The 55,012-nt window shown below is 61.3% G+C and carries 54 protein-coding genes and 1 pseudogene (2 of these 55 running past the window's edge); 29 read left to right on the top strand and 26 right to left on the bottom strand.

Annotation, left to right across the window (positions count from 1 at the left end; all coding sequences use genetic code 11):
- Nucleotides 1-1,029: the start of a methyl-accepting chemotaxis protein gene (locus tag EL191_RS13460; protein ID WP_041978798.1), read on the bottom strand. The gene continues 1,116 nt to the left of window position 1, outside the view; 1,029 of the gene's 2,145 nt are visible here — the first part of the coding sequence; it begins with the start codon at nucleotides 1,027-1,029; its stop codon lies beyond the left edge, outside the window.
- A gap of 182 nt (nucleotides 1,030-1,211) precedes the next feature.
- Between EL191_RS13460 and EL191_RS13455 the strand changes: the two genes are divergently transcribed.
- Nucleotides 1,212-2,531 (top strand): Na+/H+ antiporter family protein, encoded by a 1,320-nt coding sequence (locus tag EL191_RS13455; protein ID WP_041978800.1) that lies wholly within the window; start codon nucleotides 1,212-1,214, stop codon nucleotides 2,529-2,531.
- A gap of 116 nt (nucleotides 2,532-2,647) precedes the next feature.
- Nucleotides 2,648-4,330 (top strand): methyl-accepting chemotaxis protein, encoded by a 1,683-nt coding sequence (locus EL191_RS13450; protein WP_041978803.1) that lies wholly within the window; start codon nucleotides 2,648-2,650, stop codon nucleotides 4,328-4,330.
- 1 nt (nucleotide 4,331) lies between these two features.
- Here EL191_RS13450 and EL191_RS13445 read toward each other — a convergent pair whose 3' ends face one another.
- Nucleotides 4,332-5,234, bottom strand: coding sequence for a LysR substrate-binding domain-containing protein (locus tag EL191_RS13445; RefSeq protein ID WP_041978805.1), 903 nt, complete (start codon nucleotides 5,232-5,234; stop codon nucleotides 4,332-4,334).
- 119 nt (nucleotides 5,235-5,353) lie between these two features.
- Between EL191_RS13445 and EL191_RS13440 the strand changes: the two genes are divergently transcribed.
- Nucleotides 5,354-5,962 carry an FMN-dependent NADH-azoreductase gene (locus EL191_RS13440; protein ID WP_041978807.1) on the top strand — a complete coding sequence of 203 codons (609 nt, stop codon included), beginning with the start codon at nucleotides 5,354-5,356 and terminating at the stop codon, nucleotides 5,960-5,962.
- Nucleotides 5,963-6,021: 59 nt separating this feature from the next.
- Here EL191_RS13440 and EL191_RS13435 read toward each other — a convergent pair whose 3' ends face one another.
- Nucleotides 6,022-7,608 (bottom strand): ABC-F family ATPase, encoded by a 1,587-nt coding sequence (locus EL191_RS13435; protein WP_017362930.1) that lies wholly within the window; start codon nucleotides 7,606-7,608, stop codon nucleotides 6,022-6,024.
- A 518-nt stretch (nucleotides 7,609-8,126) separates the two neighbouring features.
- Between EL191_RS13435 and EL191_RS13430 the strand changes: the two genes are divergently transcribed.
- The 6 genes from EL191_RS13430 (at nucleotide 8,127) to EL191_RS13405 (ending at nucleotide 14,105) form a co-directional block, all read left to right on the top strand.
- Entirely contained in the window at nucleotides 8,127-8,591 is a 465-nt protein-coding gene (locus tag EL191_RS13430; RefSeq protein ID WP_041978809.1) for a methyltransferase family protein, read from the top strand.
- 487 nt (nucleotides 8,592-9,078) lie between these two features.
- Complete coding sequence (locus EL191_RS13425) at nucleotides 9,079-9,969, top strand: TauD/TfdA dioxygenase family protein (RefSeq protein WP_041978812.1); 891 nt, start codon at nucleotides 9,079-9,081, stop codon at nucleotides 9,967-9,969.
- A gap of 56 nt (nucleotides 9,970-10,025) precedes the next feature.
- Nucleotides 10,026-11,066 carry an ABC transporter substrate-binding protein gene (locus tag EL191_RS13420; RefSeq protein ID WP_041978814.1) on the top strand — a complete coding sequence of 347 codons (1,041 nt, stop codon included), beginning with the start codon at nucleotides 10,026-10,028 and terminating at the stop codon, nucleotides 11,064-11,066.
- A 4-nt stretch (nucleotides 11,067-11,070) separates the two neighbouring features.
- Complete coding sequence (locus EL191_RS13415) at nucleotides 11,071-11,940, top strand: ABC transporter ATP-binding protein (protein WP_041978816.1); 870 nt, start codon at nucleotides 11,071-11,073, stop codon at nucleotides 11,938-11,940.
- Nucleotides 11,941-11,952: 12 nt separating this feature from the next.
- On the top strand, nucleotides 11,953-12,819 hold the full coding sequence (locus EL191_RS13410) for an ABC transporter permease (RefSeq protein WP_041978818.1): 867 nt from the start codon (nucleotides 11,953-11,955) through the stop codon (nucleotides 12,817-12,819).
- Between the two features lie 281 nt (nucleotides 12,820-13,100).
- On the top strand, nucleotides 13,101-14,105 hold the full coding sequence (locus tag EL191_RS13405) for an ABC transporter substrate-binding protein (protein ID WP_041978821.1): 1,005 nt from the start codon (nucleotides 13,101-13,103) through the stop codon (nucleotides 14,103-14,105).
- Between the two features lie 17 nt (nucleotides 14,106-14,122).
- Here the strand turns inward: EL191_RS13405 and EL191_RS13400 are convergent, their stop codons facing one another.
- The 7 genes from EL191_RS13400 to EL191_RS13370 form a co-directional block, all read right to left on the bottom strand.
- The gene (locus EL191_RS13400; RefSeq protein WP_041978823.1) at nucleotides 14,123-16,030 is read right to left on the bottom strand and encodes a patatin-like phospholipase family protein; all 1,908 of its coding nucleotides are present in this window, start codon (nucleotides 16,028-16,030) and stop codon (nucleotides 14,123-14,125) included.
- Nucleotides 16,031-16,212: 182 nt separating this feature from the next.
- A complete protein-coding gene (locus tag EL191_RS13395; protein WP_041978825.1) occupies nucleotides 16,213-18,609 on the bottom strand; it encodes a TonB-dependent siderophore receptor in 2,397 nt (798 codons plus the stop codon).
- 198 nt (nucleotides 18,610-18,807) lie between these two features.
- Nucleotides 18,808-19,728: a FecR domain-containing protein gene (locus EL191_RS13390; RefSeq protein ID WP_041978827.1), complete on the bottom strand. Its 921-nt coding sequence runs from the start codon at nucleotides 19,726-19,728 to the stop codon at nucleotides 18,808-18,810.
- Nucleotides 19,725-20,240, bottom strand: a complete 516-nt coding sequence (locus tag EL191_RS13385) for a sigma-70 family RNA polymerase sigma factor (RefSeq protein WP_013715837.1) — start codon at nucleotides 20,238-20,240, stop codon at nucleotides 19,725-19,727. Before EL191_RS13385 ends, EL191_RS13390 begins: the two co-directional genes overlap by 4 nt.
- Before the next feature lie 279 nt (nucleotides 20,241-20,519).
- A complete protein-coding gene (locus EL191_RS13380) occupies nucleotides 20,520-23,003 on the bottom strand; it encodes a TonB-dependent siderophore receptor (RefSeq protein WP_041978831.1) in 2,484 nt (827 codons plus the stop codon).
- Between the two features lie 103 nt (nucleotides 23,004-23,106).
- Nucleotides 23,107-24,063 carry a FecR domain-containing protein gene (locus EL191_RS13375; RefSeq protein ID WP_041978833.1) on the bottom strand — a complete coding sequence of 319 codons (957 nt, stop codon included), beginning with the start codon at nucleotides 24,061-24,063 and terminating at the stop codon, nucleotides 23,107-23,109.
- A complete protein-coding gene (locus tag EL191_RS13370) occupies nucleotides 24,060-24,578 on the bottom strand; it encodes a sigma-70 family RNA polymerase sigma factor (RefSeq protein ID WP_017362943.1) in 519 nt (172 codons plus the stop codon). The genes EL191_RS13375 and EL191_RS13370 overlap by 4 nt, the downstream gene beginning before the upstream one ends.
- Nucleotides 24,579-24,941: 363 nt before the next feature.
- Here EL191_RS13370 and EL191_RS13365 point away from each other — a divergent pair, with 363 nt between their 5' ends.
- The 9 genes from EL191_RS13365 (at nucleotide 24,942) to EL191_RS13325 (ending at nucleotide 31,697) form a co-directional block, all read left to right on the top strand.
- Nucleotides 24,942-26,144 (top strand): PepSY-associated TM helix domain-containing protein, encoded by a 1,203-nt coding sequence (locus tag EL191_RS13365; protein ID WP_026042129.1) that lies wholly within the window; start codon nucleotides 24,942-24,944, stop codon nucleotides 26,142-26,144.
- On the top strand, nucleotides 26,141-26,680 hold the full coding sequence (locus tag EL191_RS13360) for a hypothetical protein (protein ID WP_017362945.1): 540 nt from the start codon (nucleotides 26,141-26,143) through the stop codon (nucleotides 26,678-26,680). The genes EL191_RS13365 and EL191_RS13360 overlap by 4 nt, the downstream gene beginning before the upstream one ends.
- Nucleotides 26,677-26,997 (top strand): hypothetical protein, encoded by a 321-nt coding sequence (locus tag EL191_RS13355; RefSeq protein ID WP_017362946.1) that lies wholly within the window; start codon nucleotides 26,677-26,679, stop codon nucleotides 26,995-26,997. The genes EL191_RS13360 and EL191_RS13355 overlap by 4 nt, the downstream gene beginning before the upstream one ends.
- On the top strand, nucleotides 26,994-27,560 hold the full coding sequence (locus tag EL191_RS13350) for a DUF6162 family protein (protein WP_041978836.1): 567 nt from the start codon (nucleotides 26,994-26,996) through the stop codon (nucleotides 27,558-27,560). Before EL191_RS13355 ends, EL191_RS13350 begins: the two co-directional genes overlap by 4 nt.
- Before the next feature lie 14 nt (nucleotides 27,561-27,574).
- The gene (locus tag EL191_RS13345; RefSeq protein WP_041978838.1) at nucleotides 27,575-28,513 is read left to right on the top strand and encodes a metal ABC transporter substrate-binding protein; all 939 of its coding nucleotides are present in this window, start codon (nucleotides 27,575-27,577) and stop codon (nucleotides 28,511-28,513) included.
- The gene (locus EL191_RS13340; RefSeq protein WP_041978840.1) at nucleotides 28,510-29,262 is read left to right on the top strand and encodes a metal ABC transporter ATP-binding protein; all 753 of its coding nucleotides are present in this window, start codon (nucleotides 28,510-28,512) and stop codon (nucleotides 29,260-29,262) included. Before EL191_RS13345 ends, EL191_RS13340 begins: the two co-directional genes overlap by 4 nt.
- On the top strand, nucleotides 29,259-30,164 hold the full coding sequence (locus EL191_RS13335; protein WP_041978842.1) for a metal ABC transporter permease: 906 nt from the start codon (nucleotides 29,259-29,261) through the stop codon (nucleotides 30,162-30,164). Before EL191_RS13340 ends, EL191_RS13335 begins: the two co-directional genes overlap by 4 nt.
- Nucleotides 30,161-31,063, top strand: coding sequence for a metal ABC transporter solute-binding protein, Zn/Mn family (locus EL191_RS13330; RefSeq protein ID WP_041978844.1), 903 nt, complete (start codon nucleotides 30,161-30,163; stop codon nucleotides 31,061-31,063). Before EL191_RS13335 ends, EL191_RS13330 begins: the two co-directional genes overlap by 4 nt.
- A 244-nt stretch (nucleotides 31,064-31,307) precedes the next feature.
- Nucleotides 31,308-31,697, top strand: a complete 390-nt coding sequence (locus EL191_RS13325) for a MerR family transcriptional regulator (protein WP_041979544.1) — start codon at nucleotides 31,308-31,310, stop codon at nucleotides 31,695-31,697.
- Here the strand turns inward: EL191_RS13325 and EL191_RS13320 are convergent.
- Entirely contained in the window at nucleotides 31,663-32,628 is a 966-nt protein-coding gene (locus tag EL191_RS13320) for an NAD-dependent epimerase/dehydratase family protein (protein ID WP_041978847.1), read from the bottom strand. The genes EL191_RS13325 and EL191_RS13320 overlap by 35 nt on opposite strands.
- A gap of 505 nt (nucleotides 32,629-33,133) precedes the next feature.
- Here EL191_RS13320 and EL191_RS13315 point away from each other — a divergent pair.
- On the top strand, nucleotides 33,134-33,916 hold the full coding sequence (locus EL191_RS13315) for a MetQ/NlpA family ABC transporter substrate-binding protein (protein WP_013715823.1): 783 nt from the start codon (nucleotides 33,134-33,136) through the stop codon (nucleotides 33,914-33,916).
- Nucleotides 33,917-34,135: 219 nt separating this feature from the next.
- On the opposite strand, the gene EL191_RS13310 is transcribed toward EL191_RS13315, so the two are convergent.
- Nucleotides 34,136-34,558: a hypothetical protein gene (locus EL191_RS13310; protein WP_041978850.1), complete on the bottom strand. Its 423-nt coding sequence runs from the start codon at nucleotides 34,556-34,558 to the stop codon at nucleotides 34,136-34,138.
- Between the two features lie 385 nt (nucleotides 34,559-34,943).
- On the opposite strand from EL191_RS13310, the gene EL191_RS13305 reads away from it, so the two are divergent.
- Nucleotides 34,944-36,113: a GGDEF domain-containing protein gene (locus tag EL191_RS13305; protein WP_041978852.1), complete on the top strand. Its 1,170-nt coding sequence runs from the start codon at nucleotides 34,944-34,946 to the stop codon at nucleotides 36,111-36,113.
- A 78-nt stretch (nucleotides 36,114-36,191) separates the two neighbouring features.
- On the opposite strand, the pseudogene EL191_RS24580 reads toward EL191_RS13305, so the two are convergent.
- Nucleotides 36,192-36,302, bottom strand: a pseudogene (locus EL191_RS24580) (glyoxalase III HchA); the annotation flags it as partial.
- A 51-nt stretch (nucleotides 36,303-36,353) separates the two neighbouring features.
- Here EL191_RS24580 and EL191_RS13295 point away from each other — a divergent pair.
- The 3 genes from EL191_RS13295 (at nucleotide 36,354) to EL191_RS13285 (ending at nucleotide 37,925) form a co-directional block, all read left to right on the top strand.
- On the top strand, nucleotides 36,354-36,518 hold the full coding sequence (locus EL191_RS13295) for a hypothetical protein (protein ID WP_174447359.1): 165 nt from the start codon (nucleotides 36,354-36,356) through the stop codon (nucleotides 36,516-36,518).
- A gap of 84 nt (nucleotides 36,519-36,602) precedes the next feature.
- Nucleotides 36,603-37,475, top strand: coding sequence for a pyridoxal kinase PdxY (gene pdxY, locus EL191_RS13290; protein WP_013715817.1), 873 nt, complete (start codon nucleotides 36,603-36,605; stop codon nucleotides 37,473-37,475).
- A gap of 144 nt (nucleotides 37,476-37,619) precedes the next feature.
- Nucleotides 37,620-37,925 carry a hypothetical protein gene (locus tag EL191_RS13285; RefSeq protein WP_017362958.1) on the top strand — a complete coding sequence of 102 codons (306 nt, stop codon included), beginning with the start codon at nucleotides 37,620-37,622 and terminating at the stop codon, nucleotides 37,923-37,925.
- A 4-nt stretch (nucleotides 37,926-37,929) separates the two neighbouring features.
- Here EL191_RS13285 and EL191_RS13280 read toward each other — a convergent pair whose 3' ends face one another.
- The 10 genes from EL191_RS13280 to EL191_RS13235 all read right to left on the bottom strand — a co-directional run bounded on the left by EL191_RS13280 (nucleotide 37,930) and on the right by EL191_RS13235 (nucleotide 47,662).
- Nucleotides 37,930-38,892, bottom strand: coding sequence for a Csu type fimbrial protein (locus EL191_RS13280; protein ID WP_013715815.1), 963 nt, complete (start codon nucleotides 38,890-38,892; stop codon nucleotides 37,930-37,932).
- Complete coding sequence (locus EL191_RS13275) at nucleotides 38,889-41,186, bottom strand: fimbria/pilus outer membrane usher protein (protein ID WP_017362959.1); 2,298 nt, start codon at nucleotides 41,184-41,186, stop codon at nucleotides 38,889-38,891. Before EL191_RS13275 ends, EL191_RS13280 begins: the two co-directional genes overlap by 4 nt.
- A 25-nt stretch (nucleotides 41,187-41,211) precedes the next feature.
- Nucleotides 41,212-41,970, bottom strand: a complete 759-nt coding sequence (locus EL191_RS13270; RefSeq protein WP_041978856.1) for a fimbrial biogenesis chaperone — start codon at nucleotides 41,968-41,970, stop codon at nucleotides 41,212-41,214.
- 3 nt (nucleotides 41,971-41,973) lie between these two features.
- Nucleotides 41,974-42,546: a Csu type fimbrial protein gene (locus tag EL191_RS13265; RefSeq protein ID WP_041978858.1), complete on the bottom strand. Its 573-nt coding sequence runs from the start codon at nucleotides 42,544-42,546 to the stop codon at nucleotides 41,974-41,976.
- Nucleotides 42,546-43,046, bottom strand: a complete 501-nt coding sequence (locus tag EL191_RS13260; protein ID WP_041978860.1) for a Csu type fimbrial protein — start codon at nucleotides 43,044-43,046, stop codon at nucleotides 42,546-42,548. The genes EL191_RS13265 and EL191_RS13260 overlap by 1 nt, the downstream gene beginning before the upstream one ends.
- Before the next feature lie 51 nt (nucleotides 43,047-43,097).
- Nucleotides 43,098-43,631: a Csu type fimbrial protein gene (locus EL191_RS13255; RefSeq protein ID WP_232005478.1), complete on the bottom strand. Its 534-nt coding sequence runs from the start codon at nucleotides 43,629-43,631 to the stop codon at nucleotides 43,098-43,100.
- Between the two features lie 231 nt (nucleotides 43,632-43,862).
- Nucleotides 43,863-44,687 carry an ABC transporter ATP-binding protein gene (locus EL191_RS13250; RefSeq protein WP_041978862.1) on the bottom strand — a complete coding sequence of 275 codons (825 nt, stop codon included), beginning with the start codon at nucleotides 44,685-44,687 and terminating at the stop codon, nucleotides 43,863-43,865.
- Nucleotides 44,684-45,748, bottom strand: coding sequence for a FecCD family ABC transporter permease (locus tag EL191_RS13245; protein ID WP_041978865.1), 1,065 nt, complete (start codon nucleotides 45,746-45,748; stop codon nucleotides 44,684-44,686). The genes EL191_RS13250 and EL191_RS13245 overlap by 4 nt, the downstream gene beginning before the upstream one ends.
- Nucleotide 45,749: 1 nt before the next feature.
- Nucleotides 45,750-46,748, bottom strand: a complete 999-nt coding sequence (locus EL191_RS13240; RefSeq protein WP_041978867.1) for a FecCD family ABC transporter permease — start codon at nucleotides 46,746-46,748, stop codon at nucleotides 45,750-45,752.
- A complete protein-coding gene (locus tag EL191_RS13235) occupies nucleotides 46,748-47,662 on the bottom strand; it encodes an ABC transporter substrate-binding protein (protein ID WP_041978870.1) in 915 nt (304 codons plus the stop codon). Before EL191_RS13235 ends, EL191_RS13240 begins: the two co-directional genes overlap by 1 nt.
- Before the next feature lie 277 nt (nucleotides 47,663-47,939).
- Here EL191_RS13235 and nfsB point away from each other — a divergent pair, with 277 nt between their 5' ends.
- Nucleotides 47,940-48,590 (top strand): oxygen-insensitive NAD(P)H nitroreductase, encoded by a 651-nt coding sequence (gene nfsB, locus EL191_RS13230; protein WP_041978873.1) that lies wholly within the window; start codon nucleotides 47,940-47,942, stop codon nucleotides 48,588-48,590.
- A gap of 224 nt (nucleotides 48,591-48,814) precedes the next feature.
- Here the strand turns inward: nfsB and EL191_RS13225 are convergent, their stop codons facing one another.
- The gene (locus EL191_RS13225; protein WP_041978876.1) at nucleotides 48,815-49,210 is read right to left on the bottom strand and encodes a RidA family protein; all 396 of its coding nucleotides are present in this window, start codon (nucleotides 49,208-49,210) and stop codon (nucleotides 48,815-48,817) included.
- A gap of 140 nt (nucleotides 49,211-49,350) precedes the next feature.
- Here EL191_RS13225 and EL191_RS13220 point away from each other — a divergent pair, with 140 nt between their 5' ends.
- From EL191_RS13220 to EL191_RS13205, 4 genes are all read left to right on the top strand, one after another.
- A complete protein-coding gene (locus tag EL191_RS13220) occupies nucleotides 49,351-50,271 on the top strand; it encodes a LysR family transcriptional regulator (protein ID WP_041978878.1) in 921 nt (306 codons plus the stop codon).
- 160 nt (nucleotides 50,272-50,431) lie between these two features.
- Nucleotides 50,432-51,022 carry a TetR/AcrR family transcriptional regulator gene (locus EL191_RS13215; RefSeq protein WP_041978880.1) on the top strand — a complete coding sequence of 197 codons (591 nt, stop codon included), beginning with the start codon at nucleotides 50,432-50,434 and terminating at the stop codon, nucleotides 51,020-51,022.
- A 9-nt stretch (nucleotides 51,023-51,031) separates the two neighbouring features.
- Nucleotides 51,032-51,511 (top strand): nuclear transport factor 2 family protein, encoded by a 480-nt coding sequence (locus EL191_RS13210; protein WP_017362971.1) that lies wholly within the window; start codon nucleotides 51,032-51,034, stop codon nucleotides 51,509-51,511.
- Between the two features lie 68 nt (nucleotides 51,512-51,579).
- A complete protein-coding gene (locus EL191_RS13205; RefSeq protein ID WP_041978882.1) occupies nucleotides 51,580-52,491 on the top strand; it encodes a LysR family transcriptional regulator in 912 nt (303 codons plus the stop codon).
- Nucleotides 52,492-52,498: 7 nt separating this feature from the next.
- Here EL191_RS13205 and EL191_RS13200 read toward each other — a convergent pair whose 3' ends face one another.
- Entirely contained in the window at nucleotides 52,499-52,777 is a 279-nt protein-coding gene (locus EL191_RS13200) for a peptidylprolyl isomerase (protein WP_041978885.1), read from the bottom strand.
- A gap of 149 nt (nucleotides 52,778-52,926) precedes the next feature.
- Between EL191_RS13200 and EL191_RS13195 the strand changes: the two genes are divergently transcribed.
- Nucleotides 52,927-54,147: a PilT/PilU family type 4a pilus ATPase gene (locus EL191_RS13195; RefSeq protein WP_174447360.1), complete on the top strand. Its 1,221-nt coding sequence runs from the start codon at nucleotides 52,927-52,929 to the stop codon at nucleotides 54,145-54,147.
- Between the two features lie 186 nt (nucleotides 54,148-54,333).
- Here EL191_RS13195 and EL191_RS13190 read toward each other — a convergent pair whose 3' ends face one another.
- Nucleotides 54,334-55,012 carry the 3' portion of a substrate-binding periplasmic protein gene (locus EL191_RS13190; protein ID WP_041978889.1) on the bottom strand. 71 nt of this gene lie beyond the right edge of the window, so the window shows 679 of its 750 coding nt (coding positions 72-750); the start codon falls outside the window, past its right edge; it ends in the stop codon at nucleotides 54,334-54,336.

Raw genomic sequence — 55,012 nt, 5'->3', positions numbered from 1 at the left:
TGCCAGAAGGACTTCCTGCGGCACTTCCAGCAACACCGACCATGGCTTGGCTTCGGGAATGGGTTTGAACGGGCTGAGTTCGCGCAGCATGTCGCCATGATTGAGTTCGGCATCGCTGCCGGCCTGGATCAGGTTGCGCAGTTCACCCGCATGATCGGTATAGGCGCGCTCCACGGGTTGGCTCAGAAGGCTGCCGTCGCGGCTATGACCTGCCAGCAACGCGCTGGGGCTGAAGATGCTGATATGCCCCTGGCCTTCGTAAAGCTCGCGATTGGCCTCCTGGCTGATCTGTTGCAGGCTGGCCAGGCTGATATCTACGCCCATCACGCCGATGATCTTGCCGCCGAGCTCCAGTGGGAAAGCGATGCTGGTCATCAGCGTTTGTTGTCCGTTGACCTCGTCGTAATAGGGTTCCAACACGCAGGGCTGGCGCGTCTCGCGCGGGCAGGTGTACCAGGTGTTGTAGGCGATGCCGTTGGTGCCAGGCGTGGTGTCGCCGAGCAGCTCTTCGTTCATCACCTCGGCTTCCAGTTGGCCGACCGTGGGCTGCGCCCAGTACAGGGCGAAGCGCCCACGCTCATTGCTGCCCAGGTCGGGTTGGTCGGCGAACAGCTCATCCTTGCCATCCAGGGCGTTGGGCTCGAATACCAGGTACAGACCAAGCAGGGCAGGATTGGCTTCCAGGCTGCTGCGTACCTGGCGAGTCAGGTCTTCGCGCAGGTCGAAGGCATCGAGAAAGCGCTTCTCCGCTTGCTCGCGCAAAAAGAGAATCTGCCGGGAAAATCCCTTGCCGTATTGATAGGCGTCCATGAAGTAGCGCTGGACGCGGATCGCCTGCAGTTCGCCGCGCGCCTTAAGGCGCAGCTTGGCACTTTCCTCGAGCATACCGGAGCTGGCCTCGCGCACCAGGGTGGCGCTGCGGCTGGACTGATACTGCGAAGCGCCCACCAGCAGCGTGACGATGGCGAGCAGGCAGAGGCCGGCGAGCAGGGTGATCTTCCATTGGATCGAAAGACGACTGAACAGCATGATGCGTTCCTTTCTACATGGACTAGTAGGTTATCGGTGCGTGCCGAGCATTCTTGACCGGTTGGTATTTTGATCGAGATTATGCACGTATTGATTTAAATTCTGAACGAGCGTCGATTTTGACAGGATAGTCCGCATACGGCAGAGTACGCGGCTTTTTGCGTTGTGCAGGTGGAGTGCTTATGAACGCTGTAATCGCCGCGGTCGGCATCATGCTGGTCCTCAGTCTCTGTCGCGTACACGTGGTCGTGGCTCTGATCATCGGCGCGCTGGCCGGCGGCCTGTGGGGTGGCTTGGGTGTCGAAGGTACGCTGAAGGCGTTCAACCAGGGGCTGGGTGGCGGGGCGACGGTTGCGCTGTCCTACGCACTGCTCGGTGCTTTCGCCGTGGCCATCGCCAAATCCGGCCTCGCGCATGCCTTGGCGGATCGCGCGTTGGCGCTGGTCGACAAGCAGCAGGAAGGTGCGGGTGGTGCGTTGAAATGGTTGCTGATCGCGTTGCTGCTGGCGGTCGCTATCTCCTCGCAGAACCTGCTGCCGATTCACATCGCCTTCATTCCGTTGCTGGTACCGCCGCTGCTGTACGTGTTGAGCAAGCTGCAGCTTGATCGCCGCCTGATCGCCTGTGTGCTGACCTTCGGCCTGATCACACCGTACATGTTCCTGCCGGTTGGCTTTGGCGGCATCTTCCTCAACGAGATCCTGCTGGCCAATGTCGCCAAGTCCGGTGTCGACGTCACCGGCATCAGCATCACCCAGGCCATGGCCATCCCGGCGCTGGGTATGCTCTTCGGTCTGCTCGTGGCAGTGTTTTTCAGTTATCGCGGCAAGCGCATGTATGACCTGGAAAAGGTGGCGCAGACCGAGCGCGTGGATGCCCAGTACAACCCGCTGAGCCTACTGGTTGCCGGGCTGGCGATTGCCGCTGCGTTCGTCGTGCAGCTGTGGCTGGATTCGATGATCATCGGCGCGCTGGTCGGCTTCGTGATCTTCTCGGTTTCCGGTGTGGTGCGCTGGAAAGAAGCGGACGGCCTGTTCACCGAAGGCATGAAGATGATGGCTATGATCGGCTTCATCATGATCGCCGCCGCCGGCTTCGCCGAGGTCATGAAGACCACCGGTGAGGTGAAGACCCTGGTCGACAGCTCGGCAGCGTTGATCGGTCACAACAAGGCGGTCGGTGCGCTGCTGATGTTGCTGGTCGGGCTACTGGTGACCATGGGTATTGGCTCATCCTTTTCCACTATCCCGATCATCGCCGCGATCTTCGTCCCGCTTGGCGTGCAACTGGGTTTCAGCCCGTTGGCCATCGTCTGCATCGTCGGCACTGCCGGGGCGCTGGGTGATGCTGGTTCACCCGCTTCTGACTCGACGCTCGGGCCAACTTCGGGTTTGAACGCCGATGGCCAGCACAACCACATCTGGGACAGCGTGGTGCCCACCTTCCTGCACTACAACCTGCCGCTGCTGGCGTTCGGTTGGGCGGCCGCTATGCTCCTGTGAAGAGGTGAGCATGCGCCGGATTAAGTTCTCGGCGCCTTGAGTCGCTTAATTCCTCCACGGGGTTGCCGATATATCGGTAGCCCCGTTTTTGGTTTCGCACATAAGGACAACAAGAAATGCGCCTGACACTGAAAGCCAAGGTCATACTGCTTGCGCTGGTTCCCGTCATCCTCTTCGCCCTGGTGCTCAGCGGTACTGCGGCGCGGGTGCTGCAAAGCCTGGCGGCAGACGAGGTCGCCGAAACCCGTGAGCGGCTGATGCAAGAGAAGCGTAGCGAGCTGGAGCACTATATCCAGATCGCCCTTGGTTCCGTGAAGGGGCTCTACGACGGCGCCGCGCAGGGTGACATGGCCAGTCGCGAGCAGGCCATCGCGGTTCTCTCCAAGATCAAGTACGGCGCTGACGGCTACTTCTTCGGTCATGATTCCAACGTGGTGCGCCTGTTCCGCGGCGATAGCCCAGTGGACGTGGGCAAGAGCCTGGCCGACCGCCGCGACCCGAATGGCGTCTACATCAACCGTGAGCTGGTCAACGTGGCGAAGAACAACAGCTACTTCGTCAACTACTCCTCGCCACTGCCTGGCAATGAATCGGTGATGGTACCCAAGCTCGCCTACAGCTACTACTTGCCGAAATGGGACATGGCCCTTGGCACCGCGCTCAATCTCGATGGCATCGAGGCGCGCATCAGTGAGGTGCAGGAGGATATCGATCAACGCATCAACACCATCATCACCAGCATCGTGGTCGTGGCAGCGATCCTGCTGCTGGTATTCGGGGTGATTGGCGTCTGGCTGGGCAATGCCTTCCTGCGTCCTCTGCAGCAAATCAAGGCCAACCTCGACGACATCGCAGCGGGTGAGGGCGATCTGACGCGTCGTCTACCCGTCACCAGTGATGACGAGCTTGGCCAACTGGCGGGCTCGTTCAACCGTTTCGTCGAGAAGGTGCATGGCCTGGTGCGGCAGATCGTCGAGATGACCGGGCAGCTCACCGAGCTGGTCAATCAGGTTTCTGATCAGGCGCAGCGTTCGGAGCAGGCCATGGCGCAACAGCGCCACGAAACCGATCAGGTGGCCACGGCGATCAACGAGATGTCGGCCGCCGCTCATGAGGTGGCCAAGAGTGCACAGAACGCCGCCGAGGCCGCACAGCAGACCGACCGTGAAGGCCAGGCGGCGAAGAGCGTGGTGGACGGCAGCATCCAGCGCATTCACTCACTGGTGGAGGATATTCGCAGCAGCGGCGTATCGCTCGACAGTCTGCAGCAGGACGTGCAGTCGATCGTCAGCGTGCTCGATGTGATCCGCTCGATTGCCGAGCAGACCAACCTGCTGGCGCTCAATGCGGCGATCGAGGCGGCGCGTGCCGGCGAGGCCGGGCGTGGTTTCGCTGTGGTCGCCGATGAGGTGCGCGCCTTGGCCAGCCGCACACAGCAGAGCACCCAGGAAATCCAGGGCATGATCGACCGTCTGCAGCAGGGTACGCAGCAGTCGGTGACTTCGATGCGCCGTTCCAGCGATGCCGGCGAGCTAACCAGCGAGCAGGCCAACAAGGCCGGCGAATCGCTCGATGCCATCGCCCAATTGATCGCCACCATCAACGCCATGAACGCACAGATCGCCAGCGCCGCTGAGGAACAGACCGCGGTGGCCGAAGAGATCAACCGCAGCGTGCATCAGATCGCGGTAGCCGTGGACAGTGTCGCTGATGAAACCGAGCGTGGTGCGCAGACGGCACGCAGCCTGGCAGGCCTCGGTGATCGCCTCGGAGCGCTGGTGCGTCAGTTCCGCATCTGAGTCAGAGCGGAAAGCTCCAGCGGCTGAACGCGTCGCTGAGCAGATCGATCCAGGCGCGGACTGCCGGCGACATGCCGCGGCGGTGGGTATAGGCCAACTGAATATGTCCCTGCGGCACCGTCCACTGCGGCAGCAGGGCAATCAGACGGCCATCGGCCAACTCCTCGTGGCAATGTGTGGTCGGCAGCAAGGTGATGCCCACACCGGCCAGCGCTGCGGCCTTGCGCATTGGGAAGTCGTCGACTGCCAGGCGCGCCTCCAGGGCAATTTCCCGAGACTCCTGAGACGTGGCATGGCAGAAGCGCAGATGAATACGCCGATCAGCGCCAATCGCCCCCAGGGCCGGTAACTGCTGCAGATCTTCCGGTTGTTCCAGGCGCAGCCCGGCGACCAGATCCGGGCGCGCCACGATATGGGCACGCGCAGGCAGCAGGCGGCGGGTGATCAGCCCCGGTTCCTCATCATCGACGTTACGCACGCGCAAGGCGACGTCCACTGCTTCGTTGAGCAGATCGATGCGCCGGCTGGTCTGCAGCACCTCCAACTGGACCCTGGGATAGCGGCTCAGAAACTCATTGATCAGGTTCGGCAGTATTGCAACGCCAGGGGGGGTGGAGAAACGCACCCGGCCACGCGGCTCGCTGGTCAGGTTTGTGACAGTTTCCTCGGCCTGTTCCGCTTCCAGCAACATCGCCTGGCAATGGCGCAGGTAGCGTTCGCCGATATCGGTCAGCGCCAGCTTGCGTGTCGAGCGTTGCAGCAAGCGCGCGCCCAGGCGCTGCTCCAGCTCGGCGATGCGCCGCGACAGGCGCGACTTGGGAATGCCCAATGCACGTCCGGCCGCGGCGAAACCACCGGCTTCCACCACTTTGGCGAAGTAGAACAAGTCGTTGAGGTCCTGCATTTCACTGTCCTATATGTGGGACGAAGCATCACGATTTTGCCATCTTATCGGTTATTGAGCTCATGAGTAGTATCACCTCCATTGTGCTGCTACGTCGCACCACTCTCTGGAGATACACCATGAAACTAATGCACATCGATTCCAGCATCCTGGGGGATGCGTCCGCTTCCCGTCAGCTCAGCCGCTCTGTGGTCGAAGCTTGGAGTGCTGCTGCGCCGAATGCCCAGGTGACCTACCGTGACCTGGCCAGCGATGCGCTGAGCCACCTTTCCGCAGCCAGCCTGGTTGCCGCCGGTACGCCGGACGAACTGCGTGACGCCGCGCAGAAGCACGAAGCCGAGCTGGCCGAGCGCACCCTGGAAGAGTTCTTGGCTGCCGATGCCATCGTCATCGGTGCGCCGATGTACAACTTCGCTATTCCCAGCCAGCTCAAGGCCTGGATCGACCGTATTGCCGTGGCCGGCAAGACCTTCAGCTACAGCGAGAATGGTCCGGTAGGGCTGGCTGGTGGCAAGACCGTGGTAATCGCATCCAGCGCTGGTGGGATTCACGCCGGCCAGCCGTCTGGTCAGGCACATGAGGACTACCTGGTTCGAGTGTTGAACTTCCTGGGTATCGATGACATCGAGATCGTCCGCGCCGAAGGCTTGGCCTATGGTGAAGAGCCGCGTGCGCAAGCCATGAAGGGCGCTACGCAGCGCATCTCCGAGCTGTTCGCCACTGCCTGAGCCGGACGCAGAAATGACAAAGCCCGCTTTCGCGGGCTTTGTCATTTCTGCAGTAGTCCTCAGACGATGATGCCCTGGCTGCGCAGGTAATCGTCGTAGGTGCCGCTGAAATCAGTGACGCCGTTGTCCGACAGCTCGATGATGCGCGTGGCCAGGGAGCTGACGAACTCGCGGTCATGGCTGACGAAGATCAGCGTGCCCGGATAGTTCTCCAGCGCCAGGTTGAGCGCTTCGATGGACTCCATGTCCAGGTGGTTGGTCGGTTCGTCCATCACCAGCACGTTGGGCTTCTGGCAGGCGAGCTTGCCGAACAGCATGCGGCCCTGTTCACCACCGGAAAGTACCTTCACCGACTTCTGGATTTCGTCGGAGGAGAACAGCATGCGGCCCAGTGCGGCGCGGATGTTCTGCTCGCCGCTGGTCCACTGGCCCATCCACTCGAACAGCGTCTCGTCGGCTTCGAAGTCGTGGGCGTGATCCTGGGCGTAGTAGCCCACCTCGGCGCTGTCGGTCCACTTCACGCTGCCGGCGTCCGGCTGCATTTCACCGACCAGGGTGCGCAGCAGGGTGGTCTTGCCGATACCGTTGGGGCCGATGATGGCCACGCGCTCGCCGGCTTCGATCTGGAAGCTGAAGTTCTTGAACAGCACCTTGTCATCGAAGGCCTTGGACAGCTTTTCGAGGGTCACGGCCTGGCGGTGCAGCTTCTTGTTCTGATCGAAGCGGATGAACGGGCTGACCCGGCTCGATGGCTTGACCTCGGCCAGTTGGATCTTGTCGATCTGCTTGGCACGGCTGGTGGCCTGTTTGGCCTTGGAGGCGTTGGCCGAGAAGCGGCTGACGAAGGTTTGCAGCTCGGCGATCTGCGCCTTCTTCTTGGCGTTGTCGGCCAGCAGTTGCTCGCGAGCTTGAGTCGAGGCCGTCATGTACTCGTCGTAGTTGCCCGGGAACAGGCGCAGCTCGCCGTAATCCAGGTCGGCCATGTGGGTGCAGACCGCGTTGAGGAAGTGACGGTCGTGGGAAATGATGATCATGGTGCTGTTACGCGCCGTGAGGATCGTTTCCAGCCAGCGGATGGTGTTGATGTCCAGGTGGTTGGTCGGCTCGTCGAGCAGCAGCACGTCCGGATCGGAGAACAGCGCCTGGGCCAGCAGCACGCGCAGCTTCCAGCCGGGGGCAACTTCGCTCATCGGGCCGAAATGCTGTTCCAGCGGAATGCCCAGGCCGAGCAGCAGCTCGCCCGCGCGGGACTCGGCGGTGTAGCCGTCCATCTCGGCGAACTCGCCTTCGAGCTCACCGACCTTCATGCCGTCTTCTTCGCTCATTTCCGGCAGCGAATAGATGCGGTCGCGCTCGGCCTTGACCTTCCACAGCTCCTGATGGCCCATGATCACGGTATCGATCACGTTGAATTCTTCGTAGGCGAACTGATCCTGGCGCAGTTTGCCCAGGCGTACGTTCGGCTCGAGCATGACCTGGCCGGCCGACGGCTCCAGATCACCGCCGAGGATCTTCATGAAGGTCGACTTGCCGCAGCCGTTGGCGCCGATCAGGCCGTAGCGATTGCCGTTGTTGAACTTGACGGAAACGTTCTCGAACAGCGGCTTGGCGCCGAACTGCATGGTGATGTTAGCGGTGGAGATCAAGGGACTTACCTATCAGTAACTTGGGGTGCGCTGTGAACGGGTGGCTGTCGCTTTCGAGCCTTCAGCCAAGCCCGAACAGAGGGAGACGAACCTGCGCATGTGGGTTAACACTATGCCCTGGCTGGCAGGCGAGCCGATCAAGGCAGGGCTGTGTCGAGCGTCTTGGTGTCGGGCCCCTGTGGTGGTGGGGACCGTCGAGGCGCGCAATGGTATCACTTGGTACCTGCAACTTCAGCATGGTGCAGAGATTGTCTAGAGCTTGTCTGTCGAGACGCCATATGAGGGACGCACTTCCCAGAAGCCAACGTTGGCTTCTGATAGGGGACGGACAGGCTGGTCTTGCGACTGGCGGCAGCGCCACGCATAGGGGGCGTTTCATCTCGCAGACTTTCGAACAGGGTTATCGCTTGGGAGGCGGTTGCTACGTAGAGCTTGACCTTGTAGCCGCTACAACCTTCATCCTGCGTGCAAGCGCAAGTTGCACGGGCAACGAAGTAGCCAAACAAGGACATGACATCATGGAAGTACTGGAAAATCGCATACCCCCTGTAGTGGTCGCAGCGGTGTTCGGCGTGCTTATGTGGTTGGCGGCCTATTACCTGTCAGGAGCACTGGCGCTACCCATTGAGTGGCGCGTCGGCCTTGCGCTGGCGGTATTGCTGGCAGGCGCCTCAATCTGCCTGGCGGGTGTGGCCTCCTTCCGCAACGCTAGCACTACGGTCAACCCGCTACAGCCGGAGACGGCCTCGGCACTGGTCTGTTCGGGCATCTACCGTTACACGCGCAACCCTATGTACCTGGGCTTCGCGACTGTGTTGCTGGCCTGGTCGGTCCTGCTTGCATCACCGGTTTCAGTGTTGGGCGTCCTCGGTTTCGTGCTGTTCATGAACCGGTTCCAGATCCGCCCGGAGGAACGTGCCCTGGCCAATCTCTTCGGCAACGAATTCGAGCAGTACTGCCGTACGGTAAGGCGCTGGCTCTAGGGTTTGTACGAAAAGTCGGCGAGCGAAGGTCAGGCGATACCGATAGCAGCGCCGCTAAAACGGGTGAGGAACGGACTGGGCTCGCACTCGAGTTTACGAGCTGTAAATGAGCACTCGACCGGGCTGGAGTTTCAGCCCTCTTTTAACGAAGCATCACCGAGCGCAGGCAATTTTCGTACAGAGCCCAGGGCTGCGCGTTCGGGCCATCTTACGCCATGTAGCACACCTCACGACCGTAGGGTGTGCTGTGCATACCGCTGAGCTACGCGAATAACCGGCAAGCAGGTGCAGTGCTTCAAAGCTGGTTGAGCAAGTCGATGACAGGTCATATCTATATGGCTAAAAGGTATTTAAATAAATTTTCTTATACCTATAAAGTCCATCCATGCGTACCTGCCGACCAATCGGCGCGCCGCACTGAACACATGGTCGAATCTTCGGCCGGTCAAAGTGAAGCGCCGATTGGCGCCCTTGCATGGAGTTTTCTATGTCGGCAGCAGCTCGTTCCATCCCTTCGACGTCGACGCAGTCATTCGAAGTTCGTCCTTTCGACGCGCCGTTGGGTGCCGAGATCATCGGTCTGGATCTGACCCGACCGCTCAGTGATGAAGACTTTGCCCGCCTCCATCGGGCCCATCTCGATCATGCGCTGCTGGTGTTCCGTGAGCAGCGCATCACCCCCGAGCAGCAGATCGCCTTCAGCGGCCGCTTTGGACCGTTGCAGATTCACGTCCTCAAGCAGTTCCTGCTTGCCGATCACCCGGAGATCTTCATCATCTCCAACATCGTCGAGAACGGTCAGCCCATCGGCCTGGGCGATGCCGGCAAGTTCTGGCATTCGGATTTGTCCTACAAGGAGTTCCCCAGCCTGGGCTCCATGCTGCTGGCGCAGGAGCTGCCGGAGGAGGGCGGCGATACGTTGTTCGCCAGCCAGCAACTGGCTTATGAAACCCTGCCGGCCGAGCTGCGCCAGGCCATCGAGGGCAAGCGTGCCGCGCATTCCTACACGGCCCGCTATGCCGATGAGGTATTCGCCGGCATCCGTCGCCCCACGCTGACCGAGGCGCAACTGGCCGAGGTCAAGGCCGTGGTGCATCCGGTGGTGCGTACCCACCCGGAAACCGGGCGCAAGGGTCTGTTCGTCAACGAGAACTTCACCACCCACATCCTCGATATTCCCGAGGACGAGAGCCGACAGATTCTCGCCGAGCTCTACGCCCACAGTGCCAAACCCGAGTTCATCTACCGCCATCAGTGGCAGTCGCACGACATGGTGTTCTGGGATAACCGCGCATTGATCCACCTGGCAACCGGCTGCCCGAGCCACCTGCGCCGACGCATGCACCGCACGACCATCCAGGGCGACGTGCCGTTCTGACCGGCCGCAACGCGCTCATTCCCCTTTTCCTGTTTCAACCCGAGTGGAGTCATACCATGTCTCTAGGCAAACACTTTCCCTTCGTGCCGCGTTTTGGCCAGCTGGCCGGCGCCATCGGTCTTTCCCTTGGGCTACTGGTGGGCTCGCTGGCACCTCAGGCGGCTCAGGCAGAGGGGCAGATTCGCATCGCCGAACAGTTCGGCATCGTCTACCTGCTGCTCAACGTGGTACGTGATCAGCAGTTGATCGAGAAACATGGCCAGGCCGACGGTCTGGATATCAAGGTCGACTGGCAGCAGCTCTCCGGAGGGTCGGCGGTGAACGATGCGCTGCTGTCCGGCGCCATCGATATCGCCGGTGCTGGTATCGGTCCGCTGCTCACCGTCTGGGATCGCACTCAGGGCAGGCAGAACGTCAAGGGTGTGGCCTCGCTGGGCAACTTCCCTTACTACCTGCTGAGCAACGACCCCAAGGTCAAGAGCATCGCCGACTTCAGCGATAAGGATCGCATCGCCGTGCCGGCGGTGGGCGTATCGGTGCAGTCGCGCTTCCTTCAGTACGCGGCCGCCAAGCAGTGGGGCGACAAGGCGTTCGACCGTCTGGACAAGTACACCGTGGCGCTGCCGCACCCGGATGCCACCGCGACTCTGTTGTCCGGCGGCACCGAGCTGAGCGGGCACTTCTCCAACCCGCCGTTCCAGAACCAGGCGCTGGAGAACCCCAGGGTACACGTGGTACTCGATACCTACGAGCTGCTCGGCCCGAACTCGCCGACCGTGCTCTATGCCACCGAGCAGTTCCGCAACGACAACCCCAAGACCTATAAGGCTTTCGTCGCTGCACTGGCCGAGGCTGCCGACTTCGCCCAGAACGACAAGGGCGCGGCTGCCGACACCTATATCCGCGTGACCGGCGCCAAGATCAGCCGAGAAGCACTGCTGAAGATCATCGACAACGAGCGCTTCCAGTTCAGTGTCACGCCAACCAATACCTACCCGCTGGCCGAGTTTCTCCATCGCGTCGGTGCGATCAAGAACCAGCCGGCCTCCTGGCAGGACTATTTCTTCGAAGACGCCGCCATAGGCCAAGGGAGTTGATCTCATGAATGCCGCTCTGCAAGGCCACGCGGCCAGCACTGTCAATCTCGGCGTCTTCGACACCGTTCTGCAGGTGGAGAAGGTCAGCCTCGAATACCGCACCCCGCAGCGCGTCGTGCGCGCCACCCACGAAGTGAGCTTTAAGGTGGATCGCGCTGATCGTTTCGTGCTGCTCGGCCCTTCGGGATGTGGCAAATCCACGCTGCTCAAGGCCGTCGCCGGTTTTATCGAACCGATCGCCGGCAGTATTCGCCTGGAGGGCGCCGAGGTACGCGAACCCGGCCCGGATCGCATCGTAGTGTTCCAGGAGTTCGATCAGCTGCCGCCATGGAAGACGGTGAAGCAGAACGTCATGTTCCCGCTGTTGGCTTCGCGCACTCTGGGGAGCCGCGAGGCCGAGGAGCGTGCGCTGCACTACCTGGAAAAGGTCGGCCTGGCGGCTTTTGCCGACGCCTATCCGCACACCTTGTCCGGCGGCATGAAGGCGCGTGTGGCGATTGCCCGTGCGCTGGCCATGCAGCCGAAGATTATGTTGATGGACGAGCCCTTCGCCGCGCTCGACGCACTGACCCGCCGCAAGATGCAGGAGGAGCTGCTGGAGCTGTGGGAGGAAGTGCGCTTCACCCTGCTGTTCGTCACCCATTCCATCGAGGAGGCGCTGATCGTCGGCAACCGCATTCTGCTGCTGTCGCCACATCCGGGGCGGGTGCGGGCCGAGGTGGGCAGCCATCAGTTCGACCTGCACAGCCTGGGCGGCACGGCTTTCCAGCAGACCGCACAACGCATCCATCGCCTGTTGTTCGACGAGGACAGCGAGGAGGGCGCTCGCGCCGCCGCCGAGCTGGGTTTCCATGACATTCGCATCGCCTACTGAGGAGCGTGCACCATGAGTCTTTCCCCCGCACGCCGTGACGATTACGAAATTGCCCTGCAGCCGCTGCCGGATCTCAAGCTGGAGCGTGAGCTGCCGCTACTGCAGCGCCTGTGGCAACAGGGCTGGTTGCGCAAGACGCTGATCCTGCTGGTGCTGGCACTGATCTGGGAGATGGCGGCACGTTATCAGGGTAACGACCTGCTGTTGCCCAGCTTCCTGCAGACGGCCAAGGCGTTCATCGAAGGCATCGGCAGTGGCGAGCTGCTGGAGAAGGTGGCGATCTCGCTGTCGGTACTGGTCAAGGGGTACCTGCTCGGCATCGGCCTGGCCTTCCTGCTCACCACCCTGGCGGTGTCGACCCAACTGGGCCGCGACCTGCTGTCGACCCTGACCTCGATGTTCAACCCGCTGCCGGCCATTGCGCTGCTGCCGCTGTCGCTGCTGTGGTTCGGCCTGGGCGAGAACAGCCTGATCTTCGTGCTGGTGCATTCGGTGCTCTGGGCGCTGGCGCTCAATACCTACGCCGGCTTTCTCGGCGTCTCCGAAACCCAGCGCATGGCCGGGCGCAATTACGGCCTCAGGGGCCTGCGTTTCGTGCTGTTCATCCTGATCCCGGCGGCGCTGCCATCGATCCTCTCGGGGCTGAAGATCGGCTGGGCATTCGCCTGGCGCACGCTGATCGCCGCCGAGTTGGTGTTCGGCGCCTCCAGCGGCAAGGGCGGCCTGGGTTGGTACATCTTCCAGAACCGCAACGAGCTGTACACCGACAAGGTCTTCGCCGGCCTGGCGGCGGTGATCCTGATCGGCCTGCTGGTGGAGAATCTGGTGTTCGCTACGGTCGAGCGGGTGACCGTCAAGCGCTGGGGGATGCAGCGCTGAGCCCACCAGCGGGGTGCCCAGTTGGTGGGCTGAAGCCCACCCTACAGAACAGAGCCTGTAGGGATGGCCGCGCGGCGATCCGTTTTAGCCCACCAGCGGTTTTGCAGTGCCATTCGTAGATGCGGTTTTAAGCCGCGATAGGTAGATGAAAAGCTCGCGGCTGAAGCCGCTTCTACAGGTGATCTCTGCAGCCAGCGAGCAGCACGAGCCGCCCTTGGATTCGAAGCACAACACGACACTTAACCGCCTGGCCAGCCAAGGCCGGGCACACAGGAGAAGCCATGAAGAAATCCTCCATCGTCACCGCACTGGGCTTGCTCAGCGCGCTGACACTACCGCTGGCCGCGCAGGCCGAAGGTAAGATCAGCATTGCCCAGCAGTTCGGCATCGGTTACCTGGTGCTGCACGTGGTCAAGGATCAGCACCTGATTGAGAAGCACGCCAAGGCCCTGGGACTGGATAAGATCGACGTCGAGTGGCGCACAATTTCCGGCGCCACTGCAATGAACGAGGCGCTGCTGGCGGGTGCCATCGATGTGGTTTCGGCCGGTGTACCGCCAATGCTCACCGTGTGGGATCGCAGCCACGGTCGGCAGAACGTCAAGGCCGTAGCCGCGCTGGGTTCGTTGCCCGGCTACGTGCTGAGCAACCGTGAGGGCGTGAAGACGCTGGACGATCTGACCGAGAAGGATCGCCTCGCGGTGCCGGCCGCCGGGGTCGGGTTTCAGTCGCGTACCCTGCAGATCGAGGCGGCCAAACGCTATGGCAAGGACGATTTCCAACGCTTCGATGCCATCTCCATCAGCTTGCCGCATCCCGATGCCACAGCGGCGCTGATCAAGGGCGGTTCGGAAATTACCGCGCACTTCTCCAGTCCACCGTTCCAGTACCAGGCGCTGGAGAACCCCAAGGTGCACAAGCTGATCAGCAGCTACGACATTCTCGGCGGTCCGGCGACCTTCAACGTGCTCTACGCCACCGAGAAGTTCCACGACGAGAACCCGAAGACCTACAAGGCCTTCTATGACGCGCTGGTGGAGGCCGAACAGATCATCAAGGCGGACAAGGCCGCGGCTGCCGAGATCTACATTCGCGTGGAGAACTCCAAGCTGCCGCTGGACTTCGTGAAGAAGATCATCGAGGACCCGGAAAACGACTTCACCGTATCGCCGCAGCGCACCTTCATCTATGCCGAGAAGTTGTATGAAGTCGGCGTGTTGAAGAACAAGGCCGCGTCGTGGAAGGACTACTTCTTCGAAGAGGCCCAGGCCAACCCGGGGAGCTGATGGTCCGGCGGCCAGCCTTAAATGCGTGGCCGCAATTTCAGTTCGGGTGTGGGCTTGGGCGCATCCTTGGCCGGATGACTGTCGGGGTGTTGCTCGACCATCTGGGCGATTGCCCGCAGTTGATCGAGCATGGCCTTGGCCAGCCCGGCCTGTGTGCGGTACAGGCCGCTGTCCGGGTCCTGCGCGAGGTCGTTGAGGCCTCTGAAGGGGTAGCTGTAGCGCCTGGCTTGCGGGGTGAAGAAGCGTTGGTAGTCGTGCTCGGTACCGTGCAGCTCGCGGCAGGCACGTTCCAGGCTCTGCAGTTGTTCGGCGACGCTGGCCAGTTGCAGGCGCAAGCGGATGATCTGGTGATTTTCCCAGTTCATCGGCGATGCAGCTGCGCCGGGCTGCCAGTGCGCCGGGTCACCGAAGCGGAGTACGAACTGCTGACCGGCTTCGCGTCCGTAACGTGTCAGGCGCTCGATGCGTTCGGTCGGCATGGTCAGGTTGAGCCCACCTTCCTCGCGGGTCAGCTGAATCAGGCCGATGCGGTCGCGAAAGCCAGGCATCAGCGACAGGGTTTCGTGGTTCCAATCCTTGGCCACATTACTGAGCTGAGCCAGAAAGCCGCGCAGCGCCGGCAGGCCACTTTGCGGAAAACGTCGCCAGTAGGCGAGGCGTGCGTCGCCGTTGTTGCGCGGAAAGCGCACGCGCTGTTCGTCTGCGCCATCGGTCGGCCCCAGGTCCAGGCCGAAGGTCGGGCGCCGGGGCAGGGCGGCGTCGAAGAAGTGGATGGGGAAGTTGGAACTGATACCGCCATCGGTGAACCAGCAGCGCTCCAGCTTCTTCTCGCTCTTGCGGTAGTCCACCGCGTGCAGCGGCACGGCGCTGAGCAGCAGCGGGAAGCTCAGGCTCATGCGCACCGCGACGATCACCGGCAGGTCGTCCGGCAAGGGCATGCGCAGGTAGCCGTCGTTGCGCTCATCGTTGCCCGGGCGCTGGCGTGCGCGCATCCAGGCCACGACGCGGCGGGGGAACAGACGAACGAACTCCTCCGCGCGAAAATGGAACTGGCTGTTCTCACGCACCTGATCGTCGTCGCGAAATGGCAGGCGAAACGGGCGCGCCATGCTCAGGCAGGTGGTCATGACCTGCAGATCGATACCGTGCGCACGCAGGTCACCGAAGGTCAGCGGCCGCTCGCATTCGATAGCCCCAGCGTGCTGCGCGCAAAACGCCTGCTGGCCGCTGAGCTGGTCGAAATAGTGAGTCAGCCAGTTGGTCAGGGCTTCATCCGGGGCTTCGTCATCGGCGTTCGGCAGGCCGGTGCACAGGCCGAAACCATTGTTCGGCAACTCTCGCAGTGCCGGCAGCAGCAGGCGCAAGCCTGCCGCGAACACGCCGCCAAGGGCGGCGAACGATAACACCCAGAGCCAAACCAGCAAGCTGCCGCTGGACATGGCGCTGCCCCATAAGGGCCCGCCGGCGACGAGTGCGCCGAGCAAGGCGGCGAGCTTGTGTCGCGTCAGCATCACCTTGAGTGGTGCCAATATGCACGCGCGCGGACCCTTGCCCTTGGCTTCGAGCGTGGCGATGAACGTGTCAAATAGCGTTCGCAGTGCGGGAATGGGTTTGAACAAGGCCAGCAGCTTGGTGCCATGGCCATCTGCTGCGGGTGTGCAGAGATGTTCGGGCAGACGCTCGATTTCGGCGAAACCGGCCGGGTCGCTGCTCAATTGCCCGCTTTGGAAACGCTGACGGCCGAGTTCGGCAGCTGCCGCGGCAGCGGCGGCAATGGCGCCGGCACTGGTGCCGCCGATGCTGCGCAGACGAAATGCCTTGGCGATCTCGGTAATGGCCAACGGATAGACGATACCGCTGGTGATGCCGCCCTTCATGATCAGGTCGCATTCCCTGGCGAAAGCCGCCTGGCGCGAATCGTTCATCTACTGCTCCTTGTCGTCGTGCCGAACGCAGGCGCGGGCATGATAACGCGGCTTTACTGTCGTTTTGGTATTAGCTCGAGGTGTTGGAGGATAACAGTGCGGCCACAGCCGGCCGATTATCAGCGCAGGAGTGCCAAGGCAGCGCGTATGCGAGCAACTGCCTCCGCAAATATCTAGGATTCTTAGAATGCGTGCGCCAGGGTTGCTGTCAGGCTGCGCGGCGTGCCGTACCAACCGCGCGCGCCTATGGCGCTGTAGTAATGCTCGTCGAGGGCGTTGTTGAGGTTCAGCGAGACGCTGGTTTCAGGGGTGACGGCATACTGCGCCATCAGGTCGACTACGGTGTAGTCACCCTGGTGGAAGGTCTCGTTGTTCGGCCCGGACTCCTTGTAGTATTCCGCACCCTGCCAACGCATGCCGCCACCGACCTTCAGTTGCGGAATGGACTGCAAACGATAGGTGGTGAACAGCTTGAGTGTGTCTCGCGGCACTTCTGTGTTGAGACGCTCGTTGTCCGAATCCTGAATTACCGCATAGCTGTAGCTGGCCGAAACCTGCCAGTTCGGCAGCAGTTCGCCGGCCATTTCCACTTCGAAGCCACGGGTCTTGGTACCGGACTCGGCGATCGAATAGCCGGGGTTGTTGGGGTCGGCGATCGGAAGGTTGTCCTGGCGTACCTCGAACACGCTCAGTGCCGTGGTCAGACGCTTGTCCCAGAACTCCCCCTTGACGCCTAGTTCGTAATTCTCGCCTTCCTTGGGTTCAAGATAGCTGCCATCGGCCTGCTGCCGGTTCTGCGGATTGAAGATGGTGGTGTAGCTGGCGTATGCCGACCAGTGCTCATCGAGGTCATAGATCAGGCCGACATAGGGGGTGACGATGCCGTTCTCCTGCTCTCTGGAGCGGGTTACTGCTCCTGTGGCCAGGAGGTGCGAGGAGGTGTCGCGCTGCCAGTCGATGACACGCGCTCCGGTAATCAGCGAGAGATCGTCGGTAAGGCTCCAGCGTGTGGCAGCGACCAGGCCCAACTGGGTTTCATCCAGCGCATCTTGTGTGGACTTGTTGTGGATCGCGTCCGGCTCTGGCAGCGAACCATCCCAAGTAAAGATGTTGTCGATGGTCTGGAAGGTCCACAGCGGGTAGCCGCCGTTTCGGTAGTAGGAGCGGTGATGGCTGGCGCCCAGGTACAACTCGTGCTCGCGGGAAAACAGACTGAAGGGGCCGCTGGCCGATACGTCGAACGAGGTTTGTCGTGGATCGCCAGCCCAGCGCCCGGTCCAGGTGCTGATGCCGCTGCCGTCGGCGTTGACGGCGCCATTGGCCGCGGTGGCAAAGGCATCGTCATAGCTGCGGCGGCTGTGCTCGGCGTTGAACTTGAGCTGCCAGCCATTGTTCAGCGTGTGCTCCAGGGTTGTGAACAGCGTGCGTGTTTCGCGTTTGTGATAGCTCCAGTCGGAGCCGGAGTTGAAGGCGCGCGACGGTTTGAAATGGCTGCCGTCGCTGTTGTACATGGGGAAACCGTGGTTGCCGGCACCGTCATTGTCCAGATCCTGGTACTCGGCACCGATTGTGAGCATTGTGGCATCGCTGATGTCCCACTCCAGAACGCCGTAGGCCACCTGCTTTTCCAGCGCCTGGCGGTCGATATGACTTTTGCTGTCGGTCTTCGCTGCAACCACGCGGCCGCGCACATGGCCGCTGTCCGAGAGCTTGCCGGACATATCCAGTTCACTGCGGTAGTTGTCCCAGCTGCCTGCCTGCAGCGTTAGTTTGCGACGCGTCTCGTAGGTCGGTTTCTTACGGATCAGGTTAACTGTCGCGCTGGGGTCGCCGGTGCCCGTCATCAGGCCGGTGGCGCCGCGCACCACTTCGACACGGTCATAGATAACCATGTCGGCCAGATCGTCGTTGAAGCCGTAGGTGCTAGTGCGATTGATGCCATCGACTTGGAAGTTGTCCAAGGTCAATCCACGCACGTAGATCTGGTTGGCGTCGCTACCTGCTGGCCCCATGCTGTTGGCCACCACGCCTGGAGTCTGCTCGAGCACCTGGGTGATATCGGTGAGATTCTGATCTTCGATCTGTTGGCGGGTCACCACGCTGACCGCCTGCGGCGTTTCGCGCATCGACAGGTTGAGGCCGGTAGCGGTGCTGGCCGAGCCTGTGGTGTAACTCCCGGTGCCCTCGGTGTTGGGACCCAGCTGATTGCCAGTGACCGTCGCCGCACTCAGTTCCAACGCCTCGTTCGGCTGGGCGCGGACCAGCACATAGCGTTTGTCCCCGGCCTTCTGCACGATCAGGCCGCTGCCCTGCAGCAACCGGGCAAAGCCTTCCTCGATCTCGTACTCCCCGTGCAAGCCGGCGCTCTCGAGGTTGGCGGTTTCGCTGCTGCCGAAGCTGAGAGTGACGCCACTGGCAGCCGCGAACTGACTCAGCGCGGCGGCCAGACTGCCGGCAGGAATGCTGTAGCTGAGCGGGGCCGCCCAGGCGCTGGCGGTGGTTAGCAGCGAGCCGGACAGGCTCAGCATCAGCGCGGCCCGGCGAATGTTTCGGGCGAGTGGGGTAGGGCTAGCGAACATCGAATGGCTCCTGTGCGAATGGCAAAAGCGGGCGTCTGCGGCGCGCGTGCAGAGGAGCCGAACAGGCAATGAGAATCTGTTACCTTCAGGCTTGAAAAAAGTTTGTCCCTCTCCAAGTTTGTGCCGATAGGATCGAATGACCTCGGTTGTATGGACATGCCTGTGCAGTCGCATCCCAGGTTGACCCTGCGTAACGGATTACGCCTCGCGTTTCTCGATACGCACCCAGTAGCGAGTCCGGCGCCGGACTGTGATCGGTAGTGCATCCTGCAGGCTGTCGAGTACGGCTTCGTCGTCATCTAATGGAAAGGCGCCGGACAGGCGCAAAGCCGCTACCTCAGGAGCGCAACCCAGGTAGCCGTGGCGATAGCGCGACAGCTCGCCCAGCAAGCGATCCAGTCGCCAGTCGACTGCCACCAACATGCCTTGGGTCCAGGCCGAAGCATTGCTCGCCGCCTGTATGATCCCTGTCTGCCAAGCGCTAAAGGTCAAACGCTGTCCGGCCTCTACACGCGTAATCGTTGCAGCGGCCAGGTGTGGCTGAACTTCCACTGCGTGTTCCTCGACCGAGACTTCTGTAGCGCGGTCGAGTTGACGCACTACAAAACGTGTACCCAACGCACGAATGAGCCCCTCTCCGGTCTGCACCCTTAGCGGTCGAGCGTCCTGCTCGGTCTGCACGAGAATTTCCCCCTGTTGCAGATGGATCAGGCGCTCAGCCACATTGAAGCGGACATCCACCCGAGTATCGGTATTCAGTTCAAGGCGACTGCCATCTGCCAGTCTCACGCGCCGACGTTCACCGACCCGTGTGACGTAGTCGGCGCTCAACGGCGAGGCCCGATAACCCTGCCAGCCGACCACGCCCACACCGAGCAACAGGCCCAGTACCTTCAGCGCCTGGCGCCGCCCCTGGCGCGCGCCCTGCAAGGCGGCGACGGCAAGCTGTGGAGAGGTTACGGCCAGGCGCTGCTGCAACTGTTGCAAGCGTTGCCAGGCTTCGACGTGACGCGAGTCGGCGTGTAGCCAGGCTTGCCACTCATGTTCGATGGAAGCATCAGCCTGACTGTTGTTGAGCCGCACGTGCCAGTCCACTGCCTCTGCGAGAATCGCCTTCATGCCTCCTCCAGCAGTAGGCAATGGAGCAACGCCTTAGCCAGATGTTTACGCACGGTGGTCACGGAAACGCCCATGCGCGCGGCGGCTTTCTCGTAGCTCAGCCCATCAAGCTGAACCGCGAGGAAGATGCCGCGTGTACGCTCACCCATGCCGTCGAGCATTTGGTCGATGGCCAGCAGGCTGTCGAGAATCAACACTCTCTCTTCTGCCGACGGCGCGTATTGCTCTGGTCTTAGCGCCAACGCCTCCAAATAAGCTTGCTCTAGTGAACGGCGCCGATAGAGATCGATCACCAGCCCCCGAGCAACCGTCGCCAGATAATGCCTCGGCTCGCGCAGACTGTCGGCGGTACGTGCCAGTAGCACGCGGACGAAGGTGTCCTGCGCCAGGTCAGCTGCATCGGCGGAATTGTTTAGGCGCTGGCGCAGCCAGCCTTTCAGCCAGCCGTGGTGGTTGCGATAGAGGGCATCCAACTGAGCGTGCGTGGCTGTCTCGGGGAGCAGCGTTAACATCCTGTCTCCTGCAAATTGCGAATAAGAATTTATCGCAATTCTACGGCTAAGGAAGGCGAATAGGGAATGGGGGCAGCGTAGAGGGATGATGGGGCTGCTCGTTCGTCCTAGATGGCTCACCACCATAGTGAAAGGCTTCCTAGTGGCAGGTGGCTGGGGTTCTGTAGGGCGGAGATGTGTCGGAAGGGGGTTGGAGCGCTGTATGTGGCGGAGACTGGGAACGATCTGCCAGGTAGATGGGAGTGCTGCACTTGGCCTCCCATCCATTCATCGCCGGCTTTAGAAGTTGTACTTCGTGCTGACCATGAGATTTCGTGTCGGCGCATAAATGCCGGTGTGGAAGGTGCTGTCCAATCCTTGCAGATACTCCCTGTCGAACAGGTTGTTGAGGTTCAGAGTGGTGGACAGATGATCACTGAAGTCGTAACTCGCCATGAGATTCACAACGGCATAAGATTTTTGTTCACCTTCGAGGTTTATACCCGGCAACTGCCAGGTCGTTGCGTTGTAGTAGATGCGGTCCTGCCAGTTGATTCCTCCTCCAATTGTGAGTTTGTTCCATTCTCCAGGGAGTCGGTAGGTGTTCCAAACCTTAGCCATTTGACGAGGGAAGGTGGTCCGGATGCGTTCACCTTGGGCATCTTCAGTGCTGCTGTAATTGTAGCTTGCGCTCACTTGCCAACCGGTTGCTAGCTCTCCGGCCAGCTCGATGTCGATACCTTCTGTCTTGGCACCGCTGACTGCTCGATAGGCTGCTTGTAGGGGGAATGTCCCCGGGACGGTCTGTCCGGGCTCGGCTTCGGCGAGGTTGTCTTGGCGGATTTGGTAGAGTGCAATGGCGCTGTTCAGGCGCCCACTGAAGAACTCACTCTTCAGGCCGACTTCATAGTTGTCGCCCTCGCGTGGAGCCAGTGTTGCTCCAGTGCGGTCGCGTTCGCTTTGCGGCTTAAAGATGCTGGTATAACTGGCGTAGACCGAGTGAGTGTCGTTGATGTCATAGACGATGCCGGCATAGGGCGTGACTACGCCGGACTCTTGCATGTTGGTGACGCTGTTGTTTTGGGTAAAGGCCGGAACCGAGTAAATCTGCGAGAGCTGGTATTTGTAGTTGCTGACTCGCGCACCAATAATCACCGCTACGTCGTCTAATGGTTTCAGGCGCAGGGCTGCGTAGCTGCCGTACTGCTTCTGCCAACCATCGTAATCCATGAGTTTTTCCGCAGCGGAAGTGGTCGCAGTCAGATTGTCCCAAGTATAGATATTGATCGAGCGCCCTTCGATGTCGTCGTTATTGGGCTCATGCTGGTTCTCGTATTCGCTCCAATTGGCTCCCACCACTAAATCATGGCGGCGACCAAGCATCTCGAATGCCCCTTGAATCTGGATGTCGGCTCCAGTCTGTTTCTGCCTGGCTTGACCTGCTCCCCCATAGAGCATCACACCTTCACCTGTCGCCTTGTCCGGAAATCCCCAGCTAGCATCTGCGCCACTGAAGTCACGTTTACCGTACATATGGTTGGCCGACAGTGTCAGTGCCCAGTCATCAGCGAGTCTGTGCTCTAGCGTCATGAAGGTGTTGTAAACGTCGGTTTCGTTCCTGCTCCAGCGAGCGGCAGCATTTTTCGATGGAGCGAATTTGGTTTGCTCGCCATTGCTGTAGAACAGCGGCAACCCTGAGCCAGACGTACCTCGAGGATCGGTGTTCTGATAATCCAGTCCCAGCGTGAGACGTGTCTGATCGCTCAGGTCGGCTTCCAATACACCGTAGAGCACGGTTTTCTTCTGCTCGTAGTGATCGATATGAGTACCACCTTCTTCGTAAGCGCCAACGAAACGGCCACGTAGGTTGCCCGTTTCGATCAGTGCTCCCGATAAGTCGAATTCAGTGCGATAGCGATCCCAATTGCCAACGCCAGCGGCCACGTGCCCCTTGAACTCATGAGTGGGTTTCTTGCGTATCAGGTTGATGGTGCCGGAAGGTTCTCCTGCACCTGTTAGCAGACCCGTCGCGCCACGTAGTACTTCCACCCGATCATAGATCACCATGTCCGCCTGTAGTTGAGGGGTATTTTGCGAGACGACGTCAAGGGCGGTAGGAATGCCGTCGAGCTGAAAATTGTCGATGCTGTAGCCACGAGACGAAATGTCGTAACGACCCGAGCCAATATTCTGTACCGAGATGCCGGGTGTCCGGTCCAGCAAGGTCTCGATGCTGGTCAGGTTCTCGTCCTCGATACGTTGGCGGGTCATCACGCTGATAGATTGAGGTGTTTCGCGCAGACTCAGATTGAGTTTTGTGGCGGTACTGGTCTCGCCGGTGGTGTAGCTGCCAGTGCCCTCAGTCGTATCCGTCAGCTGGACTCCCCTCACTGTCGTCGACTGCAGTTCCAACGCATCACCACCGTCCATTGCAACTTCCAATACATAGTCACCACCTGTGCTGTGCGCCCGCAGCCCCGTACCGGCCAGCAAGTTGGCTAACCCCTCATCTACGGCATAGTCGCCATTGAGCCCAGGGCTGCGTTTTCCTATGGTGAGTCGTGCATCGGCGGAAAGCAGAATGCCGGCTTGGCTGGCAAAAAGGTTCAGCGCTTGGTCCAGTGGGCCGGCAGGAATGACGTAGTTGCGCACCTGTTCGCTGGCGGTGGCGTGGGTAAGGGGCATAGCAAGCAAGAGCGGGCCGCCGGTGAGCAGGCCGGCGAACAGAGCATGGCGAACGGCGAGAGTGAGCCTGGAGCGGATAGAGACGGGCAGATGCGGCATTCTGAATAATCCTCTTGAGAATGCTTCTTGGTTGAATTCAAGAGGTATCCCGAACGAATCTGCAAAACCGACAAAGGCTGTGCAAATTTCTTTGCCGATCGCTCTAGGCCGGTCCGACTGTGACCCAGTACCGCGTCATGCTGTGTGCCTTCACGGGCAACGATTGCTGAAGAGCCGTCAGCACACGGTCGGTGTCTGCCAGTGGAAATACACCGGTGAGCAACAAGTTCGTAACGGCTGGGTCGCAGCGCAGTACGCCGGTGCGATGGCGGGAAAGCTCGGCGATGAACTGTCCCAATGGCATACGCTCGGCAATCAGGTAGCCGTCCTGCCAGGCGACGGTGTTGATATCGGCCCTGGCGAGTTCGCCGAACCCAGTGGCCGAGAACCAGCGACTCTGCCCGGCTTGCAGACGCACCGGGGAAGCATGACGTGGACGCAGTTCCAACTCGCCCTCGAACAGTTCTACCTGGCTACCACCATTGCTCTGATATACCGAGAAGCGCGTGCCCAGGGCCTGGATCTCGCCGGATGAGGTCTCGACGATCAGCGGCCGCTGCGCCGGGTCATGGCCGCTGTCGAGCAGCAGTTCACCATCAAGCAGGCGGATACGCCGCTCGCTGGCGTTGAACAGGATATCCACCGCGCTGCCGCTGTTCAGGCTCAGCCGGCTACCATCGGCCAAAATGCGTTGCAGGCGTTCGCCGGTGCTACTGCGTAGGTCGGCCATGGCTTCGCGCCAGGGCAACTGCGCCTGGGCGAAATAGCCACTGCCGCTGACGAGCAAAAGTGCGCTGAGTAGCTTGAGGGTCTGCCGTCGGCGCGCATCGGGCAGCTCACGCAGCACGGCACGGGCGGTGTCGCTCGGTACGCCGGTCAGGGTGCTCTGCAGATGCTCCAGACGCTGCCAGGCGCGACCGTGCTCGGGGTCGGCGGCGTACCATTCGCTGAAGCGACGTTGCTGTTCGTCGTCCAGCTCGCCACCCCATTGCAGCATTAGCCAATGGCTAGCCTGCTCGACGATGGCGGGGGCGATGGGCGCCTCGCTGGTGGCGTTCATTCTGCGTAAAGCACCTGGTAGCAGGCGGCGATGGCACGCAGCATGTACTTCTGCACCGAGCTGACGCTAACCTCCAGTCGCACTGCGATCTGTGGGTAGGTCAGGCCTTCGAACTGTGACAGCAAGAAGGCCTCACGCACTTTTCTCGGCATGCTGTCGAGCATGGCATCGATCTGCAGCAAGGTTTCAATGACCATCGCGCGGGTTTCCAGCGACGGGGTTTCGGGTTCGGGCAGGGCGGCCAGGCTGTCCAGATAGGCTTGCTCGATGCGCTGCCGACGCCACTGGTCGATGACTAGGTTGCGGGCGATCTGTGCAAGAAAACGGCGGCCTTCGCCATGTTCTGGCATACGCCGTGTCAGCAGAAGGCGCAGGAAGGTGTCCTGGGCAATGTCGGCGGCTCGTTCGCGATCACCCAGGCGACGACGTAACCAGCCTTTCAGCCAGCCATGGTGATTGTCGTAGAGCCTTTGAATATCACCATGCAGCGATGAGGACGGCAAAGCGCTGGACACCCTGAGAGCTCCCATTATCTTGAATGCAGATAAGAATTAGTTGCGATTATAGAGCTCAAACCAGCTTTTTGAAAACTGTCCGCAATGGTGACTCGTCGACCTTAAGAGTTCCTCTGCTGCCTTCCGTGATGAGGGCATTGGCCTGCTCTCAGGTCCTGCTTGCTGAACCAGGAGTAGATGCCCCGATGTGTCACCAGATCTGGATCGTGGTGTTGCTAAGTGTGCTCCGCTCCTTGCAGTGAATAAAAATTTCTTCCATCTGCACCTGTAGGTTTTTCCCATCTCATTCGTCTACACAGGAGAACGCGCTATTTGCGCCTCATGCACCTTTGCCATCGCATGGCATCTACTCCTGGTTTACCGATGTCCAAGAAGTCCCGTTCCAGAATCTGGTTTCTCGTCCATAGCTGGTTAGCCATGCCGGTCTGGTTTTTTCTTCTGATCGTATGCGTGACCGGTACTCTGGCGACGATCAGCCAGGAAATCGTTTGGCTGGCCAATCCGGATGTTCGTGCCAGCAAGCCTGCGGACAATGCCGAGCGTCTTTCCTTCGCTCGGATACTGGAGGAGATCAATCGCGTAGAACCGGAAACCATCGTTCAGTCGATCAGTCGGCCACAGGAGGATCATTTTGCACTGACTGTAAGGGCCAGCTACCCGGATGGCACCTCGCCGACGCTCTACGTGAATCCCTACACCGGTGCCATCCAGGGCGTCAGCCCGCAGTTTGATTTCCGTCAGTTCACCCGTGCTCTGCATGGTTGGTGGCTGGTGCCGTTCACAAATGGCTTCAGCTGGGGCTGGTATCTGGTATCCCTGATGGGCCTGCCAATGCTTGCTTCGCTGATCACTGGTCTGGTGGTTTACAAGAAGTTCTGGAGAGGTTTCTTAAAGCCGACCCTGCGCTTCAATCAGGGGGCGCGCATCTTCTGGGGGGATTTCCATCGACTATCGGGTATCTGGTCGATCTGGTTCATCGCCGTCATCTCCGTCACCGGCGTGTGGTTTCTGATCCAGGCGCTGCTTTTCGATAACCACATCTCCATCTCCACCGAAGGCATACCGCCAGTGGTGGCACGCGACGAGGTCCCTCTGGCCGAGCCGGGCGTCAGTGTGCTGCGTATCGATATCGATAAGGCCATCGAGATAGCCAGCGCCAGTATTCCAGGCTTGGAGGCCAGCTTCGTTGGCTTGCCGGATAATGCATACAGTCATATTTCCGTCTGGGGGCGCGGCTGGTATCCCTTGATGTTTCAGGGCGCTTCGGTCAATCCCTATAACGGCAATGTCGATCAAGCCCGACTGCTGTCGGATCGTTCCGCTCTGGAGTTCGTCACCGAGTCGATGCGCCCCCTGCATACCGGTGACTTCGGTGGGCTATGGCTCAAGCTGGTGTGGTTCGTCTTCGGTTTGCTTCTGAGCATGATGGTCCTCAGCGGCCTGCTGATCTGGAGCAAACGCACTGTTCAAGCCACCGCCGCCCTGGCAAAGCGCAGACCCCGCGCGGTGCGTGAGCCCAAACCAGCACCGATTCTCCTCGATGACGTCATGGAGGGGCAGCCATGAGCAAGGTCGCGGCCATGCCATCCACCACGTTGGGTCGTTTCTGGCGCAAATGGCGATTTCATCTGAACATCCTTCTGGTGATCATCCCGCTGGCCTTCATGCCCAAGTATTTCCACCAGGTCGCGTTGTTTCGTGGCGATAGCGGCCTGGGTGAGCGGGAGGTGGGCGAGGTGCAGGTCGGCCCCTGGAGCCTGCGCCTGGCCGAGCTTTTCGAAGAACCACCGCGCCTGGAAGGGCCTGCCGGATACATGAAGAGTTTCAACGCGGCGTTGTGTGCGGCCTGCCTAGACGAGGTCAAGGCCACCTACCTGCGTATCGGCAAGCCGCGCAGCCTGCGTGCCGCCGGCGCGATCTTCTTCGGTAGCCCCTATCGGATGGGCGCCAGCGTACCGATCCCAGCGCGTACCAAGGCCGACGCCGAACTCTGGATCACCATGGAGGGCTGGGACGGCTCTATGCATCAGGCGTCCATCCCGCTCGCTCAGGCATCACCTGCCACCTTGACCTGGCTCAACCGACAAGGAGTCAAGCCATGAACAACCTTTACCGACTGTCGCTGCTGGTCGGCGCCAGCACCCTGTGTTCTGTGGCCATGGCTCACAACCCGATCTGTGAGTGCGAACCCCAAGGCGAGGAGGAAATCCTCTGCATTGGCGGTTTCTCCGATGGCAGTGGCGCACCCGGAGTGACCCTCGATGTAATCGGATATGACGAGGAGATTCTCGTGGCAGGCAAGCTCGACGGTGACTCACGCTTGAGCTTCAAACGCCCGGAGGGTGAGTTCTACGTGCTGTTCGACGCAGGCCCCGGCCATGTAGTCGAGATCGATCACACGGATATCCAAGCCCCATGAGCGTTCAGGTGATACGTCCCGCCGGCGCGGGGCATGAAACGCTTCATGTGTTCCTGGTTGCCCTGATTATCGTGCTGTTGGCGGGGGCGGTGGTGGTGTTGCGATCTGAGTCCGAGCCAAGCGTCGCGATAGCTGCCGACCAGTTCGACGCCCGCCGTGACCTGAATGCTGCCGAGCAGGGCATTCACACTGATCTGCTGGTGGCTCTCGACGAGATTCATCTGTACTGGGAAGAGGCACAGGCACTGCCCGAACCGCAGTTCCTGGCAGAGGAGGGCTTCCCTCCCTTCATCGCCGATGCCAGCGCTGCCAATCGTGGTGGCCATGCCTGGCAGCTTCTGCAGACCGATACCCATGTCGCCTACTTCGGTCGCAGCGCGGCCGAGGCGGTGGCGGGCTCCTTTCTGCTGCGCCTCGACGGTGACAACGCCAGCGTCTGGCTCAATCGTGCCGCCCAGGCTGAGGCCCCCAGCGATCTGCGTGAGCAGGTGTTGGCTGACACAGGTTGGCGCCAAGTCGCCAGCCAGTTCGATGCCGGCGTTACCCGACAACACCGCCACTGACTCTGGATTTGCTCATGTCGACCCTTCATCGCTCCCCATTGCGTCGCCGCCTGCTGGCTGCCGCCCTTATCTGTGTTGGCGCAGCAGTGCTGCCTTGCCTGGTCAATGCTGCCGAGGGCAAGCGCCTACGCATCGGCATCACTCTGCATCCCTATTACAGCTACGTCAGCAACATCGTCGGCGACCAGGCCGAGGTGGTGCCGCTGATTCCCGCCGGCTTCAATCCGCATGCCTATGAACCGCGTGCCGAGGACATCAAGCGTATTGGTGGACTGGATGTGGTGGTGCTCAATGGCGTGGGCCACGATGATTTCGCCGAACGCATGATCGCTGCCAGCGAGAAACCGGATGTGGCGTTGATCGAGGCCAATGCCGGCGTGCCCTTGCTCGCGGCTACTGGCCAGGCGGCGCGCGGTGCGGGCAAGGTGGTCAACCCGCACACCTTCCTGTCCATCAGCGCGTCCATCGCGCAGGTCAATACCATTGCCCGTGAACTGGGCAAGCTCGACCCGGATAACGCCAAAGCCTATCGGCAGAATGCCCGTGCATACGGTAAGCGCCTGCGCTCGCTACGTGCCGATGCGCTGGGGCGACTCAGCCAAGAGAACGGGGCCGAGCTGCGTGTTGCCACCATTCATGGCGCCTACGACTACCTGCTGCGTGAGTTCGGCCTGGAAGTGACGGCGGTGGTTGAGCCTGCGCACGGTATCGAGCCGAGCCCGAGCCAGTTGAAGAAGACCATCGACCAGCTCAAGGAGCTGGACGTGCAGGTGATCTTCTCGGAAATGGATTTCCCCTCGACCTACGTCGAGACCATCCAGCGTGAGTCCGGTGTTCACCTGTATCCGCTCACGCATATTTCCTACGGTGAGTACACCCCACGCAAGTACGAGGAGGAGATGACCCGCAACCTCGATACCGTGGTGCGCGCGATCCAGGAGAATGGTGCATGACCGCCGTCGAAGCCTTTCCTGTCGCGGCTGGCCCCTCGATCGACTTCGCCGACGTCAGTCTCGAACTTGGCCGTACGCGTATTCTTGAGCGCATCTCCTTTCAGGTGCGTGCCGGTAGCGTGCATGCGCTGGTCGGACCCAACGGTGGCGGCAAGAGTTCGCTGATCAAGACCCTGCTCGGGCAGATGCCGCACCGTGGTGAGTTGAGCCTGGATTGGCCGGGTGCGCCAGGCGTCATCGGCTACGTGCCTCAGGCATTGGAGTTCGATCGCAGTCTGCCGATGACGGTGGACGACTTCATGGCCGCCATGTGCCAGATGCGACCGGCCTTTCTTGGTCTGTCACGGCGCCATGCTCCGGCCATCGAAGAGGCACTGGCACGCGTGGGCATGCTGGACAAGCGCAAGCGGCGTATGGGCGCATTGTCCGGTGGCGAGCGCCAGCGCGTATTGCTGGCCCAGGGTTTGGTGCCGGCAGCGCAACTGTTGATCCTGGATGAGCCCATGGCCGCCCTGGATGAGCCCGGCATGCAGGTGTTCGAACGCTTGCTGAGCGACTGGCGCCGGTCGGGTGTGACCGTGCTCTGGGTGGAACACGACCTGCAAGCAGTCGGGCGTCTGGCCGATCGCGTCACCGGTCTGAATCGTCGTGTGTTGTTCGACGATACGCCTCAGGTAGCGCTGAAGCCGGACAGGCTGTTGCAACTGTTTGCCAGCCATCCGCCGGCTGGCGGGGAGGGCGGCGTATGAGCGCGTTCTTCGAGCAACTGCGCCTGCTGATTCAGGGCTGGGCCGGTGCCGGTTATCTGCCCGAGGCGTTGGCCTACGGTTTCGTTGTCAATGCCTTGTTCGCTGGCTTGCTGATCGGCCCGGTGCTTGGCGGCCTGGGAACCCTGGTGGTAGTCAAGCGCTTTGCCTTCTTCTCCGAAGCGGTCGGCCACGCAGCGCTGACCGGCGTGGCAATCGGCATCCTGCTCGGCGAACCCTACACAGGCCCTTATGGCAGCCTGTTTGGTTACTGCCTGCTGTTCGGTCTGCTGCTCAACTACCTGCGTAACCGCACGGGTTTATCGCCGGACACTTTAATTGGTGTGTTCCTATCCGTGTCGCTGGCAGTGGGCGCCAGCCTCCTGCTGGTGCTGGCCGGGCGTATCAATATCCATATCCTGGAGAACGTGCTGTTCGGCTCGGTGCTGACGGTCAACGCCCAGGATCTTGCGGTGCTGACCCTGGTCTCACTGCTGGTGGTGGCTCTGACCATACCGATGTACAACCGCTTCATGCTGGCCAGTTTCAACCCGCAGCTTGCCAGTGTGCGCGGTGTTGCGGTCAAGCCGTTGGACTATCTGTTCGTCATGCTGGTGGCGCTGGTCACGGTGGCTGCGGTCAAAGTCATCGGAGCCATTCTCGTCGGTGCGCTGCTGGTGATTCCAGCCGCCGCTGCTCGCTTGCTAAGCCAGTCATTGAAAGGCTTCTTCTGGCTATCAGTACTGATAGCCACCTTCTGTACCTTGATCGGTATCTTTCTTCCTATCGCCCTCGAACTGCCGGTGCCGTCCGGTGCATCGATCATCATCATGGCTGGCATCGTCTTCGCCGTTGCCGCTATCGCCCGCAGCTTGTTGCCAAGTCTCAAAGGGAATCTGGGATGAACAAAGTTCTCGTCAATCTCACCGCTGCTATTGGTGCTTTACTCGTTGCCTCGATGACGGCTGCTGGTGAGCCTGTGCGGGTACTCGCCAGCCTGCCGATCACCTACGGTCTCGGCTCCATTCTCCTGCAAGGCGCAGAGGCACAGGTCGTGCGTGCAGCGCCTGCCAACCTGCCGGCCAGCCGCCAGGTATCTTTCTTTACGGGGCGCGGCGCCGGTGCTCTGGAGAAAGCGGCGAGCAGCGCTGACGCGGTGATTGCCGTGCGATCCTTATGGCCGGAGGATCCGCTTTATCCTATGGCGAGGCGCAGCAATATCCGTATCGTCGAAATAGATGCGGCACGCCCAGTGGACGGTGCGTTACCAGGCATCGCGCTGACCTCTGCGGGCAGCAACACACTGGAGGAACGGCCATGGTTGAGCATCAACAACCTTGGCCGAATGGCTGATGTGATCGCTGCCGATTTGGTGCGTTTGAGCCCTAATGATGCGAAGCAGATAGCGAGCAACCTGGCGGATATCAAGCAACGCCTATTGAGCTTGAGCGCAGTGAGCGAAAGTCGATTGGCTGAGCTGGATAGTCTCAGTGTGATCAGCCTGTCGCCGGGGTTCGAATACCTTACGAGCAGCCTCAATCTCGACGTGATCGAGGTGCTGCCTCCATCGACGTCCGATTCGGATGCTGGTGCGTCACTCGAGTTGCTCAAGTCCGCAATTCGGGACAATGAGGTGCGCTTGGTCTTGACGAGTCGACCCGTGGAAAAGGCCGTGGCGAATGCAACCGAGGATGCAGGTGCGAGGCTGCTGATTCTTGGTGAATTACCTGAGGATCCTCTAGTGGCTCTCGGCGAGATAACAGAGCAGGTGATTGATGGGCTTGCCGACCAGCAGACTTACTAGGCGGAGGTGTCATGTTTATCAATGGCGCAGATGAGCCAGGTGAATTGGCTGCGGCAACCGCAATATTCTTCTCTCTCGACAAATAAAATCTTCGTGGGGCCGTTCAACGTAGAACAATAACTGTACGGATGTCTGCTCATGGCCGGTTTCTGCCATTTGCGAACGTCGGCCCCCTGACCTGAAGACAGTTTCACTAGGTAGCCATTAAGCTCTCACCCTTAATAGAACGCTTATGGGGCTGTACATGTACATCGCTGAAGTGGCGAAGTTGTCAGGATGCACGCCCAAAGCCATTCGTTTGTACGAGCAGATGGGGCTGATCAATCCGCAGCGTCTTGGCAGTTACCGACGCTACACGCCTTACCACCTGACCTTGCTGCAGATGATTCGCACGGCCCAGGCCGTGGGCTTCAAGCTGGGGGAGATGAGCGAGCTGCTGGCAGCCAAGCAGCATGACGCGCCTTTTCTGCTGGCGCTCGCCAATCAGGGCATCGAAGCCAAGCGCCAGGAGCTGCAAGCCCAGATACAGGCCTTGCAACTTCAGGAGCAGCGCCTGACCGAGTTGCAGGCGCAGATAAACCGGCAGTTCGCGCCCGCAGTCAACGCGACAGCAGGTACTCGAACGCCTGCCTGAGGGCCACCTGTGGCGAGCGCGGCCGGTAATCCAGTTCGCCGACTGCCTTGTCGATGCAATACCGCTGGCGCACACCATGGAACATCCGCACCTGACTAGACAGCAACTCGGCTGGCCGGCCAGTCAGGCGTGCACGCCATGTTTGCAGCAGGGCGATCGATAGCAGCAGGGCCTTGGGTGCGCGTGGCGGTAGACTTTGCCCGGGGCGGAGCGTATCGAGCGCGGCGATCACTTCACCCAATGACGAAGACTCGCGGTTGGCGAGTATGTAGCGTTGGCCTGGGCGACCTCGTTCGGCCGCGTTGATCATGCCTTCGGCGACATCCCGCACATCGACGAAGTTGAAATGGAAATCCGGGTCCAGCACCAGTTTGCGGGCCAGCACGGCAGTGAGAAAACCCATGGTGTCGGTAAGGCGTTCGGCATGGGGGCCGATGATCGCCGAGGGCAATACCGCAACCATCGACAGGCCTTGGGCCTGCGCTGCCTCCCAGGCGCTGCGCTCGGAGAGAATCTTAGAGAGGTAGTAGGGATTCTGCTGGTCGTCATTCCAAACCGCTTCATCCAGATACTGGCCGTCGTGGCCCACCGCGGCGACGGAGCTGACATAGACGATGCGGCGCACGCCGGCGTCGGCGGCGGCACGCAGGATATTGCGCGTGCCCTGCACATTGGGCTCGATGATCTCGGCTTGCGGGTCTTTCGCCCAATGTTTGAACACGGCGGCGACCTGATATAGCACATCGACTCCTTGTAGCGACTGGCGCAGGGAGTCGATGTCCTGCAGTTCTGCGCGCACCACTTCGCAGCCCAATCCGTGCAATGCTGAACAACCAGCGGGATCACGAACGCCGGCGCGTACCGCCTGCCCACGGCCGAGCAACTGCCGAACCAGGTTGTTGCCCAGGTGCCCATTGGCACCGGTGACCATCGATAACGCACTCATCAACTATTCAACTCCGATCTGAAATGGAGCCGGTAGCATGCAGTGTGCCCCTAGGGGCAGAGTCAAGCGCGGAAGTCGGGTGCTTATGCCGACGTTTTCGTCATGCCTGTCGGATTGACTAGATCCTGCAAAAGCGGGCTTTGATTTCAAGGTAAACGATAAGACCTTGGGCGAGACGGATGCTCATTCAAGCATCAAGCGCCACACATGGATCAAGTATCGATATACCTCCACCTATCCCGCTGCACCGTAGCCCGTTGCATCCCATGCCAAGGCACATGGTTGCGCTTTGGTCTACCGTTCCTAGTGACGACGGCAGTGATTTCATTCGTCGATTATTATTTTTGGAATAAGAAAATAATTAATAGGTATTTTGTGGAATAAATATTTCTTCGTACTGTCACGCTCAGCCCGGCGTATCCGCCTGGTATCTGCCAAACGCGCTGGCCTGTCGATCCAGCCGGCGCCATGAACCGAGAACAAGGACATCATGAAGAAGACCCTGCTGTTGACTGCCCTGGCCGCTGCCCTGACTGCTTCCCTGGCTCATGCCGGCGAAAAGCTGAGCGTGGCCGCCACGCCGGTGCCGCACGCCGAAATTCTTGAACTGATCAAGCCCGAACTGGCCAAGCAAGGCGTGGATCTCGATATCAAGGTCTTTACCGATTACGTACAACCCAACCTGCAGGTCAGCCAGAAGAATCTGGATGCCAACTACTTTCAGACCAAACCCTACCTGGACAGCTTCAACGCCCAGCGTGGTTCTGAACTGGTGATCGTGCAGGGCGTACATGTCGAACCCTTCGGCGCGTATTCGACCAAGTACAAGTCTCTGGATGAGCTGCCGGATGGCGCCACCATTGCCATTCCCAACGATGTCAGCACCACAGGGCGTGCGCTGCTCCTGTTGCAGAAGGCTGGCTTGCTGAGCCTCAAGGATCCCAACAGCGCTCAGTCGCTGCCGCGTGACATCGTCGATAACCCGCGCAAATTCAAGTTCCGTGAACTGGAGGCTGCCACTGTGCCGCGCGTGTTGAATCAGGTCGACCTGGCGCTGATCAACACCAACTACGCACTGGAAGCCAAGCTCAATCCCAAGCGCGATGCACTGGCGATCGAAGGCAGCGACTCTCCCTACGTCAATTATCTGGTGGCTCGTCCGGACAATCAGGACAGCGAGGCTATCAAGAAGCTCTCCGCGGCGTTGACCAGCCCTGAAGTTAAGGCGTTCATCGAGAAACGTTACGAGGGTGCGGTATTGCCGGCTTTCTGAGTCCAGTCGACTGAAGCCAGTCATCACCTAGAGTTTGCTGTGTGCACCAAGGCCCCATCGCCGGCCAGGTGGCAGGCGATCCGGCCGCCTATAGGTCGGTGATTGGCTTCTTTAGCCTGTGGCTCTTTCTGTGCCGCAGTAGTGCACCGTAGATCACGGTCTGTATTGAGCGCCGAGTTGGCTTGGCCGACTCAGCGTTCTTTTTTCGCCGGCCCAGCCTTAAAGGCTGAAGTAGTTGCTGCAGGCACCGCGAATGTTGTCGTGGTAGTCGAAGCGCTGGACGATCTTGTTCTCGTCGATGTCCATCATCACTGAGCAACTGTAGTGGCGTGTACGCGTCGAATATTCGTTGTAGCGGTACCAGCCGCCTGGGCCGGGGGCGACGTAACTGGCAGAGAGTTCTTCCCAACTCTGATTCCAGTTATCGAACCACAGGTATTGCTGGCGACCGTCGCCGAGGTCTTTGATTACGTGCGGTTCGCCATACTGTGCAATGGCTTCCGAGGCCGGCTTGCCAGGCCAGGAGTTCTTCGCGATCAGCCCGGGGATGTTGGGTATGGCCCGCTCCATGGGGCTGCCGACGCAACCGACGAGAACCAAGCTGGCTAGCATTGGCAGAGCGCGAAGAGCCTTGATCGACATGGAACCTCCTTGTACTCGATTGCACTATGGGGTGCCCTGACGCTAGCGCAGCCGAACGGATAGCGGGGCGGCAGCGTATGGCGCGAGTAGCAATAATGGGACGAATTCATCGTTATGCGATTTCGGCCCGACAAACTGCACTCCGCACTCGTGGCGTGAACGGCGGGGATTGCTGGCGCAGGCTCGTGGATCAGCGCAGGTTCGACTCGCCGTCGCTATGCTTTTGGACGAGTGGATGGCAGATTGCCTTCGCTGGCTGTACGCCACGCTTTATAGACTTGAATAGCCAAGCCAGAATGCGTTCTGGAATGCTGAGGGAAGTGAGGGCGCGCTATCGAGGCGCCGATCCATCGGCCTGTTGCTACCTCTCATTTTGCGCGAGTCCATGGTCACTACCGTCATCCTCAGCATGCTCTGCGTGCATTTGCTCTGCTTTTCCTTGATGTTCCTGCTGATCAGTAGGCGGCTGAACGGCAAGACGATGGGCATGGAAGTCTTTGCGCTGGGCAATCTTCTGCTTGGGCTTGCCTATATCCTGCAATTGGTCGATGGCCCGCCGGACTGGGGGCCGATGAGCCTGGTCAACCATACGCTGACGCTCGCTGCTCCTGTCGCTTACGTCCTGGGGGCCATGCGTTTTTTTGATCGTCCGACCCCGGTGTTGCGTCCGCTGCTAATACTGATGGTCGTCTACACGGGGCTGCAGTTGCTGACGCAGGGATTGTTCGGCTCCGAGGCACGCCATGCGCTGCTGGCCGGAGCCTGCGCGTCGCTCTTTCTGATCATGACGGTAGCCGTGCTGTACGGCATGCGAACCTTTGCCAGGGACCTGCATGTCGAGATGATCGTGTTCGCCGTGCTGATCGGCGGTATCTGCGTGCTCAATGCCATGAAGTTCGTGATGATCGTCAATGGCGGGATGGCGGCGCTGGATATGAGCCGTGGCTTCCAGAAGATCTTCTATATCTACATGTCATTCCTGGCGACCGTGTTGCCGCCATGTGCGGTCTGGCTGGTGCTGCGCCGCCTGACCGATGAACTGCGCAGCCTGGCGGCTCACGATCCGCTCACCCGGCTGCTGAACCGACGTGGGCTGATGGATGCGCTGGAAGCGCAATTTCACCTGCGCGCGGCCAGCCCTGCATACCTGCTGATCGTCGATATCGATCATTTCAAGAACATCAATGACACCCATGGCCACAAGGTGGGCGATTTGGTCCTGTGTCACGTCGCTGACGTGCTCACGTCTACCGCTCGCCAGGGCGATCTGGTTTGCCGTCTTGGGGGCGAGGAGTTCGTGGTCGTCGCGCTGGAAACGGACGAGGCCGGTGCCAGGCAGCTGGCTGAACGCATACGTGCTGCGATCGAGCTCAGTGCGGTGCCGGCCAGCGGTGAGAAACAAGCGATCCGTTGCACGGCCACCATTGGCGTAGCGGATGCCTTCAACGCCGCGCAGGCATTCGACTTGGCCTTGCAGCATGCCGACGCCGCGCTGTATCGCGGCAAGACGGCGGGGCGCAATCGGGTCGAATGGGCGCAGACGACCCGAGTGTGAGGGCCGCCTGCTACAGCTTCCTAGCGGAAACCTCCCAGCTGTTGGGCTGACCATTACACGGCCGAGGCAGGCTGATGCCTACTGTGCGGCGACTTCTTCAAGCAGCGTGGCAGTCGCCAGCTTGCCCAGGCGGTTACCGGCCAGCGGGCTGTCGCCGGTCAGCCGTTTGCGATCCTGATGCGTTACGCCGGAGATGGCCCGATCCTGCTGCCGCTAGGCCTCTGACTGGCGATCCGCCTGATGCCGGCCGATGTGCTGTACGAATGCCGGCAACAGGCCTTGGAGCGAGAGCAAGCACAGTCACCGCGTCCGGTGAGTCGTCTGGCAGGCGTGGTGATCATCCTGATCTGGCTGGCCCTGGCCGCTGTGCTCGGCTACGTCTTGCTCGTGCATTATGGCCGGTAACCTGAGGCTATACGTCTGCGTGACAGGGTCGTGCCGCGTGGCAAATAATCCCTGCCACATTGCCTTCAGCCTGCAGAGACCTCCATGAGCGCCACGCTACCGCCCCTAGTACTGTCCATTCAGTCGCATGTCGCCTGGGGGCATGTCGGCAATGCCGCAGCGGTTTTTCCATTGCAGCGGCTCGGTTTCGAGGTGCTGCCGATTCACACCGTGCAGTTCTCCAACCACACCGGCTATGGCCAGTTCCGCGGCCAGGTGTTCGGCGCCGAGCACGTGCGCGAGGTGTTGCTCGGGCTGCGTGAACGCGGCGTGTTGCCACGGTTGTCCGCGGTTCTTTCCGGGTACCTGGGTGATGCCGATACGGGGCGGGTGATTCTCGAGGCAGTGGGGGAGATTCGCCAGCACAATCCGGCCGTGCGTTATCTGTGCGACCCGGTGATGGGCGACGTCGGGCGCGGCGTATTCGTCAACCCGGCGATTCCCGATTTCCTGCGTGACCAGGCCATTCCTTTCGCCAACATCATCACACCGAACCAATTCGAGTTCGAACTGCTCACCGGCTCGAAACCGGCCGACCTGCAGGACGCGGTGAAGATTGCCAGACAATTGCGCGGGCGCGGGCCGGATGTGGTGATCGTGACCAGCCTGGCGACGCCGGATATCCCCGATAGCGAACTGGGCACGCTGGCGGTGAACGGTGAGGGTGCCTGGCTGGTGACGACGCCGCGTCTGGCGCTGCACCCCTTGCCCAACGGCATGGGCGACGTATTCTCGGCCACGCTGCTGGGCCGGCTGCTGGCAGGCCAGGCGCTGCCGCAAGCACTGGAGCTGGCCACGGCAACGCTCTATGCGCTGGTCGGGCAGACCGAAGACGGTGCTCGCGACCTGCCGCTGGTGGTCGCGCAGGAGCAGATCGTGGCGCCGGGCAAGCGTTTCGTCGCCCAATCCCTGGGATGAATCGGCGTTCGTCGGAATCGGGGTGATTTCAATGTGATATCACCGTATTCTCTCTCCCTGCGGCCCCATGTCGAATGCGTGACCGCTTCTACGGATGGATCTTGACCTTCACCCCAGCAGGCCATCCTTACCGTAGAACCCGTCATGTCGCTTCACCGATTCCTTGCCCTATGCGCGGCCAGCGTGCTGTGCGCTGCTGCCAACTCCACTCTCGCTGAGCAGGTCAGCGGGCAGTTGCAGATCAGCCTGACCATTCTCAAGCGCTGTGAGCTGGCTACGCGAAGCGATGCAGCGGCCGTGCATCTGAGCGAGCGTGGTTGTGAGCATGCTGCCTATCAGGTGCGCGATACTGACGGACACACCGTGCCGTTGACCCGCACTGCAGAGACGTCCTCAGTGGCCGTGCAGTCCGTTGAGGATGCAGGCTCGACACTGGTGATCTACTGGTAGCGCCTCAATAGTTGATGATCAACAGGACGTTATCCGTATACACGCCGACGGGGGCATTGGCCTGCCCCGGATCAAGAATGGCCTGGTAGGTGAAGGTTTGCGAATTGCCCGTGCCGCTGGCCGTCAGTGGCGAGGCGGCATTCCAGATCAGGCTGCTGGCATTGTGGTAGAGGTTGTAGCGGATGTACTGACTGCCGCTACGCAATCGCCGCCATGGCGCCTGGTAGTTCTGCCCATTGTCGAAACTCAGCGTGTAGCCCTCGGTGTTGGTGCAAGTGACGGCAAAGGTACGTTGTTGCGCGCTGAACTGACTGATCAGGGCGTTGGCACCGAAGTCGACATTGGGCAAGGTATCGATACGACAGGCCTTGCTGACCACCAGGGTGATGGTCACTGTAGCGAGAGAGCCCGTGCCCCAGTTATTAGGCGGGCCACAGATTGCCAGGCAAGGCTGAGTGAGGCCTGGGCTGCGGCTCCATGAGCAGAGGTCGATCAGCCCCAGCGTACAGATGGCCCAGTCCCAACGAAGGCTCAAGGTGGCTGTGTAGGTGCCTGCTGGTACGTTAGGCCCAGGGTTGGTTCGAAAGTACAGACCTATTGCGCTGTTGCTGGTGCCTAGTGCCAGCAGGTTGATTGCGTCGAGTTGCTGTGCCTGGCCGGCTACCAACGCCTGGTTGTAGCCCGCATCCCGGTAGACCTGGAAAGGGATCTGGTTACCCTTGCCATCGCTCAGTACCAGAGAGCCTGTATTTTGCAACGTCACTCTGACGTAGGCACTGGTCAGCGCTTGAAGCACCCCGGGACAGGACAGGCCGGCCCCAGCGGCGGTTGATTGCTGGCTGGTACGTAGCGTCAGAGAGTTGGTGCTGCCCAGGTTGGCCGAGGCCGTATAGGTGCTACAGGCGTGTGCCGCGCCGGTGGCCAGGGTGCAGGCGATCAGAACGAAGAGGCTCAGCCCGCGGATCATGGCTGAGCCTCTTCACGCAGGCAGGCAAGTGGGCCAATCACGGCCATTTCTACCGCCGTGTCATCCAGCGAGAACTGGCTGCTGCAGCGGCTGCCATCGGCCAGGCTAGCCTCCAACTGGTTGTCCCTGGACAGGCCTTCGAAATACAGCTGACCATCCCAGCCAATGTAGGTGCGTTGACCACTGGGGCGATGCAGCACCTGGGTGCCGCGTGGCAAAGGTGCACCCGTGCCGTCGACCAACTGGATGCTGGCTGAGAGGCTCATCACCATGGGGAACGCGAGGAGGGCGCCGCTGCCCTGATGCACGGCGATGCGCTGTTGCGTCTCGGCAAGTTGCAGATTGCTGGGTAGATCCAGCAGGTCGACTTCGTACTGGCCGGGATAGTAGGACGGCACCCAGGGCACCAGTAGGTAGCCGGCAGAATCGGTGCGGCCGAGTAACTGGTGCTCGTAGCGCACCGGTACATTCGAGTAGCCGTCGGTACTGACCAGGACGAAGGCGTCGTCGATGCGGTTGCTGGCGAACACCTGCCCCTGCATGGCTACCAGCGAGCCGCTGACACCACCCCATTGGGTGGCAGTGCCCTCATTTTCATAGACTCCGGCCTGCACCTGCGCATGCTGGGTGCGCCAGGTCAGGTCGGCCTGGCGATATTGAGTGTCACCGCCCGCGTAACCCAGGTTCCAGCCCAGGCCGCCGTCGCTCGGCGGGTTGCGACTGTAGTTGGCTCGTACGCGTTGATTGCCGTTGCTGTCTCGCTCGACGCCGGTGGTCAGGGTGGAGTGCAGATCGAATGGGATGACCAGTTGCGCCTGGATGGCGTGCGAGGCGTCGTCCAACTGGCGAATGAAGGACAGGTAGAGGCTGCTGCTGCCCCATAGGCTCCGTGACCAGGAAAGGTTAACCAGGCGTGTGCGCCGCCCGCTGTGATCTTCGCTGGCGAAGTAGCCTACGCCGAATGAGCCGAAGCCTTCCGGGCTGAAGCTGAACGTCAGTTGGTCCTGAATCTTGCTCAACGGGCCGCCGGCCAGGTCGCTATCCAGGGCTAGGGCTACGCTGAGATCGGCATAGTCCTGCGTGCGTTGGATGCGCTGTGCGGTGATACCGAAGCGGCGGGCGTAGTAGCTGTAACCGAGGCTGTACTGCTGGCCGTTACCGATACCACTGCTCTGGCTCACCGATCCCGTCAGGGCCCCTGCCAGGCCGAGCCCAACGGTAGTGCCGACCCCGGCCTGGCGCAGACCTGCACCGACCTCGGCATGGCTCTCCAGAGTGAGGCTGTCGGTCAGGCCGTAGCGCAGGCTGCCACTGCTCACCAGGCTGCCGTAGGAAAAATCCTCCACCCCGTAGTTGCGGCGCAGCTTGCCCAGTGACAGCGAAAAGTCCGAGAGACCCTGGCGCAGCAGGGTGTCGGTTACATAGAACGGTACCGTGGTCGAGACCTGGCGGCCTAGTACGTCGGTGGTCACCAGCGTTGCCGTACCGGCTCCGCTGATATAGGGCACGGTGTTCAGGGTGAAGGGACCGGGACGCAGCTCCTGCTGGCCGATGCGTGCGTCGTCGATGAACAGGTCCAGGGTGCTGGGAACCGCAGCGTCGCCATCGAAGCGAGGCAGCGGGTAGGTGATCAGATCGGGGCGCAGGGAAAAATCGCGGGAAATCTGCAGGCCGCCCACGCGTACCGCACTGTTCCAGGTCAGGGCACCGGTAATCAGGTCGCCACCGCTGAGGCTGAGCATGCGTTGCTGGTCGTTGAAGCGCCAGGTGGTGTCGTAGCGGGTATAGCCGTCGCGATAGGCCGGACCGGAAAAACTATGACGATAGACGCCGGTATTCGAGATCATGCCGAATCCGTCGAACACCCGTTGCTCGAGCCAAGTATTGGCGTAGTGGCCTGCGTTCTCCGTGTGGTTGTAGTAGAGGTCATAGTTGAATAGCGCGCCGAGCGCACTTTGCGCCTCCATCTGCTCGCTCAGGCTGCTCGGTCCGAAGCGTTGATGTGGTAGCCATTCACTTGGCAGTGTAAGCAGCAAGCGTTGATTCTCCTGCTGATACTCGCTTTGCAGGCCGTCGATACGGTCGAGTGCGATCCAGGGCATCGTTTCGGAGGGCAGGCGTACGCCAGCGGCGAGTAGATCGTCGCGTTGAGCGAACAGCCGGCCCTGGTTTTCTCTCACTTCCACCACCTTGCCGCTGGAGAGTTCATTGACGACCAATTCCAGATAGAGCAGTTGAGCTTGAGCGAACTGTTCCTCATCGTTGCCATGAGCCGGGTGGCCTGACAGCAGCATTGCCGCAAGCAGCAGCGTCAGGGCGCTACTCAGCAGCCAGTGTCTGCGCTTTGCGGTGTTCGTTGATGCGAGCCTGCACCTGGCCGCTGCGTACTCCGTTGGGCAAGGGCCAGCGCATCTGTGCGTCAGGCAGCACGTAGCCCAGTAGGCCTGGTGCAACTGACTGTGGGCCGCTGGCGCGTAGCAGATTGACCTGTGACAGCCGCGCCGGTGCGGGACCGATGTTGCGCAGGTAGAGGAAGGCACCATCGCTGCCTTCGACAACGCGGTAGCGTAGATCGGGAGCCAGAGCTCGGCCCTGTGCTGGCGCTTCTCGCGCGCCGTCATCCAGATACGCCCCTGGTCCGACCACGAATAGCGGTACGGAATAGCGCATCTGAAACTGCACCCCGAGCTGCGATGGCTGCGGTTGTGGCGGCAGCACTTCGTCGATCAACACCCGGTAGGACCGTAGCGCACCGGGACCTGGGGGCTCCAGGTTGACCAGCCTCACCAGTTGCCGCTTGCCAGGTTGTAGCGTCGCCATCGGTGGGCTGCCCACGACCTGTTTCTGCGGTGTCAGGCGATCTTTGAAACCCTTCTGCTCCCAGGCCAGTACGCGAACCTGTAGGTCTACCGGTTCCAGGCCACGGTTCTCCAGCCAGAGCGCAGCTGATTTCTGTCGATCCGCTTCTATCAACGGATTGATCGGCCAGATCAGGATGGAGCTGGCTGCCTGCACGGCAAGACTCGCCAGCAAGGTACTTAGCGTCAGGCCGCAGGCGAAAAGGATGCGTGTCCTCATGGCTCAATAACTCACGGTCACGGTGATGGTGTCGGTGTAGATGCCAGCCGAGGGCAGCGGGCTGACAGCGAACAGACGGGCGTAGACCGTGTAGGTCTGGGTGGCGCTGCCCACCGGAAAGTTGACGCTCATGCGTGTGCCGCCGTTGCTGCCGTCGCCCCAGATGAGGCTGCGCGCTGCGTCCTGGTAAAGCTGGTAGCGCAGGCGCTCGGCTCCTCGGGCCAGGTAGCGGCCACCACCCACGCTGCTGGCGTTGAGGCCGGCATTGAGCGAAATGGATACCGCCGTACCGGGCGAGCATTGCAGAACGATGGAGCCATTGCCCGGTGTGCTGGCCGCGTCCAGATTGCTGGGCAGGGTGCTGATCGAGCCGAACGAGATGCTGCCGAACGATGTCGCGTCGCTGCCACCGGCGCCGAGCAGGCAGCCAGGCACGATCTCCGCGCGCAGCTGAAAGCTCTGGCTGACGATCTGATCGTTGACGCCCGTGTCGCCGTGCGCTGGCACGGTAGCGATGACCAGGATGGTCAGGCAGAGCAGGCTGGTGACCCCAAATGGATGGTCCCGGCACGGCATCACCAACTCACCGTGACGGTCAGGGTATCGCTGTAGCTGCCAGGCGGTGGCGCGCTCTGCGCCGGTACGCGGGCATAGATGGGGAGCCACTGGTCCTGGCCATTGCCTATCGCGCTGACTCCGGTGCTGTTGTCCCAGACGGTGGCATAGTCCGCAGCAGTGTAGAGGTTGTAGGCGAGTACGGCGGAGCCGGGACCAACCATCTGCCGATTGTTGACGGCGCCGCTATAACCGGCATTGATCAGTACCCGGTAGGGAATGCTTTGCTGGCAATTGATGCGCAGGGCACCTGCCCCTGGTTGGCCGACGCGGGTGATCAGGCTATCGAGTCTGAGGTGCGTGCCGAAGTCGAGGATGCCGAAGCTCAGGCCCGAACCACTGTTGCTGCCTGCCTGACAGGCCGGCAGGACCTCGACGTTCAGGCCGATGGTGGCAGTCTTGTCGACTGCTGCCGCAAACGTTGGAGCGAGCATGAGGAGAAGGGCGATCAGGCGTGGCATGACGAGTCCTCCCTGATGAGCGAGATGTCCTCTTGAGCGTATGCAGCGTGCTTACCAGGCGATGGTGACCTGAACGGTATCCGTGTAGGTCCCGGGGCTTGGAGTGGTCTGAGAAGGTACCCGGCCGTAGACGATCACCTCTTCGTTGTTGCCGGTGCCGGTACCTGAAAGCACCGACCCTGTGGCGCCGCCGTCTCCCCAAGGCAGGGAGCGGCCGCTGTTCTGATAGAGGTTGTAGGCCACGTAGGCACCCGCATTGATCATGCGCCTTTGGCCGCCGCTGGCGTTCTGCCCGGCGTTCAAGGCGATGCTGTAGGCGGTACCGAGGCTGCATTGCAGGCCGAAAGAGCTGCCGCCCGCACTGCCGAAGGAGCGGCCGTCGATCAGGTTGGCGAGGTCGTTGTAGTTGCCGAAGGAAATCGATCCGAAGGTATTGCTGGAGCCGCCCGCGGTGCCGTTGGTCACCGTGCAGCCGGTGCCGATGGTGATCTGGACGTTCAGTTGACCTTGCAGTTGGCCGGCCGAAAAAGCCGGGGCTGCGAAGAGCGGAAGTGCAAGCGCTGCGACCCTCATGGCGGGCTTCATATGGGCAAGTCCGTTTGAAATGGAGTTACTTGGACGATAGTCCAGACATCTGCCTGCTTCAGGGCACCATTTTTTTCACGATCTTTCCGTGAGTCGCTCCGATCAATTCAACCCTTTGATTTGAAACAATAAAAATCATCGTATGAGAAATATCCGAAAGAGTGATGCGCTGATTTCCTACATTTTTTTCAGAAGATTTCGTATTTGGACGCTTTCTATAACGTTTCTCGACTAGGTCAGCTTGCTCACGCCGGCGATCACCGGTGTACCGCTGAACGGATCACGTAGCAGCGTGCAGCGCACGCCATACAGGTGCTCGACCAACTCTGGGGTGACGATGTCTTGGGGACTGCCGCTGGCGACGATGTGCCCTTGGTGCATGGCGATCAGGTGATCGGCGTACCGACAGGCGCTGGAGAGGTCGTGTACCACCATGACGATGGTCTTGCCGGCGGCGGTCAGTTGGCGGATCAGCTCGAACACTTCGATCTGATGGCCCAGGTCCAGCGCCGAGGTGGGTTCATCGAGCAGCAGCAGGGGCGTGGCCTGGGCGATGGCCATGGCGATCCAGGCACGCTGGCGCTGACCGCCGGACATCGACTCCAGCGGGCGGTCGGCCAGATCCACCAGGTCGGCGGCGAGCAGGGCCTCCTCGACGATGGCCTGGTCCTCTTCGCTCCACTGGCGCAGCAGGCTCTGGTGCGGCTGACGGCCGAAACGAATCAGTTCGCTGACCGTCAGCCCGTCCGGCGCACTGGCATCCTGCGGTAGCAGCGCAAGCCTGCGCGCCACTTCCCGAGAGGGCAGACTGCCGATGGCCTTGCCATCGAGCAGCACCTGGCCGGCGCTGGGCTTGTGCAGGCGCGCCAGGCCGGCGAGCAGGGTGGATTTGCCACACCCATTGGGGCCGACGATGGCCGTGACCTGGCCGCTGGGAATGAGCAGGTTCAAGTCGTCGATGATGGTGGCCTGGGCGTAGCCCATGCTCAGGTCGCGGGCTTCCAGGCGTACGTCTGGCTGGCGAGTGTCGCCGAGCAGGGAGGAAAGCAGGTTCATGTCGAACTCCGTGGGACCTGGCGCAGCAGAATCCAGAGTAGGTAGGGGCCGCCGACCACGGCGGCGATGATGCCAACCGGGATCTCGATGGGCGCCAGCAGGGTGCGTCCAAGCCAGTCGGCAAGGATCATCATCAGTGCGCCGGACAATGCCGCGTTGAACACCGGGACACCGTGGCGGTTGCACAGATGCCTGGCCATTTCCGGTGCGGCCAGGGCGATCAAACCGACCGGGCCGACGACGGCGACGGCCAGTGCGGTTAGCCACACGCACAATGCCAGGGTGAGCAAACGCATGCGTTGCAGGCGCACGCCGAGACCGATGGCGACACTGTCGGAAAAACGCATCAGGCTCAGGGCATTTGCCAGCAACTTGGCCAGCGGTAGGCCGGCTGCCAGGCCGATGCCGAGCAGCAGTACCGAATCGGCAGGTCGCGCGTTGAGACTGCCCACCGTCCAGGGGTAGGCAGCATTGGCAGCGTCCATGTCGCTACGCGCCAGCATCAGGTTGGTCAGTGCACCGAACAACGCGCCTATGGCGATGCCGACGACGATGAAGCGATAGCCGCGAGCGCCACCACCGGCCGCCAGGGCGAAAGTCAGCACCGCCGCCGTGGCAGCACCGCTCAGGGCCAGGGCCGAGGGCGCCAGGCTGGTGGGCACGGCGACGATGGAGGCGACGGCGAAGGCGGTGGCGCCGTTGTCGATGCCGATCACCCCAGGCGTGGCCAGACGGTTGCGCGCCAGGGTCTGCAGCAGGCAGCCAGCCGCGCCGAGGGCTGCGCCACTGAGCAGGCCGGCGATCAGCCGAGGCAGACGCAGCTCCTGAATCAGAAACACCTGCAGCGCGTCGCCCTGGCCCAAGGCCGCCTGCAGAGCTTTCCAGGGCGTGAGGGTGTCGTCGCCGGCCGCCAGTATCGCGGTAGCCACGGCGATCAGCAGCAGGCCTAGGATCAGCGCGATGGCCATGCTGCGTCGGTGCAGCAGCAGGCTGTAGCGGCCCAGACGCAGCAGATGATGGCCGCTTGGGGCGAGCAGGGGATGTGGGGCGGTTCGGTTCATGTCACAAGGTCGGCAGGCGGTGTTGGCGGACCACGGCGATCAGGATCGGTGCGCCGACGAAGGCAGCCACCACGCCAACGGGCAATTCGTAGGGGCGCACCAGCAGGCGCGAGATGACATCAGCCAGCAGCAGCACGCTGGGGCCGAGTAGCATGCTCAGGCCAAGGGTGCGGCGAATGCCCGAGCCCACCAGACGGCGGGCGATGTAGGGCACAATCAGGCCAATGAAGGCGATGGGGCCGGCGGCTGCGGTGGCGGTGCCGACCAGGATCGCCACGGCCAGCAGGGTACCCAGGCGGGTCAGTTGCGGATGATGGCCGAGACCGCTGGCGACGCGCTCGCCCAATGCCAATGCGGCCAACGGGCGCACCACCAGCAGCGCCATGGACAGCCCGCCAATCAGCCCCGGCAGGCTCCACTCGAGGGTGTCCAGTGGGCGGCCGGCCATGGCGCCGATGACCCAGAAGCGCATCTCGTCGGCCGTGCGCTGATCCCATAACAGCAACAGGCTGCTGAGTGCGCCGAGCATGCCGGAGAAGGCGGCGCCGGCCAGCACCAGGCGCACCGGATCGTCACCCACGCCGCGCATGCGCGTGACCAGCAGCACCAGCACACAGCCCACCAGCGCGCCGAGCATGGCGACGCCCAGATGCAGGCTGGCGGCCGAGGCGCCCAGATTGATCGCCAGGACCACGGCGAATGAGGCACCGGCGCTGACTCCGAGCAGCCCGGGTTCGGCCAGTGGGTTGCGCGTGACCGCTTGCAGCAGTACGCCGGCCGCACCCAGGGCAACGCCTACGAGCACGGCCAGTTCGGTGCGCACCCAGCGCAACTCGAAGACGATGAAGCGAGCATCGTCGTCGCTGCTACCGAGCAGTGCCTGCAGGCTGGGCAGGATACCGATATCGCCAGCGCCCAACAGCAGGCTGGCTAGGCACAGTAACGCAAGGCACAGGGCTGCGTAGCCAAGGGCCAGAGGAACGGAAAGACGTGCGGGCATCAGTCGAGCAGCGCCTTCTCCACGTCGTCAAGCACCTGCTGCGCGGCCAGGTAACCGGAGCTGCTGCTCCAGATCTGGCCGTCTACCGTCACCACCTGCTCATCGGCGACGGCTTTCAGGCGAGTGAAGGCGGTTTGCTTGCGCGCGTCCTCCAGTGCCTTGCGGCCGTCCGGGTTGAGGGTGGCGAGGAAGATCCAGTCGGCGTTGACGCGCGACAGGTTCTCCAGGCTGAGTACATCGCTGTGCGGTTTCTGTGCCTGGGCGGCGGCTAGTTCGTTGGCTTGCAGGCCAAGGTCAGCGAGCAACTGACCGACGAACAGATGACTGGACATGATCACCGGACCTTGCGGATTCCAGCGCACCACGCTGACCTGTAGGCCCTGTGGCAGGCGCTGGCGCAGTTGTGCGCTGCGCGCGTCGATTTCGGCGATACGCTGCTGACCCTCTTCAGCCTTGCCGAGCGCCTGAGCGTAAGTGGCGTAGGTATCGTGCCAGTTCTGAAAGCTGGTGCCCTTGGGCACCACGGTCGGTGCCATCAGGCTCAATTTGGCGTACAGCTCACGTGGTAGATCGTTCGAAGCCAGCACCAGGTCCGGTTGCAGGCGCAGGATGGCCTCCAGATTGGGCTCGCGCACGCTGCCGACCAGGGTGATCTTGCCGGCCTTGGCCTTGAGGTAGTCCGGCACGTCATCGCCGCCGCGGCTGGCCAGGGTGCCGACCGGTTGCACGCCGAGGGACAGCGCCGCATCCAGCGCGCTGTCGCCGAGAGCGACCACGCGCTGCGGCGTGCCGCTGAGGGTCAGCGGGCCATAGGCGCTGTCCAGCGTGCGCTCGCTGGCATGCAGCGGCAGAGTGAGGAGTAGCGAGGCGGCAATCGCCGCAGCGGTGCGTTGCAGATGAGAGCGGATAGACATGCTGGACTCCGGGTCGGGACACGCAGCGATGAGCGCTGGTCGGGCAGGATCGAAAGCAAGCTATCTTTTTACTATCGGCGCTAATGAAAATCCATCGCGTTTACGAGTTGTTTACAGGCGTCGTACAGCTTGCCGACAGGCAGGTGTGGCTGGGCTGCTTCGCCCGGGATTTTCACGTTTTCATTGAAACTGCTGCTGCCAATGCCCGCTTTTTTCATGGCTTGCCATGCTTCAGACTTAGACTTTTCGCTCCATCCATTCGATCAGGAGGTTGTCCATGAGCCCCGTTTCCTTCGCACGCCAGCGCTATACCACCAAGGCCTACGATGCCAGCCGCCAGGTGGACCAAGCGATCATCGACGAATTGCTCGAGCTGCTGCGCCTGTCACCGTCGTCGGTCAACTCGCAGCCCTGGCACTTCGTCGTGGCGAGCACCGCAGAGGGCAAGGCGCGCCTGGCCAAGGGCGCACAGGGCGGCTTCGCCTACAACCAGGCGAAGATTCTCAATGCCTCGCACGTGATCCTGATTTGCGCCCGTCGCGACCTCGACGACGCCTACCTGGCCGACGTTCTGCAGCAGGAAGCTGACGATGGCCGCTTCCGCGATGATGCGGCGCGCACCACCCAGCACAACACCCGCAACAGCTACGTCGAACTGCACCGCGGCTTGGGCGACATTCCGCACTGGGCCGAGAAACAGGCTTATCTGGCGCTGGGTACCTTGCTCCTGGGCGCAGCGGCCAAAGGTGTGGACGCCACGCCGATGGAGGGTATCGACCGCCAGGCACTGGATGAGGAACTGGGACTCACCGCCAAGGGCCTGGGCAGCATGGTGGCGGTGGCGCTGGGGTATCGCAGTGACAGTGACTTCAATGCGGCGCTGCCGAAGTCGCGTCTGCCAGCCGAGCGCGTCTTCACTCACCTCTAAGAGCCAGCTCACGATCTCGCGAGCTGGAGCGATACAAGGCCGATGGCGGCCCCGCAAAACAAGCGAGGAACGGTCAGAGTCGCGCTCGACTGTCTTTTTTATATGAGCATTCCGACTGGGCTGGCAATCCAACTTGTTTTTAACGCAGTAGCGCCGCGCAGCAGATCGTGAACAGCTTCTAAGCCTTTCGGTCGCGCCCTCGTCTGCAGGGGCGCAACCGACACTCATTCCGGCAGCTTGGCGATCACCTTGATCTCGAAGTCGAAACCGGACAGCCAGGTCACGCCAATGGCAGTCACAGTCGGGTAGGGCGCTTCGCCCCAATAATCGGCTGCCACTTCCCAGATGGTTTCGAATTTCGCGTGCGGGTCGACCATGAAAATGGTGGTGTCGACCACGTCGTCGAAGCTGCTGCCAGCCTCCGCGAGTATCGCATTGAGGTTGGCGAAGGCCAGGCGAACCTGATCTTTCAGGTCGGGCTCGGGCGAACCATCCTTGCGGCTGCCGACCTGGCCGGATACGAACAGAAACCCATTGGAACGAATCGCTGGCGAATAGCGGTGAAGCTCGTACAGATCATGGCGCTCGGCCGGGAAAACCACATCTCGGTTGTTTGTCATCGTTGCCTCTGTCTAGGGCCAATGTGGCCCGCTGTTGTCGATGACGTCACTCTAGAAGTGCGGAGGAACTGGATAAACACGCAACTCTGGTCATGACTGTTTGTAAAATCCAAACAATCAACGGCTAAGAGAGGCGCGAGATGGACCGTTTCGATGCGATGCAGGCCTTCGCCCGGGTGGTAGAAACCGGCAGTTTCACCAAGGCGGCTGCGACCCTGCACATGAGCAAGACCAGCGTGACGCAATTGGTCCAGCAACTGGAGGCGCGGCTGCGCGTACGCCTGCTCAACCGCACCACGCGCAAGGTCAACGTCACCGCCGATGGCGCCGCCTACTACGAGCGTGTGGTGCGTCTGCTGGCCGATGTCGACGACGCCGAGACCAGCCTGTCCAGTGCATCGCTGGTCCCGCGTGGTCGGCTACGAGTGGACGTGCCAAGCCCCTTCGCGCGCATGCTGCTGATTCCTGCCTTGCCGGCGTTCTATGCACGCTATCCGGAAATCCAGCTGACCTTGGGCGTGAGCGACCGTATCGTCGACGTCATCGGCGAGAATGTCGACTGCGTGGTGCGCGGCGGCGAGATCATCGATCAGTCGCTGATCGCGCGCCATGTCGGCGATCTGCAACTCGGTATCTACGCCACGCCGAGTTATCTGCAGGGGGCCGGAACGCCGACGCATCCCCGTGAGCTGGAGGCGATAGGCCACAGCACGGTGGGCTTTCTCTGGTCACGCACCGGCAAGGCCTTGCCCTATGCAATGCGTTGTGGCGACGAATGCATCGAAGCCCATGGTCGCCCGCGGCTGATCGTCGATGATGGTAACGCTTACCTGGCCGCCGGCCTTGCGGGTCTCGGCATGCTCTGGTTGCCGCACTACATGGCCAAGCCGCACCTAGCCAGCGGCGAACTGGTGCGCCTGTTCGAAAACTGGCAGATGACGCCGATGCCGATGTACCTGGCCTTTCCACCGAACCGACACGTCAGCGCCAAGCTGCGGGTGTTCATCGATTGGGTGGTGGAGTTGATGGCTGAGCATGCGCCGGTGTTGGAGCGGCGCTGAGCGGTCTGCAGAGCAGTATGCTAATGCTGTAACTGCGTGCATCAGAGAGTTTGAAGCGTTTGTACTCTCTACCGCTCGTTCCCATCTTACGAAAATCGGTTGACCAAAGAGAATGATCGTTCTACTTTATTGAGAACGATCATTCTCTTTGGTTTGAACCATGCCCGAAGACGCCTCAATCCAGCAGCGCTTGCTGCAAGCCACCGAAAGCCTGGTCTATGCCGGTGGTATCAACGCCACCGGGATGGATGCCATCGTCAAGGCATCCGGGGTGGCGCGCAAAAGCATCTATCGCCTCTATTCGACCAAGGAAACACTGGTTGCCGCTGCGCTGCGCGCGCGTGATGAGCGCTGGATGCAGTGGTTCATCGCGGGTACTTCCGCGGGCTCGCCAAGCGAACGCCTGTTGGCGGTGTTTCCGCTTCTGCGCAGTTGGTTTTCGGCAGCCGATTTTCACGGCTGCGCCTTTATCAATGCGGCGGGAGAGATCAGTGATCTCGACAGTGAAATTCGCGCCGTGGCGCTGCTGCATAAACAGCGCCTGTTGGCTTATCTGACCGAGCTGACCACGGCTGGCAGCTTTGCCGAGCCCGAGGAAATGGCCAGGCAGTTTCTCCTGCTGATCGATGGTGCTACCGCCGTCGCCATGGTTACCGGCCAGGCGGATGCCGCCGACAGCGCCGGCCGCACTGCGCAATTACTTCTGCAATCCCTATCGCCCAGCGATGGGCTCAACCCCCCGCAAGCCTGAGGTGCCATCATGTCGTCAAATACCGAAGTTCGTCCGCCGCTGCCGCCGTTCACTCGCGAGAGCGCCATTGAGAAGGTCCGCCTGGCCGAGGATGGCTGGAACAGCCGTGATGCGGCCAAAGTCGCGCTGGCCTACAGTCTCGATACGCGCTGGCGCAATCGTGCCGAGTTCGCCAATGGCCGCGATCAGGCTCGGGCGTTTCTCGAGCGTAAATGGGCCAAGGAGTTGGAGTACCGTCTGATCAAGGAACTCTGGGCATTCACCGACAATCGCATCGCCGTGCGCTATGCCTATGAATGGCGCGATGACTCGGGCAACTGGTTTCGCTCCTACGGCAACGAGAACTGGGAGTTCGGTGCCGACGGCCTGATGATCAACCGTTATGCCTGCATCAACGACTTGCCGATCCTGGAATCCGAGCGCAAGTTCCGCTGGCCTCAGGGGCGTCGTCCTGACGATCATCCAGGCCTATCCGAACTGGGACTCTGATCGGGCTATGTGGGCACGGGAGTTGCTGCTTTAATGCGCCAATAAACCTGTGCCCCGAGGCCCTCTGGATGAATCGCAACGACCTGCGCCGCGTCGACCTGAATCTGCTGGTGATCTTCGAAACCCTGATGTTCGAAAAGAACCTGACCCGCGCGGCCGAGAAGCTGTTTCTCGGTCAGCCGGCAGTCAGTGCGGCGCTGGCTCGTTTGCGTGATCTTTTCGACGACCCGTTGCTGGTACGCAATGGCCGTGGCTTCGAGCCGACAGCACGGGCGTTGGCGATTCTCAAGGAGTTGCAGCCAGCGATGGACACCATCTCGGGCGCGGTCAGCCGTGCCCGCGAGTTCAATCCGGCGACCAACCGCGACACCTTCCGCATCGGCCTGTCCGATGACGCCGAGTTCGGCCTGTTCCCGGCGCTGCTCAACCAGATCCGTGAAGAGGCGCCGGAGGTGGTGATCGTGGTGCGACGGGTCAACTTCCTGCTGATGTCGTCGATGCTGGCCTCTGGGGAAATCTCCGTTGGCGTCAGTTACACCACCGAGCTGCCAGCCAACGCCAAGCGGCGCAAGTTGCGCGAAATGAAGGTCAAGGTGCTGCGTGGCGATGACCGCCCGGGCGCACTGACGCTGGATGAGTACTGCTCGCGGCCGCATGCGCTGGTGTCGTTCTCGGGCGATCTGTGCGGCAATATCGACAACGACCTGGCGCGCCTGGATCGCTCACGCCGCGTGGTACTGGCTGTGCCGCAGTTCAGTGGCTTGCGCTCGATCATCGCCGGTACTGAGATGCTCGCGACCGTACCTGATTTCGCTGCTGCGGCGCTGATAGACGGGACCAGTCTGCGCGCCGATGACCCGCCATTCGAACTGGTTAACTCGGATCTGTCGATGGTCTGGAGCGGGGTGACCGACAACGACCCGGCCGAGCGCTGGCTCAGGAGCAAGATCGTCGAATTCATGGGCGAGCCAGGCGCCTGAGCGGGGCTCAGTCGCGGTAGAACACCTGGATCAGGTGATAACCGAACTGGGTCTTCACCGGGCCGTGCACTTCACGCAGCGGCTTCTTGAAGATCACTTGATCGACCGCCCGCACCATCTGCCCGGGACGCATTTCACCGAGGTCGCCGCCTTTCTTGCCGGAGGGGCAGGTTGAATGCTTGCGCGCCAGCACATCGAAGGCCTCGCCGGCGGCAATGCGCTTCTTCAGCGCGGCGGCTTCCGCTTCAGTCTTGACCAGGATGTGGCGGGCCATTGCCTTTGCCATTGATGGGTTCCTCAATTCTGTCAGGGCGCTATTGTGCCAGCATTCATTGCGCCAGCAGAATGGCGTCAATTTTGTGGGTTGTGCCTCATCCGCGCTGCGGATGAATCATGGCCTATGGTATTTCAATCGTGCCCACGGAAAACGCTGCCATGGATCTCCACGCAATGCTGAAAATCCTGTCCAGTCAGGATGGCTCCGATCTGTATCTGTCCACCGGCGCGCCGCCTTGCGCCAAGTTCAACGGCGTGCTCAAGGCGCTGAGCCAGGAGCCGATGAAGGCGGGCGATGTGGCGGCCATTGCTGATTCGATCATGGATAGCGCGCAGCGCGAGGAGTTCGAGCGCGAACTGGAGATGAACCTGGCGATTTCCCTGGCTGGCGTAGGGCGTTTTCGCATCAACATCTTCAAGCAGCGCAACGAGGTATCCATCGTCGCGCGTAACATCAAGCTGGACATCCCCCGCTTTGAAGACCTCAAGCTGCCCGAGGTGCTGCTCAACACTGTGATGGAAAAGCGCGGCCTGGTGCTGTTCGTTGGCGGCACCGGCTCGGGCAAGTCGACTTCTCTGGCGGCGCTGATCGACTACCGCAACCGCAACAGCGGCGGCCATATCATCACCATCGAAGACCCGGTGGAGTACGTGCACCGGCACAAGAAGTCGATCATCAACCAGCGTGAGGTGGGCGTGGACACGCGCAGCTTCCATGCCGCGCTGAAGAACACCTTGCGTCAGGCGCCGGACGTGATCCTGATCGGTGAGATCCGCGACCGCGAAACCATGGAGCACGCCCTGGCCTTTGCTGATACCGGGCACCTGGCGATCTCCACTTTGCACGCCAACAACGCCAACCAGGCGCTGGACCGCATCATCAACTTCTTTCCGGAAGACCGCCGCCCTCAGTTGCTCAACGACCTGGCTAACAACCTCAAGGCGTTCGTTTCCCAGCGCCTGGTCAAGACCGTCGATGGCAAGCGCCGCGCCGCAGTGGAGGTGATGCTGGGCACACCGACGGTGCGCGACCTGATCAAACGCAATGAATTCTCCGAGCTCAAGGAAATCATGGAGAAATCCAAGAACCTGGGCATGCAGACCTTCGATCAGGCGCTGATCGACCTGGTGCACGAAGGTGTGATCGATGAAGAAGAAGCGGTGAAGAACGCCGACTCGGCGAACAACGTACGTCTCAAGCTCAAGCTCTATCGCGACAATCCGGCCAATACCAGGCCCGCACCCGCCGCGGCAGCGCCGGCAGCTGCGCCGGTCGCTGCACCGAAGGCCGCCTCGGCAGGCGATTGGGGTCTGGAGCTCAAGCTGGAGGATATCGAGGAGGAGCAGCCGCCGGAGGACCCGGGACGGCAGGGGATTTAGGGGGGCTGTACAAAAAGTCACTGAGCGACGGTCAGGCAATGCCGATGGCGGCCCCGCAAAAATAGGCGAAGAACGGGCTGGGCTCGCATTCGAGTTTACCTGCTGTAAATGAGCATTTGACCGGGCTGGCGTTCCAGCCTGTTTTAAACGCAGCATCACCGAGCGCTGGCACTTTTCGCTCAGAGTCTAGGGATCGGGCTGCAGCGGCAGATACGCCTGGCGCAAAAGGTGGCTGACGCCTTCCTGCTCGAGCGCTCTGATTGCGTCGCGCAACTGTTCGACCAACTGTTCATCGCATTCCCTTGAGCAGCTCAGATACAGGCCGGTACTGGCCAGCGTCGGGCTTCTGCGCAGATTCTGCTCGCGGTACGTAGAATTTTCCCAGATGTACAGCGCTTCCGGCACACCGGTGAACCAGGCGTCGATACGTCCCAGAACGAGCAGGTGTGCAGGGTTTTCGCCCAGTTTGAGCTGAACGATCTGCTCGTCACTGAAGCCCTCACGCTGCAGGATGCCGACCTGCGCGGTGCCCATGCCGACGCCGATGCGGCGATAACGCTGGCGGGCCTGGGCGAAGTTCGTTACGGGTTCGTCGAGACTGAAGAAAGCGCGCTCCAGCTCCATGATCGAGGCGACCCAGGTATAGAGGTCTTCCCGCTCGGGTGTGCGTGACAGGGGAATGATCAGCATGTTCTTGCCCCTGGAAACGCGGGCTTGGGCGCGCGGCCAGGGCTCGGCGACGATATGGGTCAGCTTGCCGATGCGTGCCAACGCAGCCAGTACAACATCTCCGACCATGCCGTGGCCGCCAGCGTAATGGTTCATCGCCAGCGGTGGTGCCTCAGGCATGTACAGCCGGACGGGG

The organism is Pseudomonas mendocina (assembly GCF_900636545.1).
Taxonomy (GTDB): domain Bacteria; phylum Pseudomonadota; class Gammaproteobacteria; order Pseudomonadales; family Pseudomonadaceae; genus Aquipseudomonas; species Aquipseudomonas mendocina.
The sequence above is the reverse complement of the archived record's forward strand: the minus strand, read 5'-3'. Positions and strand labels throughout refer to the sequence as shown.

What these genes read in the sequence shown, in the direction of transcription:
- EL191_RS13195 (WP_174447360.1), top strand. Translation starts at nt 52,927, where the DNA reads ATGGATCTCCACGCAATGCTGAAAATCCTGTCCAGTCAGGATGGCTCC.
- EL191_RS13340 (WP_041978840.1), top strand. Translation starts at nt 28,510, where the DNA reads ATGACCGCCGTCGAAGCCTTTCCTGTCGCGGCTGGCCCCTCGATCGAC.
- nfsB (WP_041978873.1), top strand. Translation starts at nt 47,940, where the DNA reads ATGAGCCCCGTTTCCTTCGCACGCCAGCGCTATACCACCAAGGCCTAC.
- EL191_RS13445 (WP_041978805.1), bottom strand. Translation starts at nt 5,234, where the DNA reads ATGCAGGACCTCAACGACTTGTTCTACTTCGCCAAAGTGGTGGAAGCC.
- EL191_RS13425 (WP_041978812.1), top strand. Translation starts at nt 9,079, where the DNA reads ATGTCGGCAGCAGCTCGTTCCATCCCTTCGACGTCGACGCAGTCATTC.
- EL191_RS13455 (WP_041978800.1), top strand. Translation starts at nt 1,212, where the DNA reads ATGAACGCTGTAATCGCCGCGGTCGGCATCATGCTGGTCCTCAGTCTC.
- EL191_RS13335 (WP_041978842.1), top strand. Translation starts at nt 29,259, where the DNA reads ATGAGCGCGTTCTTCGAGCAACTGCGCCTGCTGATTCAGGGCTGGGCC.
- EL191_RS13260 (WP_041978860.1), bottom strand. Translation starts at nt 43,046, where the DNA reads ATGCCACGCCTGATCGCCCTTCTCCTCATGCTCGCTCCAACGTTTGCG.
- EL191_RS13210 (WP_017362971.1), top strand. Translation starts at nt 51,032, where the DNA reads ATGTCGTCAAATACCGAAGTTCGTCCGCCGCTGCCGCCGTTCACTCGC.
- EL191_RS13385 (WP_013715837.1), bottom strand. Translation starts at nt 20,240, where the DNA reads ATGTTAACGCTGCTCCCCGAGACAGCCACGCACGCTCAGTTGGATGCC.
- EL191_RS13305 (WP_041978852.1), top strand. Translation starts at nt 34,944, where the DNA reads ATGGTCACTACCGTCATCCTCAGCATGCTCTGCGTGCATTTGCTCTGC.
- EL191_RS13320 (WP_041978847.1), bottom strand. Translation starts at nt 32,628, where the DNA reads ATGGTCACCGGTGCCAATGGGCACCTGGGCAACAACCTGGTTCGGCAG.
- EL191_RS13420 (WP_041978814.1), top strand. Translation starts at nt 10,026, where the DNA reads ATGTCTCTAGGCAAACACTTTCCCTTCGTGCCGCGTTTTGGCCAGCTG.
- EL191_RS13440 (WP_041978807.1), top strand. Translation starts at nt 5,354, where the DNA reads ATGAAACTAATGCACATCGATTCCAGCATCCTGGGGGATGCGTCCGCT.
- EL191_RS13250 (WP_041978862.1), bottom strand. Translation starts at nt 44,687, where the DNA reads ATGAACCTGCTTTCCTCCCTGCTCGGCGACACTCGCCAGCCAGACGTA.
- EL191_RS13225 (WP_041978876.1), bottom strand. Translation starts at nt 49,210, where the DNA reads ATGACAAACAACCGAGATGTGGTTTTCCCGGCCGAGCGCCATGATCTG.
- EL191_RS13205 (WP_041978882.1), top strand. Translation starts at nt 51,580, where the DNA reads ATGAATCGCAACGACCTGCGCCGCGTCGACCTGAATCTGCTGGTGATC.
- EL191_RS13245 (WP_041978865.1), bottom strand. Translation starts at nt 45,748, where the DNA reads ATGAACCGAACCGCCCCACATCCCCTGCTCGCCCCAAGCGGCCATCAT.
- EL191_RS13215 (WP_041978880.1), top strand. Translation starts at nt 50,432, where the DNA reads ATGCCCGAAGACGCCTCAATCCAGCAGCGCTTGCTGCAAGCCACCGAA.
- EL191_RS13360 (WP_017362945.1), top strand. Translation starts at nt 26,141, where the DNA reads ATGAGCAAGGTCGCGGCCATGCCATCCACCACGTTGGGTCGTTTCTGG.
- EL191_RS13270 (WP_041978856.1), bottom strand. Translation starts at nt 41,970, where the DNA reads ATGAGGACACGCATCCTTTTCGCCTGCGGCCTGACGCTAAGTACCTTG.
- EL191_RS13345 (WP_041978838.1), top strand. Translation starts at nt 27,575, where the DNA reads ATGTCGACCCTTCATCGCTCCCCATTGCGTCGCCGCCTGCTGGCTGCC.
- EL191_RS13315 (WP_013715823.1), top strand. Translation starts at nt 33,134, where the DNA reads ATGAAGAAGACCCTGCTGTTGACTGCCCTGGCCGCTGCCCTGACTGCT.
- EL191_RS13240 (WP_041978867.1), bottom strand. Translation starts at nt 46,748, where the DNA reads ATGCCCGCACGTCTTTCCGTTCCTCTGGCCCTTGGCTACGCAGCCCTG.
- EL191_RS13310 (WP_041978850.1), bottom strand. Translation starts at nt 34,558, where the DNA reads ATGTCGATCAAGGCTCTTCGCGCTCTGCCAATGCTAGCCAGCTTGGTT.
- EL191_RS13350 (WP_041978836.1), top strand. Translation starts at nt 26,994, where the DNA reads ATGAGCGTTCAGGTGATACGTCCCGCCGGCGCGGGGCATGAAACGCTT.
- EL191_RS13430 (WP_041978809.1), top strand. Translation starts at nt 8,127, where the DNA reads ATGGAAGTACTGGAAAATCGCATACCCCCTGTAGTGGTCGCAGCGGTG.
- EL191_RS13365 (WP_026042129.1), top strand. Translation starts at nt 24,942, where the DNA reads ATGTCCAAGAAGTCCCGTTCCAGAATCTGGTTTCTCGTCCATAGCTGG.
- EL191_RS13285 (WP_017362958.1), top strand. Translation starts at nt 37,620, where the DNA reads ATGTCGCTTCACCGATTCCTTGCCCTATGCGCGGCCAGCGTGCTGTGC.
- EL191_RS13415 (WP_041978816.1), top strand. Translation starts at nt 11,071, where the DNA reads ATGAATGCCGCTCTGCAAGGCCACGCGGCCAGCACTGTCAATCTCGGC.
- EL191_RS13410 (WP_041978818.1), top strand. Translation starts at nt 11,953, where the DNA reads ATGAGTCTTTCCCCCGCACGCCGTGACGATTACGAAATTGCCCTGCAG.
- EL191_RS13255 (WP_232005478.1), bottom strand. Translation starts at nt 43,631, where the DNA reads ATGAAGCCCGCCATGAGGGTCGCAGCGCTTGCACTTCCGCTCTTCGCA.
- EL191_RS13380 (WP_041978831.1), bottom strand. Translation starts at nt 23,003, where the DNA reads ATGCCGCATCTGCCCGTCTCTATCCGCTCCAGGCTCACTCTCGCCGTT.
- EL191_RS13390 (WP_041978827.1), bottom strand. Translation starts at nt 19,728, where the DNA reads ATGAAGGCGATTCTCGCAGAGGCAGTGGACTGGCACGTGCGGCTCAAC.
- EL191_RS13395 (WP_041978825.1), bottom strand. Translation starts at nt 18,609, where the DNA reads ATGTTCGCTAGCCCTACCCCACTCGCCCGAAACATTCGCCGGGCCGCG.
- EL191_RS13295 (WP_174447359.1), top strand. Translation starts at nt 36,354, where the DNA reads ATGCCGGCCGATGTGCTGTACGAATGCCGGCAACAGGCCTTGGAGCGA.
- EL191_RS13330 (WP_041978844.1), top strand. Translation starts at nt 30,161, where the DNA reads ATGAACAAAGTTCTCGTCAATCTCACCGCTGCTATTGGTGCTTTACTC.
- EL191_RS13325 (WP_041979544.1), top strand. Translation starts at nt 31,308, where the DNA reads ATGTACATCGCTGAAGTGGCGAAGTTGTCAGGATGCACGCCCAAAGCC.
- EL191_RS13375 (WP_041978833.1), bottom strand. Translation starts at nt 24,063, where the DNA reads ATGAACGCCACCAGCGAGGCGCCCATCGCCCCCGCCATCGTCGAGCAG.
- EL191_RS13235 (WP_041978870.1), bottom strand. Translation starts at nt 47,662, where the DNA reads ATGTCTATCCGCTCTCATCTGCAACGCACCGCTGCGGCGATTGCCGCC.
- EL191_RS13200 (WP_041978885.1), bottom strand. Translation starts at nt 52,777, where the DNA reads ATGGCAAAGGCAATGGCCCGCCACATCCTGGTCAAGACTGAAGCGGAA.
- EL191_RS13220 (WP_041978878.1), top strand. Translation starts at nt 49,351, where the DNA reads ATGGACCGTTTCGATGCGATGCAGGCCTTCGCCCGGGTGGTAGAAACC.
- pdxY (WP_013715817.1), top strand. Translation starts at nt 36,603, where the DNA reads ATGAGCGCCACGCTACCGCCCCTAGTACTGTCCATTCAGTCGCATGTC.
- EL191_RS13355 (WP_017362946.1), top strand. Translation starts at nt 26,677, where the DNA reads ATGAACAACCTTTACCGACTGTCGCTGCTGGTCGGCGCCAGCACCCTG.
- EL191_RS13275 (WP_017362959.1), bottom strand. Translation starts at nt 41,186, where the DNA reads ATGCTGCTGTCAGGCCACCCGGCTCATGGCAACGATGAGGAACAGTTC.
- EL191_RS13265 (WP_041978858.1), bottom strand. Translation starts at nt 42,546, where the DNA reads ATGCCGTGCCGGGACCATCCATTTGGGGTCACCAGCCTGCTCTGCCTG.
- EL191_RS13280 (WP_013715815.1), bottom strand. Translation starts at nt 38,892, where the DNA reads ATGATCCGCGGGCTGAGCCTCTTCGTTCTGATCGCCTGCACCCTGGCC.
- EL191_RS13400 (WP_041978823.1), bottom strand. Translation starts at nt 16,030, where the DNA reads ATGAACGATTCGCGCCAGGCGGCTTTCGCCAGGGAATGCGACCTGATC.
- EL191_RS13450 (WP_041978803.1), top strand. Translation starts at nt 2,648, where the DNA reads ATGCGCCTGACACTGAAAGCCAAGGTCATACTGCTTGCGCTGGTTCCC.
- EL191_RS13405 (WP_041978821.1), top strand. Translation starts at nt 13,101, where the DNA reads ATGAAGAAATCCTCCATCGTCACCGCACTGGGCTTGCTCAGCGCGCTG.